Raw genomic sequence first — 54,334 nt, forward strand, 5'->3', positions numbered from 1 at the left:
CGAGCTGGAGGGCGCGCGGGCGGCGGGGGTGGTGCTGGCGGACGGCACCCGGGTGCGCGCTCCCGTGGTGGTCAGCGCGGCGGGAGCCCACCACACCTACCGCACCCTGCTGCCCGGCAGGCCCGGGGCGGGGGCGGACCGGCTGGAGGGGATGCGGCGCGGGTTCCCGTTCGTACTGCTCTTCCTCGGCCTGGACGGCACGCCGGAGGAACTGGGGCTGCCCCGGCACAACCTGATGGTCACGGACGGCGACTGCGACGCCTTCTTCGACGGCACCGGCGGCCGCACCAGCGGGCTCTTCGTCTCCTTCGCCTCCGCCAAGGACCCGACCTGGGCCGGACGGCACCCGGGCCGGTCGACCGGCGAGGTCCTCGCCTACGTCTGCCCGGACCTGTTCGAGCCCTTCCGCGACTCCCGCCGGCGCCACCGGGACCCGGCCTACCTGGCGCTGAAGGAGGAGCTCACCGCCGAACTCCTCGACCGGCTGCACCGCGAACTGCCCGGCACCCGAGGGCGGGTCGCGTACCACGAGCTCGGCACCCCGCTGACCGCCGAGCACTTCGCGGGCTGGCCCGGCGGGAGCCTCTACGGCCTCGCCAAGGACGTCGCCGCCTTCGGTGACGGCCGCGGTCCCGGCCTCGCGGACTGGCTGCGCCCGCGCACCGAGGTCCCGGGCCTGTACCTGTCGGGCCAGGACTGCCTCGCCGGCGGTTTCCTCGGCGCGGTCACCGGCGGTCTCCTCGCCGCGCACGAAGCCCTCGACCGCGGCGGCCGGGCCCGCCTGTGGGCGGGGCTGCTGAAACACGGCGTGCGACCGCCCGCGCCCCGGTGAGGGCCGCCCTCCCCCGTCCGCCGGGCTCCGCGCGGCCGCTATTCGGCGATTCCGGCGGCCCGCAGGCTCTCCAGGTCGTCGAGCACTCTCTTGAAGTACCTCGACCGGGGCGGGGCCACGCTCACCAGCGTCGGGTACGGGGACCTGCGGGCGCTGGTGAGGTGGGCACGGGCGCCGCGCGAGAAGCCCTCCGGGTCCGCCGCCTCGGCACGGTCCCGGTGGAGGAGGAACCGGGTCTTCGGGTCACGGCGGACGAGGTGACCGGGAATCCCGGAGAACCCGGTGTCGGAGAAGTCCGCGGCGGTGATGTCCAGCGCCCGGTCGACCTCGGCGTAGAAGCGCTCCGCGCCCTTCCGGAAGGCTTCCCGGACCTCCGCCGGGAGGGAGTGGTGGGCGGGCCGCGTCATCAGTTCCGGCATGCGCCCGGAGAGGGTGACGTGCCGGAAGACACAGGCGGCCGGCGTCATCCGGCCGCCGGAGGCCAGGTCGTGCACCGAGACGTCGCTGAACCGCACGCCGTGCAGGACGCCGCCGGCCCGGCAGTCGCGCAGGGAGAGGTCGTGCACCCTCAGCCCGAACTCCGGGTCCTCGTACTGGGCCAGACTCCCGCCGTTGAAGGTGCAGCGGACGAGGTCGACGCCTCCCAGCGAGCGGGGTGAGCCGTTCACCCGCTCCTGCGAGAACACCCTGCCCGTGATGACCGTGCGTGTCACGTCCCCACCCCTCATCGACTGTGCGGCGGCGCGCCTCGATGCGGTGCCACCGTACCCAGCGGGTCCGACACCGCCCCCACGCGGCCGTCCCCGGCCGTGGCGGGTCAGGACGGCGAGGCCGCGAAGTCGTGGCAGGCCGGGCACTCGCGGACCACGGGGTGGGAGCACTCCAGGACGTGGTCGAGGAAGGCCGCGGTCCGTTCGAGCCGGGCGCGCTGCCGGTCGATCGCGTCGCGCTGCTCGGCGATCAGGTGCCTGCGTCCTTGTGGGCGGCCGTTCAGAAGCCGGGCGATCGCGCCGAGGGACATGCCGGCCCGCTGGCACTTGACCGCGATCGACAGCGCGTCCAGCAGTTCCGGGCCGTAGCGCCGGGCACCGCTCGCGGTGCGCGGGGGTGTGACCACCCCCTCGGCCTCCCAGTGCCGAAGGAGGTGGGTGGAGACTCCGAGGCGTTCGGCCGCCTCGCCGATTCGCAGTGGTCGGGTGCGCATGCGTCCATGATCCTTGACTTCGTGTCGGCACGAACTCCTACCGTCCGGCGCATGCGCATCCACGAACTCAATTGCGGAACCCTCGCCGTCCCGGGAGGGGAAGCCGTCTTCGGGTCCTCCCACTTCGTCTGCCGGTGCCTCCTGATCGAGCTGGAGGACCGGCTCGTCGCCGTCGACACCGGGATCGGGCTCGGGGACATCGAGTCCCCCGGCCTCCGTCTGGGGGAGGACTGGGTCGCGCGGGTCGGCCCGGTGCTCGATCCCGGCGAGACGCTGGTCGCCCGTGTCGTCTCGCTGGGGCTGGATCCTCGGGACGTCTCGGACGTGGTCCTGACCCATCACCACCGCGACCACGTCGGCGGTCTCGCCGACCTCCCGTGGGCCCGCGTCCACGCCACGAGCGCCTGCCGGTCCGCCGTCGAGGCGGGTGACGGGGGCGTCGTGCCCGCCCAGTGGGCGCACGGCGTGAGGTGGGCCCCCGCGCCCGTCCCGGCGGCCCGGTGGCGGGGGCACGCCTCCTGGGCCCTCGACGGCCTGCCGGCGTCCGTCCGCCTGGTCGCGCTGGCCGGGCACTCGCCGGGGCACGCCGGCGTACTCGTCGAGGACGCCTTCCGGGGCCGGGAGCTCCTGCACGTCGGCGACGCGGTCCACCACCGCGCCCAGCTCACCCGCACCGCACCGCCCGCCGTCGAGGCGTTCGCCGCCTCCGCGCAGCACGACGAAACCGCCAGGCTCCGCACGCAACGGCTGCTGGCGGAGCTCGCCGACGAGGGCTCGGTGCGCCTGGTCAGCTCGCACGACCCCGTCCCGCTCGACCGGCCGTGACCGGTCGCGACCGGTACCGACGCGGGGTGCGAGGAGGGCTCAGGCGGTGGGCGTGCCGGTGGCCCGGCCGCGGCGGGGGAGCCTCCAGCCGGGGCGGGGGAAGTGGCAGGTGTAGCCGTCGGGGTAGCGCTGGAGGTAGTCCTGGTGCTCGGGCTCCGCCTCCCAGAAGTCCCCCAGGGGCTCGACCTCGGTCACGACCGGGCCCGGCCACAGGCCGCTGGCGTCGACGTCGGCGATCGTGTCGAGCGCCACGCGCTTCTGGTCCTCGTCCGTGTAGTAGAGGGCGGAGCGGTAGCTGCGTCCGATGTCGTTGCCCTGCCGGTCGCGGGTGCTGGGGTCGTGGATCTGGAAGAAGAACTCCAGCAGGTCCCGGTAGCCCGTGACCGAGGGGTCGTAGAGGACCTCGATCGCCTCGGCGTGGTCGCCGTGGTCGCGGTAGGTGGCGTGGGGCGTGTCGCCTCCCGTGTATCCCACCCGGGTGCCCACGACGCCCGGCTGCCTGCGGATGAGGTCCTGCATCCCCCAGAAGCAGCCGCCGGCCAGAACGGCCTTCTCCGTGTCGCTCATGCGCCCTCCATCGTCCGTGATCGTCCCGCCGGCCCGCGGGCGGGGTTCCGCCCCGGCGGCGGCACTGGCCATCATGCAGCAGTCCGGGGAACGGCGGGCGGGCGGGCGGCGGTGCGCGCCCCCGGCGCCTTCGAGGGCCCCGGGGCGGCCGCGCGACTCCACGCGGAAGGCTCCTCTTCTCCCCCGTGAGGGGCGAGGAGGAGCCTTCCGCGTGGTGCCGCGCCCCTGACGGGGTCAGGCGTGGCGGTGTCGGCCGCCCGCGACGAGGCGGTAGAGACCGAGGAGGATCATCGAGCCGATGATGGCCGCGATCCAGGTGGAGAGGTCGAAGAAGCCGTCGATGGAGTCGACGCCGAATATCACCTTGCCGAGCCAGCCTCCGAGCAGGCCGCCGGCGATGCCGATGAGCATCGTGATGATGATGCCGCCCGGGTCCTTGCCCGGCATGAGGGCCTTCGCGATCAGGCCGGCCAGCAGGCCGATGAGGATCCACGCGATGATGCCCATGATGTGCCTCCGATTCGTCGCCGAAGTGGTCGGTGAACTTCGTCTGCGCCGATTCGGCCGCACCAAACCTCTCTTCTCGAATAAATGTGCAGAGATGAATGTGCGGAAACTGGTGAACGGGCGGAGACCGGCGCATGCGCGGAGGCCGGGCGGTGAACCGCCCGGCCTCTCTCCGGTCCCCCTCCGCCCCCGTCCGGGGCGGCGTCAGGCCGCCGCGGGGGTGAAACGGTGGAGTTCGTCGAGGCCGGGCTGGACGACCCCGTAACTGTTCTCCGGCACCTCGTTCCACGCGCCCGGCAGGTCACCCAGGGGCTCGGACACGATCAGCCGGGTCTCCTCCGACAGGTTCCGCAGGAATCCCACATCCGGATGGAGCCGGCGCAACGCCTCCACCCGGCTGCTGTAGAACAACGAACGGGAAGCCCGCGCACTGGAGTAACGAAAAGCCCAGACCCGCTCGCCGTCGGTGAGCGCGAGCGTCATCTGGAGAGGAAACTCCACCCCGTGCGCCCGCCCCACCCGCTCCACCACCCCCGCCATGGCGGCCACGGCCGCAGGCGGATCCTCCTCCAGACCGAAGGTCAGCGCCAGGTAGAACATCACCTCGGAATCCGTCGTCCCCTCGATGTCCGAATACAGCCCCGGATCGACCAGCAGCGCGAGCTCACGGCGCAGACGCGAGAACCCCGCGATCGCACCGTTGTGCATGAACATCCAGCGCCCGTACCGGAAGGGGTGGCAGTTCGACTGCTGCACCGCCGTCCCCGTCGACGCCCGGATATGAGCGAAGAACAGCGGCGACCGGACGTGATCCGCCAATTCCCGCAGATTCCGGTTGTTCCACGCCGGACCCACGTCCCTCAGCAACGCCGGGGTCTCGCTGTGCTCCGAATACCAGCCCACACCGAACCCGTCACCGTTCGTCGTCTCCACGCCCAGCTTGGAATGCAGACTCTGATCGATCAAAGAATGAGCCGGCTGATACAGAATCGTGTCGAGCAACACCGGTGTGCCCCAATAGGCCAGCCAACGGCACATGCCCGATCACCCGCGTCCCTGCGCGGTCACGGCACTGCGCGCCCTCCGGCCCGCCCCTTCCCGGGACCGTCCCCGCGGGCCGCTCCACCGGCCCCGTCCCACTGCCTCTCCGCACGCCCGCTCAGCCATCGTGACTCCGTTTCCCCTCTTCCTCTTCCGGGAGGCCGGCCCGGCGCCGGTCCTCCTCGCTCCACGCGCGCGTGTCACGCGGTTCGACGTACGGTTCCCGGTCCGGCGGCATGCCTCCCGCCACGGCACGGCGGCGCAGCAGCTCGGCGTCGAACTCCAGTCCCAGGAGCACGGCCAGGTTGCTGATCCACAGCCACACGAGGAAGACGACGACGCCGGCCATGGTGCCGTAGACGCGGTTGTACGAGGCGAACTCGGCGACGTACACCGCGAAGCCCGCCGAGGCCGCCGCCCAGATCAGCAGGGCGAGCACGCTGCCGGGGGTGATCCAGCGCCACCCGCGGCCCTTCGCGTTCGGGCTCCCCCAGTACAGCAGGGCGATCATCACCACGGCGAGCAGGAGGAGGACGGGCCACTTGGCCACCGACCAGACCGTCAGGGCGGTGTCCCCGACGCCCAGCACCTCGCCGGCGCGGCGCGCCACGTCCCCGCTGAGCACGAGCAGCAGGGCGCTCGCGGCGGCCATGACCATCAGCGCCGCCGTCATGCCGAGCCGGAGCGGCAGCAGTTTCCACATGGGGCGGCCCTCGGGGACGTCGTGGACGCGGTTGGCGGCGCGCATGAAGGCGCCGACGTAGCCGGAGGAGGACCACAGCGCCACCAGGAGGCCGACCACGGCCATCGTGACGCCCGTGGCGGCGTTGTCCCGCAGGGCCGCCAGCGCCTGTTCCAGCACGTCGCGGGTGGGTCCCGGCGCCAGGTCGCGCAGGCTCTCCGTCACCCTGTCGGTCGTCCGCCGCCCGCTGATCCCGAGCAGCGAGACGAGGGCGAGGAGCCCGGGGAAGAGCGCCAGTACGCCGTAGTAGGTCAGGGCCGCCGCCCGGTCCATGAGCTCGTCCCGCGTGAACTCGCGCACCGCCCCCTTGAGGACCGCGCGCCAGGAGGCGCCGGAGAGGTCGGTCGGGGAGTCGGGGGCGCGTGCCTCGACGGCGGGGTCCGGCCCGGCGCCCTCGGCGCCGGGCCCGTCGGGGGGTGGGGGCCGGTGTTCCGGCGCCCGGTCTTCGGGGATGCTCCGTTCGGCCATGTCCCGGCGGCTACCCTCCCCGGGCGGTCCTACGCCACCCGGCGCCGGGGGCGTCAGACCGGCGGTTCGACGGGGCGCCGGCGTCGCCACCAGCGGGCTCGGGTGCGGGGATGGACGGCGCGGCCCAGCCGCCGGCCGGCGATCAGGTAGCCGAGGAGCGCCCCCGTCGTGTTGAGGAGGACGTCGTCGACGTCGAAGGCGCGGCCCGTGACGAGCGCGCCCTGCACGAGTTCCACGAGCAGCATGGTGGCCGCGGTGAGGAGCGCGACGCGGAAGAAGCCGCGTGCCCTGCGGGACAGCAGGGGCAGCAGGATTCCGAAGGGGACGCCCAGGAGGATGTTCCCCCCGAGCTGTCTGACGGTCTCCACGAAGCCGGGCCGGCCGAGGTATGCCTCGATCGACCGGCCCGGCGTCAGGTTGCTGTGGGTGAGGGGCGCGGACTCCGGTGAGGCCCCCAGGGTGACCCGGGCCAGGACCGCGGCGAACGCCACCATGCCCACGAGGGCCACCAGGGCGACCAGCGCCCGCACGAACCGCCCGGGCCCGCGCCGGACCGGGACCGCCGCCTCCGATCCCCTCTCCGGCCTCTCCTCCGGCCCCCGGACGTCCGGCTCCGCCCCGTCCGGCCCCTTTCCGTCCGGCCCCTTTCCGTCCGGCTCCGCGCCGCTCCGCCGTTCCCGGGGCCCGGCGGGCTCCGCCGCCTTCCCGTCCCCCGCCGCTCCGGCCCGTCTCCTTGTCGGTCTCCAACCGGTCATGTGCCTCTTCCTCCCCTTGGGCGGCCGCTCGGCGACCGCTCGACGACCGCTTGCGAACGGGCCCCGCGTACCCGCGCCGAGGAGCCGTATGCCGCGCGCCCCGCAGGGGCCGCCTCACCCGGCTCACGCACCCCGGGAACACCAACATCCTTCAAAAACAAAGGAGTTGAGTATGGGAGGAGCGAACGCGGGCATCCGGCGCCCATGGGAGAAGACACCGAGAACAGACCCTCGCCGCCCCTCCGGACACGGAAGCGCTCCGGAGGGAGGTGGCGCCTCGTCACCACCGCGCTGCTCGTGCTCGCCGTCACCCTCATGCTGATCGGCTGGTTCCTCGGGCTCCCCGGTCTGGGCGTCTTCGGAACGGACGTGAAGGACCGTTCCGGTCCCGCCGTCCTGAAGTCCGTCCAGGACCTGAGCCGGTACGAGGGAGCCGCGGGGACCTACCAGGTGGTGGTCGACCTGGAGCACGACGCGCGGTTCCTGCCGGACGCGATCCGCGGCACCCGCACCCTGTACGTGGCGAACGGCAGCGTCGGCGCCTACGTCGACCTGGGCGCCCTCGGGGACGGCGCCGTGACCGTCGACGCCGACCGGACCGAGGCCGCCCTGCGCCTGCCGCACGCCCGGCTGGCCGCCCCGGCGCTCGACCCGGAGCGCTCGTACGCCGTGTCCAAGCAGCGCGGTCTGCTCGACCGGCTGGGCGACCTCTTCTCGGACAACCCCGCGAGCGAGCAGGCCGTCCACGTCCTCGCCGCCCGGCGGATCGGCGACGCCGCCCGCGAGTCCGGCCTGACGGCACGGGCGGAGCGGAACACGACCGCGATGCTGGAGGGCCTCCTGGAAGGGCTCGGCTTCGAGCGGGTGACGGTCACCTACGGGTGAGCGGGAGGCCGCGCGGGTTGCGCAATCCGGGTGGAGTGCCGGAGGACAGGCTCATAAGGGGGCACGGACGGGGCAGGGGCCGGACATGAGCACTCACGACGACGGGCGGCACGGCTCCGGCCGTCCCCCCTCCCCGGACGAGACCACGGTGGAGGCCCTCGGTTCGCTGTCCAAGGCCCTGGAGACGGCGGAACGCGCACGGGGCCACCTGTACGGCTTCCACCAGCTGACCGGCACCTCGGACTTCGAGCTCGACCGGGCGGTCGAGCTCCTGCGGGCCGCCGGGCACGACGCGTGGGCGGACCGGGTGGAGACCGAGATCCTGGGACGCAACGTCATCCCGGACCACTGGACCTTCCAGATCGTGGAGTCCTACAACAGCACCTACTACGAGCCGTTCCGGGAACTGGAGCGCGCGGCGGTCACCGACCTGGCCGGCGGCCGCGAGCACCTCCTCGAAGCCCGCTTCAAGGAACGGCGGCGCACCCCGGGCCACCCCGACCACACCACCGGCGAGGGGGTGGAGGGGTGACCGCTCCTCCCCCGGCGTGACGGTGCCTCCGGCCGGGAGGCGGTCAGGGGCGCACCGCCACGAAGGTGTGCGCGATCCCCGTCTGCCATCCCGGCTGGGGCAGGCGGCGCACCCGGACGAACCCGGCGCCGCGCAGCCGGTCGGCGAACGCGTCCGCGGTGTCGAAGGCCAGGACGCTGTGGTGCAGGTGCTCGTACAGGCCCGCGTCCCCGTGCAGCCGCGCCCACGGCCGGACGAAGCCGTTCATGACCGCCGTCCACAGGAGCCGGTCCGCCGCCCTGCCGCTGAGGGCGTACTCGTGGACGCAGAGGCGGCCCCCCGGCCTGAGCAGCCGGCGGACCGCGCCGAGCACGGCGTCGGGATCCGCGACGTTGCGCAGGAGGTAGGCGGCGAAGACCGCGTCGTAGGGTCCCCCGGCCTCGACGGCGGCCATCTCCTCGACCGGCGCGCGGACGAAGGACACCCGCTCCGGCCAGGGCTTCTCCAGGGCGCGCGCGAGCATGCCGGCGGAGGCGTCGACACCGGTGACGGAGGCACGCGGGAACGCGCGCAGCAGGGCCGCCGTCGACGTGCCGGTGCCGCAGCCCAGGTCGAGCAGGGACGCGCCGGCGCCGCCCCGGGGAAGGCCCAGGCGGCGGGCCGAGCGGAGGAGCTGTGCGTGGTAGCCGGGATTCACCGACGTCATCCGGTCGTAGGTCCGCGCAGCGTGGTCGAAGGCGGTGGCGAGTTCGGTGTCGCGCAGCAAGTCCATGCACACCCTTTCGAAGGAGGCCCCCCACCAGCCTGCCCCGTCCGGGACGGCGTCGTCGCCGACGCACCTCCCCGCGCCGCCATCCGGGCGAACAGCGCCCCGGATCGCCGCAGGACCGGTGCATCCGGAACCGGGGGTGGAACCGAACAACAGACGAACCGCATCGCCCGAGCCCGGCAGCAAGGGAACCCCATGCGCACTCTCGATCCGCCGACCGTCGACCGGAACGTCCCGGCCGCCCTGGACCTCGTGCTCGACGACCTGCTCGCCCGCCGCCTCGACGAGGCCCGCGCGCTGGAGGGGGCCTTCGCCGCGGACATCGCCGCACGGGTGGCGGCCTTCACCCTGGCGGGGGGACGGCGCAGGCGTTCCCAGCTGTTGTGGTGGTCCCTGCGGGCGTGCGGCGGGGGCGCGGCGGAGACCGGCGCCGCCCTGCGTGCCGCGGCCGCCGTCGAACTGATCCAGACCTGCGCCCTCGTCCACGACGACGTGATGGACGGATCAGCGCTCCGCCGGGCCGCTCCCGCCCTGCACACGGCGCTCGACGACCAGTACCGGACGGCGGGCCGCCGTCTTCCCCTCCTCTCCTTCGGCGGGGCCGCGGCGATCCTCGCCGGCGACCTGGCGCTGGCGTGGGCGGACGACGCGTTCGCCGAGGTCCTGCCGAGGAGCCCCCACGCGGACGGGCTCGCGGCCGAATGGCGGGCCATGCGGACCGGGATGGTCGCCGGGCAGTACCTGGACCTCCACGCCCAGGCCACCGGTGACCGCTCCCCCGGGCGGGCCCTGCGGACCGCCGTCCTGAAGACGGCGCGGTACTCGGCGGTCCACCCCCTGGTCCTGGGGGCGCGGCTGGCGGGCGCGGGCGAACGGACCCTCGGGGCGCTGCGCCGCGCCGGGACGTCCGCCGGCGTCGCCTTCCAGCTCCGGGACGACCTGGAGGGGGTGTTCGGTGATCCGGCGAGGACGGGGAAACCCGCCGGCGAGGACCTCAGGGACGGCAAGGCGACCTGCCTCCTGGCCGTGGGCCGCGCCCTGTGCGCCCGGCAGGGGGACACCGAGGGGCTCCGCCTCCTCGACGCCGTGGTCGGCTCCCCGGACGCCACGGACGAGGACCTCCGGCGCGTCGCCGCCCTGCTCGCCCGCTGCGGCGCCCGGGCGTACGTCACGGCCCGCGTGGAGGGGCTGTCCGCGCGGGCCGCGCGGACGGTCCGCGCGGCGGGACTCGCCGCCGGGCCTGCCGAGCGCGTGGTGGGCCTGCTGCTCGACGCCGCCGGCGTCGCGGCCGCCGCGCCGCCTCCCGGCCCGGCGGAGGCCGGCGGGGAACCGGTGCGGCCGGGCGTCCCGGTGGCGGCGGGGGGTGCGAGGTGAGGACGGTTCCGGGCAGGACCGATCACGTGGTGGTGGTCGGGGCCGGGTTCGCGGGCCTGTCGGCCGCCCTGCACCTGCTGGGCGCCGGGCGGGAGGTGACCCTGGTCGAGCGGGACGCCGGTCCCGGCGGCAGGGCGGGCCGGATGGAGCTCGGCGGCTACCGGGTGGACACGGGGCCCACCGTGTTCACGATGCCCGACATCCTCGACGAGGCGTTCGCCGCCGTGGGCGAGTCCCTGCGCGACCGGGTCGAGCTGATCCCCCTCCACCCGGCGTACCGCGCGCTGTTCTGGGACGGGAGCGGCATCGACGTGCACACGGAGGCCGACGTCATGGCGGCCGAGGTGGAGCGGTTCGCGGGGGCCCGGGAGGCCCGGGGCTACCTCAGGATGCGGGAGTGGCTGGGCAGGCTCTACGCGGTGCAGAGGCGCCGCTTCATCGACGCCAACTTCGACTCCCCTGCGCAGCTCCTCCATCCGGACCTGGTCCGTCTCGCCGCTCTCGGCGGACTCGGCCGGCTCGACCGCGCCGTGGGCCGCTTCCTCGCGGACGAGAGGCTGCGGCGCGTCTTCTCCTTCCAGGCGCTGTACGCCGGTGTCCCGCCGTCGCGCGCGCTGGCCGCGTACGCGGTGATCGCCTACATGGACACGGTCGCCGGGGTGTACTTCCCCCGGGGCGGGATGCACGCGGTGCCGGCGGCGATGGCCGACGCGGCCCGGCGGGCCGGGGCCGACCTCCGCTTCGGGGAGGCGGTGAGCGGGCTCGAACGCTCGGGCGGGCGGGTCACCGCGGTGCTGACGGAGCACGGGCGGATCCCGTGCGACGCCGTCGTCCTGACCCCGGAGCTGCCCGCCGCCTACGGGATCCTGGGGCGGCGGCCCCGGCGCCCGGTCAGGACGCGGCACTCCCCCAGCGCGGTGATCCTGCACGCGGGGACCGACCGCACCTGGCCGGTCCTCGGTCACCACACCCTCTCGTTCGGCTCCGCCTGGTCCGGCACGTTCGACGAGCTCACCCGCACGGGAGCGCTGATGACCGACCCCTCCCTCCTCGTCACCCGGCCCACGGCCACCGACCCCGCGCTGGCTCCGCCGGGCCGGCACCTCCACTACGTCCTCGCGCCCTGCCCGAACACCGAGATCGGTCCCGGCGCCGCGCACTGGGGCGAGCTCGGGCCGGCCTACCGGGACGCGCTCGTCGCCGAGCTGGAGCGGCGCGGCCTGACGGGCTTCGGGGACTCGATCGACGAGGAGTGCCTGGTGACGCCCGCCGACTGGACGGCCCAGGGGCACACCGTGGGCACGCCCTTCTCGGTGTCCCACACCTTCGCCCAGACGGGCCCCTTCCGCCCGCGCAACCTCGTCCGGGGCACCGAGAACGCCGTGCTCGCCGGCTGCGGGACCACTCCCGGGGTCGGCGTTCCCCCCGTGCTGATCTCCGGCAAGCTCGCCGCCCTGCGCATCACCGGCCCGGCGGCCGGACGGCCGTCGCGGGCCGCGGCACCGGCCGCCGCCCGGCCGGAGGGCACCAGGTGACCGCCCGCGAGCTCGACGCGGCCGGGGTGACCGACGGCGCGCTCCGGTCCGCGTACGCGGAGTGCCGGCGGCTCAACGCGCGGCACGGCAGGTCCTACTTCCTGGCGACGCGCCTCCTGCCGGTCGAACGGCGCAGCGCGGTCCACGCCCTGTACGGCTTCGCCCGGCACGCCGACGACATCGTGGACGAGGACCGGGGCGCCTCGCCGGCCGAGCGGTCGGCCGCCCTGGACGCCCTGGAGGCGCAGTGGCGGGCCGCGCTGCGCGGCGCCCCGGTCACCGAGCCCGCCGTGGCGGCGGCCGCGGACACCCGTGCGCGTCTGGGCATCAGTCCGCGTCACTTCGACGACTTCCTGTACTCCATGCGCAGCGACCTGTTCGTGACGGACTACCCGACCTACGCCGACCTGCGCCGCTACATGCACGGTTCCGCCGCAGTCATCGGCCTGCAGATGGTGCCGGTGCTGGGGACGGTCGTCCCGAAGGAGGAGGCCGAGCCGTACGCGGCCGCGCTCGGGATCGCCTTCCAGCTGACCAACTTCCTCCGGGACGTGGGAGAGGACCTGGACCGCGGGCGGGTCTACCTGCCGGCCGACCTGCTGGCGGCCTCCGGAGCCGACCGGGAGCTGCTCGAATGGAGCCGGGCGACCGGGCGCGGCGACCCGCGCATCACGGCGGCGATGCGGGCCGCCGCCGCCCTCACCCGGGACGCGTACCGCGAGGCCGAGCCCGGCATCGGCCTGCTGGAGCCGGTGTCGGCTCCGTGTGTGCGCACCGCCTTCGTCCTGTACCGGGAGATCCTGAGCGTGATCGAGGAGGAGGGCTTCGCGGTGGTGCAGCGGCGGGCCGTGGTCGGCAACCGCCGCAGGGCGGCGATCGCCCTGCGCGGCCTCGGGGGCGTGCTGGCCGCGCGCGCCGGGCGCCGGAGGCCCCCGGCCGCCGCGTCCAGGGACGTGGCCCTTCCGACCGGGCCGCCGGGCCGGGCGGGAGGCACGAGGACATGAGAGGGGACGTCAGGTGAGGGAACGTCCGGGAAGGCCCGCCCGGTGGCGGGGGGTCCGCTCCCCGCTGCCGCTGACCCTGCGGCGCGGAGCGGTGCCCTGGGAGGACCAGCGGGCCACGTGGCGCCAGGCCCGGCCGGCGACGATCGCGGCCGCGCTGGAGCGGGCTTCCGCCCGGCCCTCGGGGAACTGGTACGTGGCCGGAGCCTCCGGCGACGTCCGCGCCGACCGGCCCGCGGGCCGGACCGTGGCGGGCACCGAAGTCGTGCTGTGGCGCGACGAGCGGGGCGCGGTGCGGGCCGGGCCGGGCGCCTGCCCCCACCTGGGGGCGCCGCTGAAGGACGCGCCGGTGCGGTGCGGCAGGCTGATCTGTCACTGGCACGGCCTGCCGCTGGACGGCTCCCCCTTCGCCGGCTGGGAGCCCTGGCCGGCGTACGACGACGGGGTGCTGGTCTGGGTGCGGCTGGACCGGGCGGGCGGCGAGGAGCCCACGGAGCGTCCCCCGGTCCCCCCGAGGCCGCCCGCCGGGGACGCGGTGGCGGCCGTCTACACCGGGGCCGGCGCCTGCGAACCGCAGGACGTCGTCGCCAACCGCCTGGACCCGTGGCACGGGGCCTGGCTGCACCCGTACTCCTTCGTGGACCTGGAGGTCCTGGCGGCTCCCGGGGGTGAGGTGCCGGACGAGGAGGACGCACTGGTGGTGCGGGTGTCGTTCAAGGTCGCCGGGCGGGCGGTGGTGCCGGTCACGGCGGTCTTCACCGCGCCGGGACCGCGGACGGTCACCATGCGGATCACGGAGGGCGAGGGGACGGGCTCGGTGGTGGAGACCCACGCCACCCCGCTGACCGGCGCCGGGGCGGCCCGCCCCCGCACGGCGGTGGTGGAGGCCGTGGTGGCCACCTCGGACCGTCCCGGGTTCGCGGTCGCCCGGGCCGTGGCCCCGCTGCTGCGGCCCGCGATGCGGTCCACGGCCGGCCGTCTGTGGCGGGACGACCTCGCGTACGCGGAACGGCGCTGGCTGCTGCGCAGCACGGGCCGGTTCCCGGGGTGACCCCGCGTGGGCCGCGCGGCCCGGGGCAGTCGGAGGGAAGGAGGTGGTGCGCGGTGCGGCCGGTGCCGATCGAGCGGGTGCGCGCGAAGGCGGGCGAAGCGCTGCTGCGGCGGGTGGCAGGACCCACCGTGCACCGGAAGCGCGCCCGGATCCACGGCACTCCCGGTCCGCGCTGGTTCGCCCCGGACCGGCCGGTGCGGGCCGTGCACGGGGACGCCTCGATGTACGTCGGCGGCCTCGCGGCGCTCCTCCTGCAGTCGCTCCATCCCGTGGCCATGGCCGCCGTCTGGGCGCACTCCGGCTTCCGGGGCGATCCCTGGGGCCGGCTCCAGCGGACCAGCACCTTCCTCGCCGAGACGACGTTCGGGACGGCGGCCGACGCCGAGCGGGCGGTGCGGCGGGTGCGGGCCGTGCACGCGGGGGTGGCGGGGACGACGTCGGACGGGGTGGCCTACCGGGCCTCGGACCCGGCCCTGCTCTCCTGGGTGCACCTGGCCGAGACCTCCTGCTTCCTGCGGGCGCACCAGCGGTACGGGGCGGCCCCGCTCGGACGCGACGGCCGGGACGGTTACGTCGCGGACATGGCGTCGGTCGCCCGGCGGCTGGGGATCCCGGACCCGCCCGTGACCGAGGCGGGCCTCGCGGAGGCGCTGCTGCTGCGGCGGGGCGAGCTGGCGGCCACCGCCGAGTCGGCGGCCACGGCCCGGTACCTGCTGGCCGATCCGCCCCTGCCGTGGCCGGCCCGCCTCCCGTACGCGCTCCTCGCGGCGGCGGCCGTCGACCTCCTGCCGGCGTGGGCGCGGGAGTTCGTCGTCCTGCCGGTGCGCGTCCGGCTCCTGCTGCCGGTGGCCCGGCCGGGCGGCCGGCTCGTCACGGCGGCGATCCGCTGGGTGACGCCTCCGCTGCCCGCCCGCCTCGCGCGGCAGGCGGAGGACGGCGGGCCGTCCGGCGGGTGACGCCCGGCCGGCGGTTCAGCGGCCGGACCCGTCGCCCCGCGCTCCCCCGCCCGCGCGGGCGAGGAGGCGGAGGGCGGCCGAGCGGCCGGCGGCGGGGACGGTCCACAGGGTCTGTCCGCGCAGTCCCCAGCGCCGGAGGTGGGCGTTGGCCGCGAGGAATCCCGTGGTCGCGGCCCGTTCCATCAGGGCGACGGGGTACTCCGTGCGGACCAGGTCGCCCGCCACGGTGACGGTGGGGTCCGGGGTGTGGACGGCGGGCCGGCCCCGGTGTCCACCGACCTCGAACAGCGGGCAGTCCGCTCGCAGCAGGTGCCGCTCGTCGACGATCCGCGCCGCACGGGTCTCGGGCCACACGCGGTGCAACTGGGTGACGAGTTCGCGGGAGAGCCGGGCCGGGTCGGCGGAGGGGGCGACGGCGTAGGCGTGGAGTTCCACCACCGACCCGCCCGTCCGGGCGGCCCAGCGGGCGGCCTCGCCCTCCCAGCGGTCGAGGACACTGGCGTTGTCGAGGGGGCCGTAGCCGCTGGTGCCCAGGAAGCCCGGCCGGTCCGCGCGCACGGGACGGTCGAGCCAGAGGCGGGAGACCAGGAAGGGCGGTGCGGTGCGGAGCGAGCCGATCCCGGAGCGCCACTCCTCGTCGCACAGCATGGGCGAGCCGGCGACCACGGCGCGCAGGCCCTCGGTGTCGGCGGCGAGGACGACGGCGTCGGCGTGCCAGGGGCCGTCCGCCGAGTCCACGAGGTGTCCTCCGTCGGGGGCCGGGGTGATCTCCCTGACGGCCGTCCCCGTCAGGATGCGGACGCCGTGCCCCCGGAGGTAGGCGGCCAGAGGATCCCAGAGTGCCTGCGGGAAGGGCTCGTCCGGCACGTCGAAGAGGAGTCCTTCGGACGAGCCGAGGAAGTAGATGTGGAACATCAGGACGAGTTCGGCGGCCGAGAGCTCGTCGGGGTCCGCGAAGAAGCTGCGGGAGAACACCTCGAACGCGAGGTGCTGGGCCGCCGGCGGGAACCGGATGGCGTCGAGGAGGTCCCGGGCGCTGATCCGGTCGTACCGCCGGTAGACGTCGGGGGTGCGCACGTCGAGGAGGGGCAGCGCCGCCGGGGCGTTCATGCGGGTCAGGTCCCGCCAGCCGAAGCTGGGGCTGCGGGCCACGAAGCCGAGGGCGCTCCAGGGGGGCGTGCGGGGGACCCGGGCGAAGCTGTCGTACAGCCCCGAGCTGTGCCGCAGCGGGTAGTCCGGCAGGCCGGTGAGCCGGTCCAGGCCGGGGTCGACGCGACGGAGCAGCCCCCGCAGGTTGTAGTACTGGCGGAAGAAGGCGTGGAACCCCCGGCTCATGGTCACGTCCGAGCCGTCGGCCAGCCGGTCCGGCCAGCCCGCCAGCCGCCCGCCGAGGGTGGGCCCGCGCTCGTAGAGGGTGACCTCGACGCCCCGTTCGGCGAGGATCGTGGCCGCCGCGATCCCCGCGATCCCGCCGCCGACCACGGCGCAGCGCGGGCGCCGGCCCGGCAGGGGGCGGGAGAGTCCGCCCGGGGCGGGGACGACGACGGCCTTGCGGTCCCGGCCGCGTGCGGCGGTGCGGGGCGGGGTGGGGCGCATGGGCGGGCTCGCTCTCGTGGGAAGGGGTGGGGGGTCAGGCGCGGCGGGTGAGGAAGGGCAGCTCCGCCGTGGTGCGGAGCATGGGGAGCACGGGGGTGTGCAGGCCGATCCGGAACTCCTCGGCCGGGCTCGTGCCGCCGTCGAGGAAGCGCAGGAGGCGTTCGGCCGGGACCCTCTCGAAGAGCCGCGCGAGGACGTCGGGGCCGGAGACGCGGCCGGTGTCGATGCCCCGGAGGAGGACGGCGTCCATGGCGAGGGCCCGTCGGGGGTAGGCGGGCGGGGGCAGCGGCTCGCGTCCCCGGTGCACGAGGGCCGCGACGGCGCGCGTCTGCCGCTGGATGGCGGCGAAGGCGTATCCGGTGGAAGGCCTCACGGCTCCGGCGGCGCCGCCGACGCGGAAGGTGCTCCGGCCCGCTCTCGGCGCGTGCCGGGCGTCCGACATCGGGATGCGTCCGCGTTCCACCGCGCGCACCTCGAAGTCGCCGAGTCCCAGGACGGAGCCGGTGTAGTGGCGCAGGGCGTCCTCGTACGCCCGGTCGGCCAGGGGGGCCGCGCCGAATTCGGTGTACTCCACGAGGGCTTCGTGCGGCGAGAGGGGCAGGACGTAGCCGAAGGAGAGGCCGTGCCGCGGCTGCGGGGTGCGGAAGTCCATGAGGTCGACGGCGTCCGGCGCGAAGGCCGGCCGCCGGGTCCGGACGAACCACCCCTGGAAGTGCTGGAGGAGACGGACGCGGGCCGGCGGGCCGGGCGCGGGGGGCCGGGAGTCGAAGGCCCAGCGGGCGTGGACGCGGTGCTCGGTGCCGTCCGCCGCGCGGCAGGTCACGGTGACGCCGTCGGGGCGGTCGGCGACGGCGCCCGCGACGGCCTGGAGGCGCCGCAGGCCGGTGAGCCCCGGTTCCACGCCGGCGGTGAAGGACTCGGAGGTCAGCATCTTGTACCGCAGCCGGCCCAGGTCCCGCCGGAGCGGGCGGCCGTCGGGCGTGTGCAGCCGCACCCGGTGCCACGAGGTGGTCAGCCAGGGGTCGTAGTCGCCGGGGCCCTGTTCCCAGTAGCACCAGGTCCGCGGTGGGGGGCGGAGCGGCCCGGGGGGCGGGTCGACGAGGACGACCGTGGGGGCGGTGACGCCGGGCGGCGGGCGCAGCAGTCGCCACGCGAGGGAGAGACCGGCCGCGCCGGCCCCGATGACGACCACGTCGCACCGCATGGAACGGGTACCTCCCGGCGGGGAAAAGGTGTCGGCGCTCCCGCTGGCGGGAGCCGTTCGCAAGGAGGTACCCCCTTGAGGGCCCAACGTACTCCCGGGGTTACTGCGACGGGGCGGATCCGCCGTCGGCGCGGCGGCTCGCCGCGGCGCGGCGGGCTGGTGTGGACGCATCGTCGGGCGCTCCCTCTCCGCTGTCGGACGACAGGGGTTCTCCGTGGGGCGGCTCGCCGGATGCGGCGGTCCCGGTCCGGTTCCCTCCTCTCCCGGCGGGCACGCAAAAGGGCGTCCGCGGCGGGCTCTCGCCCGGCGGACGCCCTGGAGGCGCGCCGTTCGGCGCGGGGGCGGGTCCCGGGGCCGTCAGCCGCGCGGCGCCGCGTGGCGCGCGCGGGTGACGGCCGGCCGGGTCAGCCGGTCTCCAGCAGGCCGGCCCGCAAGCGCTTCATGGTGCGCGCCAGCAGCCGGGAGACGTGCATCTGGGAGCAGCCCAGGCGTTCGCCGATCTCGGCCTGGGTGAGTTCCTCGACGAACCTCAGATGGATGATCTGCCGGTCGCGGTCGTCGAGGTCGGCGATGAGCGGGGCCAGGGAGTGGAAGTCCTCCACCAGTTCCATGGCGGGGTCCTCGCTGCCGATGAAGTCGGTCAGGGAGGCGTCGCCGTCCTCGTCGTCGCCGCTGAGCGCGGCGTCGAGCGACGAGGAGTTGTAGCCGTTGGAGGCCAGCCGCGCCTCGGTGACCTCCTCCTCGGTGAGGCTCATCAGCTCGGCGAGCTCCTTGACCGTCGGCGTCCGGCCGAGGCGCGTGCTCAGCTCCTCGGTCGCCTTGGCCAGTTCCACCCGGGCCTCCTGGAGCCGGCGGGGCACGTGCACGGCCCACGAGGTGTCCCGGAAGAACCTCTTGATCTCGCCGACGATGTAGGGCACGGCGAACGTGGTGAACTCGACCTCCCGCGAGAGCTCGAAGCGGTCGATCGCCTTGATCAGGCCGATCATGCCGACCTGGACGATGTCCTCCATCTCGTCGGCGCGGTGACGGAACCGGCCGGCGGCGTAGCGGACCAGGCTCATGTTCATCTCGATGAGGGTGTTGCGCGCGTACTGGTACTCGTGCGTCCCCTCCTCCAGCACCGTGAGCTCACGGAAGAAGACCTTCGACAGGGCTCGCGCGTCCTTCGGCGCGACCGCCAACGTGTCCGGGATGATCGGCAGCGACCCCGCTCCGGCCTTGACTCCCGTGGCTGACATCGTGGTGATCGTCACACCTCTCCCCTTTCACGTGTATCCCTTGCCGGGATGCGTGGCCCTGTGGCTGCTCGCTTACCCCGGGCTTCCACTTCCACTCCGATGAATTTCCGGAAGGTTCCCGCCGGGTGCCCGACCGGCGTCCCCGGGGGGCCCGTCGAGGTTCCCGGGCGCCGCACACCGGATTCTTCCGGAACTAAACGGGCATATGGACCCTTCGATGTGGTCGTCCTAAGGAGAGTCATGACGCGGGATCCCTCGATGAAGGCGGTCGGATGGGCGCGTTCGCTGCCCCTCGGCAGCAGTGTGAAGACGGCGCGGGACTGGACGCGCGGACACCTGACGGCGCTCGGGTGGGACCGCGTCTCACCGGACACGGCGGACTCCGTGGTGCTGGCCGTCTCCGAGCTGGTCACCAACGCCCACGTGCACGCCCACAGCGACGCGCAGCTCATCCTCACCTGGGACGAGGAGTGCCTGCACGTCACCGTGCACGACGCCTCGCGCCGGGTCCCCGAGCAACGCCGCCCCGACGACGGCGCCACCGGCGGACGCGGCCTGCTCCTGGTCGACGCCCTCGCCGACGAGGTGCGGACCCATCCCTGCCCGCGGGGCAAGGACGTCACCGCCTGCTTCCGTCCGGCCCCGCCCGGCAGGCCGGGCTGAGGGCGGCGCGGCCGGGGCGCTCCCCGGAACGGACCCGTACGGGGACGCGCTCCTCGCGCGTCCCCGTACGGGTGGTTCGCGGTCCGCACCTCAGCGCCTGAGGGAGTCGAGCAGCGGCCGCCAGTCGATGTGGCGCTCCTCCGTGCCCTGCGGCACCAGGAGGAAGGTGTCGCGCACGAAGCGGGCGAGCTCCTCCTGGTCGCACCGGATCACGGCACGGTGTCCTGCGGCCCCGAGCCGCAGGAGGAGCTTGCCGTCGGGGGCGGGCTCCAGGTGGACCTCTCCCTCGCCGGTGGGTCCCAGCGATCCGGCGAGGACCATCTCGCGGTCGAGGCGCCACACCACGGACTCCTCGCCCAGCAGGTGGAAGGCGATGCTCAGGGCGTGGGGGTCGCGGGAGTGGTAGCCGACGGAGGTGTCGATCCGGACGGCGGTGTCCGGGCCGAGCAGTTCCATGGCCATGGGCCGGGTGAGGAGGTGCGGCGAGGGGAGCGGCGTGGCGGGGCGCTGGGGCATGGGATCCTCCGGCTGGGGAACGGGCGACGGGCGGATGCGGTGTCCGCTTGACCCGTCCCGCTCCCGTTACACCTCCCGTACGCCAGACGGATGCGCCGATCGTGTCATGGTTTCGTGAAGGCCCCGGGGAACCGTGACCGATCGTCAGGAACTGCGGCTCCCCCGGCCGTCCGCCCGGCCGGCCGGGACCTCACCGGTGGGTTCCGCCGTCCCGGGGCGGCCCGTCAGGTGCTCGTACGTGCCGGTGAGCAGGAGCAGCCGGTCGAGGAAGGCCGGCCTGCGGTCGAGGTGCAGCCGTCCGCCCGCCGCCGAGGCGAGCCGGTGGAGGGCCAGCAGCGCGGACAGGCCCATCGAGTCGCACAGGGTCAGGCGGGCGCAGTCGAGGCGGATGTCCGAGGGCGCGGGTGCCCGGTCGAGGCGGGTGCGGACCGCGTCCAGCAGGTCGTCGGTGCTGTCCCAGGCGAGGTCGCCGGCGAGCTCCACGCGCAGGGTGCCGTCCGCCGTGGTGCCGGCCTCGGCCGCGAAGGAGTGGTCGGCCCCGCTCATGAGCGGGGTCCGGGGGCCGGCGGACGCGGTACGCGGACGAGGGCGCGGCGGCCCTCGGCGAGGTGGGCCCGGGCGCGGGGGAAGTCGCGCTGGGCGTGGGCGAGGAGGTCGAGCGCGGCGACCAGGGCGTCTCCCGGTACGCCGCGGGCCCGGAGGACCCCCGCGGTCCAGGTGACGAAGCCGGTGAACAGCTCGGCGTCGTCGGCGTAGAGGGACGCGGCGAGGAAGTCGACGATGTGGGCGATGTCCTCGGCGGTCCGTTCCCGCTGCCGTTCGTCGTAGGAGGCCATGGCCGGGAGCGTGTCCTCTAGGCCCCGCAGGACCTGGCCGACGAGCCTGGGCCGGGCCCGGGTGACCAGGGTGTACTCCTGGTCGGACAGGTGGGGGAGGCCGCCGGTGGAGTCCGTCCGGGGTTCCCCGGGGCGCCAGGGGCCGACGGCGAGGAGGTCGGCGGCGGCACGGGCGTCGGGCGCCCACCCGTCGGCGCCGAGCAGGCGGGCGTACCTGCCGTCGGGGCCGAAGGCCGCTCCGCCGACGAGGACGGGGAGGCCGACGGCCTGGACGGCGGTGACGGCGGCGTGCGCCGTCGGGAGCCGGACCGGCAGCGAGGACGAGAGGGCGACGACGTCCGTGCCGGTCTGGTGCAGGTGCGCGACGAGGTGGGGAGTGGGGACGTGCGCCCCGAGATAGTCGACGAGGAAACCCCGGCCGCGCAGGACCTCGGCGAGGAGGCGGGCGGGCAGGGCGTGCCATTCGCCGTCCACGCAGGCGACGGTGACGCGCCGGGGAGGCCCTCCGGGCTCCCGGTGGTCGCCGGTCCCGGCGGGAGGGGCCGGGGAGCGGAGGGCGAGGGCCGCGACGACGCGGTCCTGGATGGCCGTCGCGGCGTGTTCCTGGGCGACCCCGACGCGGCCGGCGGCCCATTCCCCGCCGAGCCTGGCCTGGACGGAGCCGATCACGTCGAGCAGGAGGGCCTCCGCCGGGACCCCCTCGTCGCGGGCGTCCAGGACCGCGGCGGTGGCCGCGGCCTCGTCCCTCGCCCGGAGCGCCTCCCACAGTCGTCGGCGGGTCGCGGCGAGGTCGGTGGACGGGGTGGTGCGGGTGCTCATGCGGCGTTCCTGTCCGGAGTGCGGTCGCTCCCCGCGGACGGGCGGGCGGTGTGGGGTGCGGTGATGGCGACGACCGCCATGTCGTCGTGCGGACCGTGGCCCACCCAGTCGCCGGCGATCATCTGCACGCGTTCGACGACGGCCTCGGCCGGGAGCCCGGCGCACTCGGTGAGGGAGGACCGGAGCCGGTCCTCGCCGAACATGGACGAGCCGAGCGGCCCGCCCCGGGCCTCCGTGATGCCGTCGGTGTAGAGCAGGCAGGTCTCCCCCGGCGCCAGGTGCACGGTCGCGGAGCGGCAGGGGACGTCGGGGAGCGCGCCCACCAGCGTTCCGCCGGTGTCCGCCTCCTCCACCTGTCCCGTGGTGCGCAGGATCAGCGGGCGCGGGTGACCGGCGCTCGTCAGCCTCAGCCGCACCCGGTCGTCCGCGCGTCGCACCGATGCCAGGACGAGGGTGGCGAAGCGGGTGTGCCGGGAGCTGAGGAGGGCGCCGTTGAGCAGGCTCAGGACGTTCTGGTGGTCGTCGGCGAGGGGCAGCAGGGCCTGTACGGTGCTGCGGATCCTGCCCGTGAGCACGGCGGCCTCCAGCCCCTTGCCGCACACGTCGCCGAGGACGGCGAGCGTCTCCTGGCCGTCGGCGCCGGGGTGGACGTCGTAGAAGTCGCCGCCGATCCGCTCCGTGTCCTGGGAGGTCCGGTAGCCGCCGGCGAAGTCGACGCCCCGCACGTGGTGGAGCTGCGGCGGGAGGAGTTCGGCGATCAGCGCGCGGGTGACGCGCGCCTGTTCCGCGTACAGGCGGGCGGCCGACAGCGCGGCCCCCGCGCGGGCGGCGAACAGCCGGGCGAAGAGCTCCTCCGACGCGTCGAAGGCCCGCTGCCCGCCGCGCCGCAGCAGGACCAGGGCGCCGACGGGCACGCCGTGGCCGGGCAGCGGGGTGATGGCGACGGATCCGGGGGGATCCCCGAAGCCCTCGGGGACGGCCCATCCCGGGAGTTCGGCGGGGTCGATCCAGCGGGCGGGCACCGGGGGGAAGCCCTGGAGGGCCTCTGCCAGGCCGGGGACGGACGCCGGGTCCATCGCGACCTGGCTCCGGTCGGACCTCTCCCCCACCGCGGTGACCACGGGGTACCGGTTCCGCACGGGCGGGGAGATCACGAGCGCCGCGTCGCCGAGGTGGGCCGCGGCGAGCAGGGCCGCCTTCTCCAGGCAGCGCTCCGGGTTCAGCGAGGACAGCAGTTGGGTGGACGCCTCCGCCAGGAGCGCGGTCCGCTCCCGCTCGGTCCGCAGGGCGTCCTCCGCGGCGGTCAGGTCGGAGTCGTCGACCAGCCACCAGACCACGTCGCCGTGGCCGGACTCGGTGGGGTGGGCCCGCAGGAGGCGGCCGTCGTGGTTCCCCCGCAGCGGGGCGCCCCCGGGGCGGGCGGAGGTCGCGGCGGGCGGCGTGCCCGGCGGGACGGCCAGTCGCCGGTGTGCGTCGGCCAGCCATCCCGGGACGGTCCCGTCCAGCCACTTGCCGACCCCCATCCGGGGGAAGAGGTCGGCCGCGGCGTCGTTGAACTCCACGATGCCGCCTTCGCGGTCCGCCACCACCGCCGGGTGGGGGGAGCGGAGCCAGGAGGTGCCCGTGGCTCCCCCGGCGGCCCGGTAACGGCCCGGTCGGTCTTCGGAAACAGTCATATGCGTGGCCCTTGCGCCGTGGCCCGCCACCTCTCCACTCGGGTCGGCTCGTCCGTCCACCCTCTCCCCAGGGCGTGCCGCACATCAAGTGAAGGACCCTCTTCCGGAAGACACCGGGCCTTTCCCGGCCACATCGCCACCGTTCCGGCACGGGGGCTTCACCGGAGGCACACTTCTCCGGGCTCCCGGTCCCGGCCGGCTCCGGGTCGACGGGACGGCCGGCGCCGTCTCTCTCCGTCCGGCCTCGTCCAGCCGGACGACGCTGTCGTGGTCGAGTTCACCGCGCAGTACCAGCACCGTGCCCCGCCCCTCTTCCCTGACGTCGATCGAGAACACCCTCGACTTCCTCCGTGTGCGGCTCCTGCGCGGATGTTTCCGGGCCGGGATCGGCTCCGGCTCTTCCCTCTTCCGCGTTCCCCCGCCCTTCGGATCCATGGCGGGGGAAGGCGTTTCGGCACCGGGTTCGGGGTCATCCGGTTCCTCGGACACGGTCCTCGACCCGGAAGGATTCCGTCGTGCCGGTCGTACTGGCCCTGGTGTTCGGTGTCGGAGTGGCGATGGCGTGGTGGAGCGTCACGCCCGTTCCCGGAAGTCCGCGGAGGAGGTCCGGGTGACGGCGGGGGTCACACCTCGCGCCACTTCGCCTGGCCGAAGGAGAAGAGCCCGAAGAACACGAGGCCGGCCGCCACCGCGAGCAGCAGCCAGGGCCCCGCGGGGGTCTGGGCGAACGAGCGGATGGTGTCGTCCATCCCCTTGGCCTCGCTCGGGTCGAACGCGAGCGCCGCCCGTACGCCGGAGAGGCCGAGCGCGGCGAAGACGAGGCCGCGTCCGACGCCGCCCGCCACTCCCGTCACGTCCATGAAGCGGCGCGGGTAGGTCCCCAGCCGTTCCCACGCGAGGTCGTCCCGGTACTTCCGCAGCACCGCCCTGCCCGCGATCCACACTCCGGCCCCCAGGATCCCCACGGCCACGGCGCCGACCCACCAGCGGCCGCCGGGCAGGTCGAGGAGGCGGCCGGTGACGTCCCGGCTCTGGCGGTCGGTCGCGCCCTCCCCGCTCTCCCGCCGGCCCGCCGCGAAGGACAGGACGAGGAAGGCGGAGCCCGCGTAGAAGACGCAGCGCCCGGCGGACAGGGCCCGCTTGTGCGCCTTGTCCCCCTCCGGGCCCGTCCCGCCGAAGGCCGCCTCCGACAGCCGCCAGACGGCCATCCCGGCGAGGCCGAGGCCGAGGGCCCAGAGCAGGACGGTGCCGAAGGGGGTGGCGGCGACGTGGGCGACGGCTCCGCCCCGGTCGGCCTGCTCGCCCGTCCCCGTCAGGCCGATGTGTACGGCCAGTGCGCCGACCAGCAGGTACAGCGCTCCCCGCGCCGCGAGACCGGCCCGCGCGGCCGCCCGTACGCCCTGGCTCGCGGCCGCTTCCGCTGGTACGGCCGCGTGCGGTCTCGGTGTCGTCATGCCTGCTCGCTCCTCCCGGTCGGTCTTTCGAGTGCCCCGTCCGCGCCGGGCCAATCCCTGCCGGGTTTCACGCCCGGCCGAGTGGTCAGGCGAACAGGAGGACGCATTCCGACTCAGGTGCCAGGAGGCTCACATGGACGGCTGGCGTACGGCCGCGGCCTGCCAGGAGGTCGACCCCGATCTGTTCTTCCCGGTGGGGGCGGGCGCCCCCGCCCTCGCCCAGGCCGAGGAGGCCAAGAAGGTCTGCCGGCGGTGCCCGGTGCGGGAGGAGTGCCTGCGTTCGGCCATGGCGCAGCCGCACCCCCCGGCGGGCGTGTGGGGCGGCCTCACCGAGGCCGAGCGGGGCGCGCTGCGGCGGCGGTCGCGCCGCGGGGCGCACGGGCGGCGGTGAGGGCCGGCGGCCCCGTGCCGCCCGCCGTGATCCCGGACCGGGCGATCGGGTGCGGGCGCCGGTCCGCCGGGCCCGTGCCCGTCGGCCTACTCGGGCAGGAGGGAGAGGCGCGCGCGGACCCGCTTCCCCTCCGGGGCGGGCTCCACGGTCAGGCTCTCGCAGACGGCGACGACGATCTCGACGCCGTGCTGTCCGATGCGGCGCGGGTCGTGCCCGCGGGGCACGGGGGCGGCGGGCTCGCGGTCGAAGACGGAGATCTCCAGGGTGTCCCGGCGCAGTTCCAGCAGCAGCCGGCAGGGGCCGACGGTGTGCCGGACCGCGTTGGTCACCAGTTCGCTGACCACCAGCTGCGCCAGTTCGACGCGCTCGTCCGCCACCGGTTCGAGCCGCACGGACGGAGCGGCCGCGAGGAAGTCCGCCGTGAAGGCGCGGGCGGAGGCGATGGCGCCGCTGTGGGGGGCGTCGCCGTAGACGACGCTCGCGGACAGCAGGGGCTCCGGTGCTGCGCGCTCCGCGGTGATCGCGTCCGTCATGGCGCTGGTACTCCCCTCGTCCGGATGGGTGGGCGCGGTTGGGCACCTCGTACACCGCCTTTCCCCTGTTCTCGGTTCCCACACCGCCCGCAACCGGGATCACACCGTCCGGCGGCATCTCAGGGGGTCGCCGGCGGGGGCGCGGCGGGGCCCCCGGGGCGTCCCGCGCCCGGTGCTCCGGCCTCGGGGCCCCGCCAGTCGAGACAGAGGACGAGGACCGCGTCCGGTGTGTCGCAGGGGGCGTCGCGCAGCGCCCGCACGACGGCCCGGGGGGTGTCCGCGCCGCTCAGGCGGCCCGCCTCGGCCAGGGCGCGGGCGACGGAGCCGTCCGCCGTCCCCCGGTCCCCGGCGGCCGGGGGCTCGTCCGTGCCGCAGGCGACGAAGACCAGCCGGTCGCCGCGCAGGAGCCGGAGCCGCTGGGTGGCGTAGACGGTGTCCTCGAACATGCCCAGGGGCAGCTGGCGGTCCAGCTCGATGCGTTCGGTCAGGGCGCCGCGGATCCGCCAGAGGGTCGGCGACCCCGCGTCGACGGCCTCGATCCCGCCGGTGGTCAGGTCGAGGCGGATCAGCAGGGCGGCGAGCGGGCTCTTCCCCCGGTACTGCCCGTAGAGCGCCTGGTCGGTGAGGCTGGCCTGGGCCACCAGGTCGAGTCCGGCCCGCCGGGCGTTGCGGATCGCCGTCAGGGCGAGGGTGCTCACCAGGGCGGCGGGGGTGCCGGGGCCGGTGCCGTCGGCGACGACGAGGAGGAGTTCGTCCTCGGTCACGCTCCAGTCCAGCAGGTGCCCTCCGGAGGTGTAGGCGGGCTCCCAGTAGGCGTGGAGGTCGAAGGCCGGTCCCGCGCAGGCCCGGCCGGGCAGGGTGTCCCACTGCATCTCCCCGGCGACGGTGAGGGCGTGCGTCCTGCGGGTGCGGCGGTACAGGTCGGTGTGGCGGTCGGCGACGCGCAGGGCGTGCCCGAGCGTCTCGGCGACCCGGACGAGGCTGTCGGCGGTCTCCGGGGTGGCCCGCTCCGTGGGCAGGACGACCACGAGGACGCCGAAGCGGTCGCCGCGGACCGTGACGGGAAGGTAAACGGTCGCCGTGGGCCCGACATCACGGAAAAGATATGGTTGTTGGGTGCGGAAGACGTGGCCCGCGGGCCCGGCCTCCACGGGCACGTGCGACGTCCCGGCGGGTGTCTGTACGGGTTCCACGGGGCGCAGCGACGTGAATCCGTAGTCGACGAGCAGCAGGTCGGCACAGACCGCGGCGTACAGGTGCGCGAGACTGGCACGGAGGGAGTCCAGGAGGAGGTGCGGTGCGGCCCCGCGCAGTGCGCTTTCCACTGTCACGTATCGGTCCACCGGATCGGTACCGCCTTCTGGAGAGATGTGGAGATGACCGGTCCGTCGCAAGGCCGATGTCCTCGGCCCCGGACGTCCGAGGAGTGTCGGCAGGCATGAAGAGCAACCCCGCCCCGCCCCCGCGGGCATCGCAGCAGACGGCCGAGGCCGCCCGGGAGCTCATCGAGCTGTTGGAGGTGCTGTGGGAGCGCGGCCGGGACATGGTGTCGGCGACACCGGTCTCGGCGAGTCAGCTGCGCGTGCTGTACAGCCTGGACCGCGAGGAGGGCATCAGCCTGCGCACGCTGGGCGACCTGCTCGGCTCCGCGCCGCCCTCGGTGAGCCGCATGTGCGACCGGCTGGAGGCGCTGGGGTTCGTCCAGCGCCTGCCCAGCTCCGTGAGCAGGCGGCAGCTGGAGCTGCGCCTGACCGTCCACGGCAAGGCGTACCTGCGGGAGCTCCGGGTCCAGCGCGAGGAGGCCCTGCTCGCGGTCATCGCGGACATGTCGCCGACGAGCCGCAACGCCCTGTTGCGGGGGCTCGCCGGGTTCCACGAAGCTCTGGAGGGAAGCGGACCGGCCGCCTCGTCACGCCCCCGCACGCCGCTGAAGGACGTCAGTTCGGCCTGACCTCCGCACGGCGCCGGCTCCGGCCGGCCGCACACCCCGTGTCCTCATCGCCACCCCTGGTCGTCCTCGACGCGTTCCACCGGACCCCCGCCGGATGTTGCCCCAAGGATACAGTTGTCACAAGGCAACTGTTGACGCGGCGCCGTACCAGTCGAGGCAGACCACGAGGGCGTCGTCGTCCAGCGGGCCGGCCCCGTGGTGGGCGCCGAGCTCCCGGAGCACCGCCTGCGGCACGTGGGAGGCCGGCAGCAGGCGCGTTCCGCGGAGCGCCCGGGCCAGCGCCCTGTCCCCGTAACTCTCCCCGGCGGGCGAGACGGTGGCGTACACGCCGTCGCTGCCGAACAGCAGGCGGTCCCCCGGCCGGACGGTGAACCGCTCGGGTGTGTAGACGGTGTCCTCGAACATGCCCAGGGGCAACTGCGCCTCGAAGCCCACGGATTCCACCGTGTGGCCCCGCAGCCGCCACAGGCGGGGCGAACCGGCGTCCACCGCCTCCACCTCGCCCGTCGCCAGGTCGAAGCAGAGCAGGAGCACCGACACGAAGGCGCCGCCCCGGTACTGCGCGTACACGGCCTGATCGGCCAGCGCGGCCTGGTCCGCGAGGGCGAGACCGGCCCGGCGGGCGTTGCGGAGCGCGTTGATCGCGAGGTTCGTCAGCAGGGCGGCCTCGATGCCCTCCCCCATGCCGTTGGTGACGGTCAGGGTCAGCCGGCCGTCCGAGACCGACCAGTCGTAGTTGTCCCCGAAGATGGCGTAGGCGGGCTCCAGATGGGCGGCGAGGGCGAACTCGGGGCGGGCGCACGAACGGCCGGGCAGGAGCTGCCACTGCATCTCCGCCGCGAGGGTGAGCCGGGTCGCGCGCCGGGCCAGGACGTACAGGTCCGTGTCGCGCTCGGCCACCAGGATCTCGTGGCCGAGCGCCTCGCAGACCTGGGCGAGACCGGGGAACAGGGGCCGCAGATCGGTCCGTGGAGGCAGTACGGCCGTCAGGACGCCCAGCCGTTCCCCACGGACGGTGACGGGCAGGTGGAGCAGGAGCGCCCCGTCCTCCCGGAGGACGTACGGCTCCTGGGCGCCGAAGGCCCGCCCCTGGGGGCTGTCGTGGATCGGGACCGACGGGTCCGCCCCCGCGGTGCGCTCGACGAGCTGGAGCGACCTCAAGCCGTAGTCGGCCAGGCGGAGTTCCGCTCCCAGGGCGCCGCAGTGCTTCCGCAGGGCCTCCTCGACGACCTCCACCAGCTGGTGCGGAGCCGCCCGGCGGAGCGCCTGCTCGATGTCGGCGATCTCCTGCACGCTCTCCTTCTTCCCTCTTCCTTCCTCACCCGGGCCCGGGACCGGGACCGGGCCCCCCTTGCGCTATCTCCCGCCGCCGGCCGCGACCAGCGCCTCCGCCACGCCGTCGTGCGGCGGGAGCGTCACCGTCACGCCGGTGATCTCCAGGATGCGCCGCACCGCCGGGGTCGGCGCGGCGAGGTGCAGGTCGCCACCGGTCTCCCGCGCTCTGTGGAGCACTCTGATCAGGACGTTCAGGCCCGACGAGTCCATGAAGCCGAGGGCGGACAGGTCGAGGACCAGATGGCACCGCCCCAGGCCGAGCTGTTCCGTCAGGCGGTCCTCCAGCCGGGCGGCCGTCTCCATGTCCAGTTCACCCCCCACGGACAGCACCGCCGTGCGGGGATCACGGATCTCTACGCCGACATCCAGGTTCGGTTCCTGCTCGGGCATGTTCCCTGCTTTCCGGGTGGGAGGACGGTGGGCGAACGGTCGGGAGACCGGAGGGTCAGGACACCTGGACGCCGACCACACACGTGTCGTCGTCGGTGTCGGACTTGCTGCGCGCCAGCAGCTGGTCCAGCCGTCGTTCGAGGCTGTCGGAGGGCAGCCGGGCGACGGTGAGCAGCTGGGCGACGGAGTCGTGGACGGCGGTGTCCCGCCGCTCGACGAGCCCGTCGGTGTACATCAGCACGGTGTCGCCGGGTTCGAGCCGGATCTCGGCCTCCTCGTACTCGGCTTCGGCGAGCGCCCCGAGCAGCAGTCCGCGCAGGAGCGACAGGTCGGTCGCCTCGTCCCCCCGGACGAGCACCGGCGGGAGGTGTCCCGCGCGGGCCCAGCGCAGTGTGCGGCTCTCGGGGTCGTAGACGCCGCAGACGGCGGTGGCCGTGACGTGGGCGGTGAGGTGGTGGGCGACGCTGTTGAGCCAGGACAGCAGCTGTCCCGGCCCCGCGCCCGTGACGGCGAGGCCCCGCAGGGCGTTGCGCAGGACCACCATGCCCGTGGCCGCCTCCACGCCGTGGCCCGCGACGTCCCCGACGCACAGGAGCACCTTCTTGGACGGCAGCACGACGGTGTCGTACCAGTCGCCGCCGACCAGCGACTCGGACTCGGCCGGGCGGTAGCGCACGGCGACGTCGAGGCCCGGCGCGTCGAGCGGCGGCTTGGCCGGCGGCATGATGGCGTGCTGGAGCTGGAGGGTGAGCCGGTTGCGCTCCTCGGCCGCCTCCTCCGTGGCGGCCAGCCGGTCGCGGGTGGCCGTGAGGGCGACCTCGGTCCAGTGCTGCGCCGAGATGTCCTGGTAGGCACCCCGGACGGCCCGGAGGCCGCCGTCGGGGCCCAGGGCGGGTTCGGCGGTCACCCTGAGGTGGCGGGTGACGCCGTCGTGGCGCAGCATGCGGAAGGCCGCGGAGCCCACCCGCCGCCGGTTCAGCACCGTCTGGAGGAAGCGCCGGATGGCGTCGGCGTCGTCGGGGTGGGCGTGGACCGCGAGGTCGCGCAGGGCGACGGGCGGCTCCGCCGGACTGCGGCCGAAGAACTCGAAGAGCTGGCCGTGCCAGGTGATGTCCCCGGTGACGACGTCCTCCTCGAAGGCGCCGACCCGGCCGAGGCGCTGGGCGTGCTGCAGCAGTCCGGCGAGGCGCGCCGACTCGTCCTCCACGCGCCAGATGAGGAGGACGGCCGCTCCGTGACGGCTGATGCTGATGTCGGCGGGCGAGGTGAGCGGGACCTGGTCCACCAGGGCGGTGAGCCGGACGCGGCGGGCGCGGAACGGCTCGCCCGTGGCGTAGACCCGCTCGATCCGGTCGAAGAGTTCGCCCTCGCCGGCCATGGCGGGGTACGCCTCCAGGAGCAGCGCCCCGTCGACGGAGCCGCGGGGCCGTCCGGCCGGGTCCTGGAAGTGGGCGTTGGCGTGCCGGACGCGGAAGTCGGCGAGCCTCCCCTCCTCGTCCAGGTGGGGGGTCAGGACGAGGGCGGGGTCGTAGAGCCCTTCGGAGAGTTCGGCCAGTTCCGGCACCCGGTCCCCGGCGGGGACGGGGAGGAGCGCCGGGGCCGGCTGCTCGGGCAGCGCCTCCAGGGTGTGGGCGCAGAGCTCCGCGAGGGCCTCGATCTGGCGCTCCACGGCCTGCGGCTGGGGGTCGAGCGGGCGGGCCCAGCAGATCTCCAGGACGCCGTGGATGCGGCCGCCGGTCCCGGCGGGGACGACGACCCGGCCGCCCTCGGGATGGCGGGCGCGTCCGATCGAGGGGATGCCGGAGACCGCCAGGCAGGGGTACCAGACGGTGCGGCGGCCGGTCAGCGCCTGGCGGGCCGCGGTGGTCACCCCCGGCGGGACGTGGCGCCAGCGGGCGGCCTCGTCGAGGCCGAACCCGGCGTGGCCGCGCAGGCTCAGCGAGGCGTCCGGGCCGGTGGTCCAGATGGCCACGGCGACGGCGCCCAGGGGTTCGAGGGCGTGCGTGAGCAGCGACTCGGCGACGGCCTGGGTGTCGTCCGCGTCGAGCACCGCGCTCTCCGCGGTGCGCAGCCGCACGGCGGAGAGCGCGGGGGTGCCGGTCTCGCCGGCGGCCGCCCTCACGAACTCGTCCGCGGCCTCGGCGACCCGGTCGCGGGCCGCCTGGTTGATGATGTCCGCGGCCAGCTCCAGCCGGGACAGCCCGGCCTGGTCGGCGAGTTCCGCGAGCTGCCGGGCCGCCTGGGCGGGGCCGCAGCCCAGCCGCTCGACGATGACGCCCTTGGCGAGTTCGATCAGGGCGCGTCCCTCGGCCGCCGCGTGCGCGGCGCGCAGCTCGCCGCGCAGCCGCTCCACGGTGGCGGCCAGCCGGCCGTCGACGGAGCGGTCCCGCACCGACGGCCGTTCACCGGCGGGGGCGGGCACCGCGCCGTCGGCCGTCTCGGGCGCCGGGGCGCCGTCGCCGTGGAGGCCGGTGGACGGGTCTCCGCCCCGGAAGCGGGGGCCACTCATGTCGGCGACTCCTCGGTCAGGGCGGCCTCGGGGCCGCCGCACGGGCGGGGACGGGACGCGCCGGGCGGGCGCGGGGCGGAGGGCCGCCCGGCGGGGGCGGTCACGGGGCTATCCATCGTTCAGCCAGCGGCCGACGCAGGCGATGAGCTCGTCGGCGTCGACGGGCTTGGTCACGTAGTCGCTGGCCCCCGACGCGAGGCTCTTCTCGCGGTCGCCCGGCATGGCCTTGGCGGTGACCGCGATGACGGGCAGGTCCGCGTACTGCGGCAGCTCCCTGATCCGCGCCGTCGCCGTGTAGCCGTCCATCTCCGGCATCATCACGTCCATCAGGACGAGGGCGACGGCCGGGTTGGCCAGGAGCGTCTCGATCCCCTTCCGGCCGTTCTCGGCGTGCAGCACCGTCATGCCGTGCAGCTCCAGGATGCCGCTGAGGGCGTAGAGGTTGCGGGCGTCGTCGTCCACGACCAGGACGGTCCGGCCGTGCAGCGTGGTGTCGATGGTCCGGGGCGCCGGGGCCCGGTGGTCCCCGCGGACCAGGGGCACGACGTCGCCGGGCTGCTCCGCGGACAGGTGCAGGGCGATCCGCTCGCGCAGCTCGTCGAGGCTGGAGAGGAGCTCCAGCGGTCGGCGGCGGGCGAGTTCCTGCAGGGTGCCCTCCTCGTCGGCGGGGAGGCGGCGGTTGTTGTGGGCGAGGACGGGGACGGTGCGCAGCGCCTCGTCACCGTCCATCGCGGCCAGGAAGCGCAGGGCGTCGCCGTCCGCCATGTCGACGTCGAGCACCACGCAGTGGAACGGCTGGGTGGCGAGCGCGGCGGCGGCCTCCTGCGGTCCGACGACCGCGATCAGTTCGATGTCCGTCCGCTCGCCGTGCCCGCCGTCGGCGGCGAGCTGGGTGACCGCGTTCTCCGCGACGACGGCGAGGAGTCCCCGTGGGCGCTCCTCGATCACCAGGAGGCGCCGCGTGTGCCGGGCCGTCGGGGCTGCTGCCGGGAGGAGCGCGGCGTCCCGGACCGGTGCCGGGCCGGCGAGGGCGGCGGGGGTTCCGGCCGGAGCGGTCTCGGGGGCGGGCTGCTCCGTGAAGTCGTCGCGGGTGACGGGCAGGTGGAGGGTGAAGGTGCTGCCCTCTCCGGCCGCGCTCGTGACCGTGAGGGCGCCGCCGAGGAGGTACGCGATCTCGCGGCTGATGGAGAGGCCGAGGCCGGTGCCGCCGTACTTCCGGTTGGTCGTGCCGTCCGCCTGCTGGAAGGCGCCGAAGATGGACTCCAGGTTCTCGGCGGCGATGCCGATGCCGGTGTCCGTGACGCGGAAGGCGACGACGGGGCCTCCCCGGCGGACCGAGGCGGGGAGCTCGTCGTCCGCCGCCGGTTCGATGCGGAGCTCGACGGCGCCCTGTTCGGTGAACTTGACGGCGTTCGACAGCAGGTTCCGCAGCACCTGCCGGAGCCGGGAGTCGTCGGTGACCAGGTCGACGGGGACGCCGGCGGCCGTGGAGACCGTGAAGGCGAGGCCCTTCTGCGAGGTGAGGGGACGGAAGGTGGCCTCGACGTAGTCGAGGAGCCTGCGCAGGGGCACGCGCTCCGGGTTGAGGTCCATCTTCCCGGCCTCCACCTTGGACAGGTCGAGGATGTCGTTGATCAGCTGCAGCAGGTCGGATCCGGCCGAGTGGATGATCCCGGCGTACTCGACCTGCTTGGCCGTGAGGTTGCGGGTCGGGTTCTGGGCGAGCAACTGGGCCAGGATCAGCAGGCTGTTGAGGGGGGTGCGCAGTTCGTGGCTCATGTTGGCCAGGAACTCCGACTTGTACTTCGAGGCCAGGGCGAGCTGCTGGGCTCGGTCCTCCAGTTCCTGCCGGGCCTGCTCGATCTGGAGGTTCTTGGCCTCGATGTCGCGGTTCTGGGTGACGAGGAGGGCCGCCTTCTCCTCCAGCTCGGCGTTGGAGCGCTGGAGCTCCTCCTGCTGGACCTGGAGCTCCTCGGTGCGCGAGCGGAGTTCGCCGGCCAGCCGCTGGGACTCGTCGAGCAGTTCGTCGGTGCGGGCGTTGGCGACGATGGTGCTGAGGTTGACCCCCACCGTCTCCATGAGCTGTTCCAGGAAGTCCCGGTGCACGGAGGTGAAGGGGCTGAAGGCCATGAGCTCGATGACGCCGAGCACCTGGTCCTCGACGACGACGGGCAGCACCACGAGGCTGCCCCGGGCCGTGCTGCCGAGCCCCGAGGAGATCGTGACGTAGTCGGCGGGGACGTTCTCGGCGGCGATGGTGCGGCGGCTGCGGGCGGCCTGTCCGACGAGGGACTCGCCCAGCCGGAAGCGGGTCGCGGTCCCGTCGCCGGCGGGTCGTCCGTAGGAGCCGACGAGGCCGAGCTCGACGCCGTCCGCTCCTTCCTCGGCCAGGTAGAAGGCGCCGTACTGGGCGGCGACGAGCGGGGTCAGCTCGTCCATGACGAGTTCGGCGACGACGGTCAGGTCGCGGTGGCCCTGCATCAGCGCGGAGATCCGGGCCAGGCTGGACTTCAGCCAGTCCTGTTCCTGGTTGGCCCTGGTCGTCTCGCGCAGCGAGCCGACCATCGCGTTGATGTTGTCCTTGAGCTCGGCCACCTCGCCCGACGCCTCGACGGTGATCGAGCGGGTCAGGTCGCCCTCGGCCACCGCGCTGGTGACCTCGGCGATGGCGCGAACCTGGCGGGTGAGGTTGCCGGCCAGTTCGTTGACGTTCTCGGTCAGCCGCTTCCAGGTCCCGGAGACCCCCTCGACCTCGGCCTGGCCGCCGAGCCGGCCCTCGCTTCCGACCTCGCGGGCCACGCGGGTCACCTCGGCCGCGAAGGAGGACAGCTGGTCGACCATCGTGTTGATGGTGGTCTTCAGCTCCAGGATCTCGCCCCGGGCGTCGACGTCGATCTTCTTGGAGAGGTCGCCGTTGGCGACGGCGGTGGTGACCTGGGCGATGTTCCGGACCTGGCCGGTCAGGTTGTTCGCCATGGAGTTGACGTTGTCGGTGAGGTCCTTCCAGGTGCCGGCCACGTTCGGCACCCGGGCCTGGCCGCCGAGGCGGCCCTCGGTGCCGACCTCGCGGGCCACGCGGGTCACCTCGTCGGCGAAGGCCGACAGGGTGTCCACCATGGTGTTGATGGTGTCGGCGAGGGCGGCGACCTCGCCCTTGGCCTCCACGGTGATCCGCCGGGAGAGGTCGCCGCGGGCCACCGCGGTGGCGACCTGGGCGATCGACCGCACCTGTCCGGTGAGGTTGGACGCCATCACGTTGACGTTGTCGGTCAGGTCCTTCCACGTGCCCGAGGCTCCCCGGACGGTGGCCTGGCCGCCGAGGTTGCCCTCGGTGCCGACCTCGCGGGCCACGCGCGTGACCTCGTCGGCGAAGGCCGAGAGCTGGTCGACCATCGTGTTGATGGTGGTCTTCAGCTCCAGGATCTCGCCCCGGGCGTCGACGTCGACCTTCTTCGACAGGTCGCCGCCCGCGACGGCGGTGGCGACATGGGCGATGGCCCGCACCTGGGCGGTGAGGTTCCCCGCCATGGAGTTGACGGAGTCCGTCAGATCGCGCCAGGTGCCGGAGACTCCCTTCACGTCGGCCTGTCCGCCGAGGATCCCCTCCGTGCCCACGTCCCGGGCCATGCGCGTGACCTCGTCGGCGAAGGCCGAGAGCTGGTCGACCATCGTGTTGATGGTGTTCTTCAGCTCCAGGATCTCACCGCGCGCGTCGACGTCGATCTTCTGGGAGAGGTCGCCCTTGGCGACGGCGGTGGCCACCTGGGCGATGTCGCGCACCTGGGTGGTGAGGTTGCCGGCCATCGCGTTCACCGAGTCGGTGAGGTCGGCCCAGGTCCCGGAGACGCCGGGGACCACGGCCTGGCCGCCCAGGGTGCCCTCCGTACCGACCTCCCGGGACACCCGGGTCACCTCGGAGGTGAACAGGGAGAGCTGGTCGACCATCCCGTTGAACACCGTGGAGATCTCGCCCATCAGGCCGTCCGCCTCGTCGGGCAGGCGGGTGCCGAAGTCACCGTCCCGCACCGCCGTGAGCCCGGCCAGGAGCTGGCGGAGCTCGGGCTCGCCCACCGCGGCCGGACCACCCCGCCCCCGGTTCGAGGAGTCCTTGGTAGTCGTCTCAGGCATGCCCCATCCTCGTTCCACCAGGCTTCCGTTCACGGACCGTGCGGCACCGGACACGGGCCGGACGTCCGTCCCTCCTCGGGACGGCCCCGGCCTGCGATCGTTGCCGTACGGCAATCATGACGACAGTACCCCTCCGTGATCGCCAGGAGGAGGGCGGTCCCGGGTCATCCGGCCGGAACACGCCGTCGGGCAGGTTTCCGGCCGCCTCCGGCGGGCCGGAGGGAACCCGCCGGGCATGCGCTGCCGGAACGGGGGCATACGCGCGTCGAACCGGGCGGTCACCGCCCCGACGACGAAGGGAGCCGTACGTGTTGATGGCCCATCCCGTGGTCCTGCGCGAGCTCGTCGAGCAGTACGAGGCCCTCCAGGCGCTGCAGGCGGAGAAGGGCGGCGCCGAGGCGCGGCGCCGCATGGACGACCTCGCGTACACGCTGTGCGTGTCCACCGGCACCCGCGACGTGGACGCGGCGCTGATCGCGGCGCGCCGCCGGCTCCCGGAGACGCGCGCCGAGGAGGGCCCCGCGCTGACCGCCTGAGCGGCTGAGCGCCCGAACGCACGCCCGAGCCCGGCACGCTCCGAACGGAGGTGCCGGGCTCGTTCACGCCGTGGGGGAGCCGCGCTGCGGGCGGACGGCGGAAGGCCGCCTACCAGCGGTACCAGCGGCCCGTGCCGCCCTTGGGCCGGGCCACGAAGCCCACCAGCCACAGGACGAGCACGATCACGGCGATCCACCAGAGCGCCTTGACCGCGAAGCCGGCGCCGAAGAGGAGCAGGGCGAGCAGGAGCACGAGGAGCAGGGGGACCATGTGTATCGACCTCCGGAAGGACGGATGGGAAAGCATCGGAAAACGGGGGGGACAGCCGGACGGGGCGGAGCGCCCGCGGGAGGGGCGCCCCGCGCGCTCAGAGCCGGCGTTCGAGGAACAGGGCCACCGGCCCGAGACCGCTCCGGGCCGCACGCCGCCCGGAGCGCCGCCCCAGCGCGTACACGAGGCCCAGCGCGGCCCCCGCGCCCACCGCCGCTCCCCCCGACACCGCCTTGTGCGCGTACACGGCCGTCCGCAGCCTGTTCCCGGTACCGCGGGCCGCCAGCGCGGCCGTACGGGCGTGCTCGGCGAACGGGGCGGGAAGCACGTGCGGCTCCCCCACGCCGCCCGGGCCGTACGTCTCCTCCGGGTCGGAGTGGTCCGGCACCGCGTACGGGCCGGGGTGGTCCGGCACCGCGTACGGGCCGGTCCGGTGGGACGGGTTCTGTTCGCTCTTCTCCGAAGCACTCATGGGGGGTCGTCTCGCCGTCCACGCCCGGACTAAACCTGCCGCGCCGCCCGGCCCGGGTGCCCCGGTGTCCGCATCGGTCCCGGCTTCACGGGCAGGCGACTGGAGGACAGCCCGTCCTGACCGGTTCGGCCTCCGGCGGACCGGTCGGCGTCCTTCGTGAAGGGAGACCCCATGACCCGTACCGTCGCACAGGTGATCGTCGACGGTCTCGCGGACCTCGGCGTCGACAACGTCTTCGGCGTGGTCGGCGACGCGCTCAACCCGCTCACCGACGCCATCCGGACCACCGAGGGGATCGACTGGACCGGCTTCCGCCACGAGGAGGCGGCGGCCTTCGCCGCCGGGGCGCGGGCCCAGCTCTCGGGCGGCCTCGCCGTCTGCATGGGCACGGTGGGGCCGGGCTCGGTGCACCTGCTGAACGGACTGTACGACGCGGCCAAGAGCGGGGCGCCGGTCCTGGCGATCTGCGGCCAGGTCCCGCTGTCGGAGCTCGGCGGGGACTACTTCCAGGAGGTGGACAACGACCTCCTCTTCCGGGACGTGGCCGTGTACCGCGCCACCGTGACCTCCCCCGCCCAGATGCCGCGGCTGCTGGAGTCGGCGGTGCGGGCGGCCGTGACCCGGCGGGGCGTGGCCGTGCTGACCGTGCCCGGGGACCTCGGAGACCAGGAGGTCGAGGAGGACCGGCCGCCGCGGTTCGCACTGCCCCGCCCCGCCGTCACCCGCCCCGACGACCCGGCGCTCGCCGAGGCGGCCGAGGCGATCGGCCGGGGCTCCCGGGTGACCCTCCTCGTGGGACGCGGCGCCCGGGAGGCCCGCGAGGAGGTGCTGCGCACCGCCGAGCTCCTCTCGGCGCCGATGGTGCTGACCCTGAAGGGCAAGGAGGGCTTCGAGGAGGAGAACCCGTACGAGGTCGGCCAGACGGGACTGATCGGGAACCCGGCCGCCGCCCACGCCATGGACACCTGCGACACGCTGATCATGCTGGGCACCGACTTCCCCTACCGGGACTGGTACCCGGAGGACTGCCGTGTCGTGCAGATCGACACGCGGGAGGAGCACCTCGGCCGCCGGGTGCCGGTGGACGTGGGGCTCGCCGGGGACGTGGGCGCGACGCTGCGGGCACTGCTGCCGCTGCTGGCCCCCGTCCCGTCGCGGTCCCACCTCGACGAGGCCCGCGAACGCTTCGCGCGCTGGCAGGAGGGCCAGGCCGGCCTCGCGGACCCCGCCCACGACAGGCACCTGCTGGGGCGGGTGCGGGCGATGTTCGACAACCGGGCGGAGGAGATCCGCCCCGAGGCCCTCGCGGCCGCGGTCGACCGGCACGCGGCCGACGACGCGATCTTCACCTCCGACACCGGCATGGCCACGGTGTGGCTCTCGCGGTTCGTCCGGATGCGCGGCACCCGCCGGCTGCTCGGCTCGTACAACCTCGGCTCCATGGCCAACGCCATGCCCCAGGCCATCGGGGCCCAGTCGTGGGCGCCGGACCGCCAGGTGGTGGCCTTCTGCGGCGACGGTGGGCTCGGCATGCTGCTGGGCGACCTGATGACCATCCGCTCCGCGCGGCTGCCGGTGAAGCTCGTCGTCTTCGACAACCGCCGTCTCGGCATGGTCAAGCTGGAACAGGAACAGGCCGGGCTCCCCGAGTTCGGGACGGTCCTCGACAACCCCGACTTCGCCGCGGTGGCCGAAGCGCTCGGACTGACCGGGATCCGCGTCACCGCCCCGGGCGAGCTGGACGAGGCCGTGCGCGAGGCGCTCGCCCTCCCCGGGCCGGTGCTCCTGGACGTGGTGACCAATCCGGCGGAGGTCGCCGTGCCGGGCAGTCCCACGGTGTCGCAGGGCTGGGGCTTCGCCATCGCCAAGATCAAGGAGAACCTCCCGTAGGGCGCCGGCTGAGCAGGACCGTCGCGACCCTTGCGGGTTTGTTCCCGCCGATACCGGTCATGCGTCTCATGTCAGATGCGCCATATGGGCCGTACGCGCCTTATGCGCCCCATGGAGAAGGAGTGGTTTCCGTGTCCGGTGAGCAGAAGATGAAGGCCAAGGCCGAGCAGGCCAAGGGCAAGGCCAAGGAAGCGGTCGGCCGGATGACCGATGACGAGCGTCTTGAGGCGGAGGGCCGGGCCGAGCAGGCCAAGGGCGACGCGCGGGGCGCCAAGGAGAAGGCGAAGGACGTCTTCAAGCACTGACCCGGCCCGGCCCGGTCCCACCTGGCCGTCCTGGCCCGGTCCGGCCCGAGCCGCCGGACGACGGACCTCGTCCGGCACGACGGAGGGGCGGCCCACCGGTCGGTGGGCCGCCCCTCCGTCGTGCCGGGGGGATCAGCCCCCGTTGCTGTAGTGCGTGCGGACCCACAGGGGCAGGGCGAACCAGCAGACCAGGTACCAGACGAGGACGCCGGATACCAGCCAGGGCACGTACGGGTCGTGCGTCGCCACCCTCAGGATGAGGAAGAGGGCGGACGTCAGCGTGGCGAGGAGCAGCACGATGCCGGTGAAGGTGAGCCGGGAGGCCCAGACGACGGCCTGGGGCTTGACCCGCTTCCCCGACACGATCCGGTGGAAGGAGACGGGGCCGATCAGCGCGCCCGTCGCCAGCGAGCCCAGGATGACCGTGACGAGGTAGATCGTCTTGTCGGTCTGCTCCAGCTCGTGGAAGAGCGGGGTGAAGACCACCGTGAGAAGGAATCCGAGGAGGATCTGGACGCCGGTCTGGGCGACCCTGATCTCCTGGAGGAGCTCCTGCCAGCGCCGGTCCGCGCGCTCCTCCTCCGTCTCGCCCCGCCCGTCCGCGCCGGCGCCGGCCCCTCCGGCGCTTCCGCCGCGCCGCACGTCCCGCTCCGCGTCCCCCTCCGCGCTCCGCCCGTCCTCCTCGTACCGTTCGCCCTTCGGCGTGCCACCGTTCCGTTCGTCCATGAAGATCCTCCTCTGAGACCCGGGGCGGGGGGCGAACCCCGTACCGCCCCGGTCCGGCGGTGCTTCGCCCATCATCGGACGCGGACGCCGCGAAGGCACCGCGCCACGGGGCTCGGCGTGTGTGGGTGCGCGCGCCCCGGGCACGGAAGGCGGAGGACCCCGGGCTGGAACCGGGGTCCTCCGTCCCGCGCGCCGGGGCGCCGCGTCAGGCACCGCCCGGACCGGCCGGCCCGGCCACCGCGGCGGGTCCGTCGGCCCACCGCTCCGGCCCGTCTCGCCCGCGCGGCGCGCCGGGGGGCGCGGTGGGAGCGCGCGTACGGCTCCCGCCGCTCCGGCCCGGGGCGCTGGGGTCCTCGGACGGGACCGCGGACTCCGGCCGCCGCGAGGGCGGCGCCGCCGGAGGGCGGAGCGGACGGGAACTCCGGTGGGTTTCGCCGTGGCCACCCTCCCGGGGTGTGGTACCGGCCGACCGCTCGTCACTTCTCTTCCGGTGCCTTTCGGTTCGCCTTGCCGCTCCTTCGGCCGTCAAACCCGGCGGATCCGAATGGCGGGCCGTGCGGGGCGGATCGGGAACCGGGGCGCTGGGGGCCGGGACGGGAAGCGGACCGTCGCCCTGCCTCCGGGGTGCCGGCCGGTCTCCCCTTCCGGCGCCCGGAGACGGAGTCACGTCCCTCTCCCCCGGCCGCCGGCCCCGCGGGCAGACGACCGCCCCGCGCCGGGGGGCCCGGGCGGGGCGGTCGCGGGGCCGTCGGCCCGCGGAAGGGGCGGCCGTTCGGCCGGCCGCGATATCCCGTGGCGCCGGCCTCGGCCGGGGTGGGAGGCTTCCCTCACACCGAAGGGGTGTAGCTCAGACGGTCAGAGCGCCGGTCTCCAAAACCGGATGCCGCAGGTTCGACTCCTGTCACCCCTGCCACACCAGGTCTCCACGGCGTCTCGTGGGCGCCTCTGGGGCGCCTCTGGGGCGCCTCTGGGGCGCCTCTGGGGCGCCTCTGGGGCGCCTCTGGGGCGCCTCTGGGGCGCCTCCAGAACGTCTCGTGGGCGTCTTCGGGGGCGCCTCCGGGCGTCTGCCGGGGGCTCACGGCGCGGATCGTCCGCGTCGGCCGGGTTCCGGTCCCCCGGGCGCGTTCACCGGCCGCTCAGACCGATCCGCGCCAGGCGCCGGTCTCCTGGCCGCCTCGCTCCTCGATGAACGACTTGAACCGCTTGAGGTCCCCGGTCACCTTGCGCTTGACGAACCCGAGCTTGTCGCCGACCTGTTCGGTCAGTCCCTCGGGGGCGAAGTCCATCTGGAGCATGACCTTCGTGCGGCGCTCGTCGAGACGGTGGAACGTGACCACGCCCGCCTGGCGCGCCTCGCCCTCGACGGTCGTCCAGGCGACGCGTTCGTCCGGGATCTGCTCGGTGACGACGGCGTCGAACTCGCGCCGCACACCGCCGATCTCCGTGACCCAGTGGGTGAGCGTGTCCGTCCGCTGGTCGATCCGCTCCACTCCCTCCATGAAGCGCGGGAACGTCTCGAACTGGGTCCACTGGTCGTACGCGGCACGGACCGGGACCTCGACCTCGACGGACTCCTCTACCTTCGACATGCCGACACCTTTCTTCGGATGGGATGGGGTGGGGTGGGGCGGGGGTGTTGCTCCGCTGGATCGCCGACGGCTCGTCAGAAATGGCTCATGCCGCCCGGGAAGGGGCCGCCCGTCCGGTAGTGCTGGGCGATCTCCTCGCGGTACTGCTGGTCGGCGAGGTGCTTGTCGGAGACGAACTCGGGGGCGTTCTTGACCTGTTCCTTGGACAGGGCGAGGTAGAGCGTGTGCCCCTCCAGGTCGACGCGGTCCACCGTGCTCGCCGGGATCAACACCTCCTTGCCGAAGATCCAGACGCCCGTGTCCACGACCAGGTAGGAGTCGTCCACCTCGTCGGAGTGCTTGTCCACCTTGCCGATGTGCCCGTCGGACGCCTCGACCTTCCATCCGGTGAGATCGGTGCCCGCGAGGTGGCCGGACTCCGTGCTGTAGGACCACAGATGATCGGTCATCGTGTCACTCCTCCGTCGCTGTGTTCACTGTCGCTGTGTTCGCTGCGTTCGCTGTCGCTGGGTTCGCTGTCTCCGGGTTCACGCATGGCCCGGCAGCGGTCGTGCGCGCCGCCTCGGAGCGGGTCGTGCCGGCGGTCGCCGGCGGCCACGGACGCCGGGGACGCCGCGCACGGGCGCCGTCCGCCGACGGCACTCGCGCAGGCGAGCGTTCCCTGGCCGTGTCCGCTCCTCCCATACGGGTCGGACAGCGTCCGCGTACCCGGGGGTCCGGGGATCATTCCGCCGTCTTGAGGAAGACCGGAACCCGGGAAGCCGGATCCCCGGAAGCCGGATCCCGGGGAGAACCGGATCCCGGGGAAGGCCGGATCCCGGCGCCCTCCGGCCCGCCCCGGCACGTTCTCCCGCCGTCCTCGCCCTCCCCCAGGGGATGTTCATGGCGCGACGGGGCACGCGACAGGCGCGAGCCCGCGCACGCCCGAACGGGCGGCGCCCCCGTCGACCGGCCCGCCGGCAGCGGCCGGCCCCACCTCCAGGGAGCATCGATGCAGGTCCGTACGAGGCCCGTCCACCCGGATCCCGCGCCGGCGGCCCACGCCGTCGCCGGCCGCTACCGACTCGACCGCCTTCTGGGCCGCGGCGGCGCGGCCGACGTGTACGAGGCCCTGGACCTGAGGCTGCGGCGTCCGGTGGCGGTGAAGGTGTTCCGCCCGACGGACGCGGGCAGGGCCCACGCGCAGTGCGGTGAGGAGGCCCGGCTCCTGGCGCGGATGCACCATCCCGGCCTGGTGACGCTCTACGACACCGGTGACGACGAGGGCCGTCCCTTCCTGGTGCTCCGGCTCGTGCGCGGGACGACCCTGCGGCGGCGGATAGCCCGGGCTGTCCTCACGCCCGCCGAGACCTGCCGGACGGGCGCGGCCCTGGCCTCGGCCCTCGCCCATGTGCACGCCCACGGGGTCGTCCACCGCGACGTCAAGCCGTCGAACATCCTGCTGGACAGGGGGGAGACCCCGCTCCTCTCGGACTTCGGCATCTCGCGCCGCTTCGGAGGGTCCTCGGCCGACGCGTCCGCGGGCGACGGGACGTTCGTCGGGACCGCCTCCTACATGGCGCCCGAGCAGGCCCTGGGCCGGAACACGGGGCCCGCCGCCGACGTGTACAGCCTCGGTCTGGTGCTCCTCGAAGCGCTGAAGGGCGAGGCCGAGTACGGCGGAGCTCCGCTGGAGGCCGCGCTGGCGCACCTGGACCGCCCCCCGGTGCTTCCGCCGGGCCTCGCGACCGGGCTCGCCGGGCTGCTGACGGCCATGACCGCCCGCTCCCCCGACGTCCGGCCCGACGCGGCGGCCTGCGCCCGGGTCCTCGCCGACCCGCGGACCGCCGGCCGCGCCTCCGCGTCCGCCCCCGTCACCGCCCCGCGCGGGCGCGCCCGGGAGCGACGCCTTCTCGGCCGCCGCTGACGACGGCGTGACGGCGCCCCGCGCGGAGTACGGCGCGGGGCGTCGTCGCGTACGGCTCCCTCCCGGTTCCGGGTGCGAACGGGTCGGCCCTCTCCTCCGGGAACCGCCGGGGCGTGCCGAGGGCCCGGCGGTGCGGGCCGGGAAGCCGTACGCACCACCGGGCCGGATGCCGGGGCCGGATGCCAGGGCCGGGGGCCGGGAGGGGCACCCGGGCGGGGGTCAGGTGGACAGGAGGCGGTGGAACAGGGCGCGGTACTGGCACAGGGCGCGGCGCAGGCTCTCGGTGTCCGCCTCCAGCCCCTGGCTCCACTGGCTCTCCAGGCTGTTCCGGTGCCGGGCGAAGGTGTCGGCCAGGTTCCTCATCACGTCGCCGACGAGCACGTCCGCCGCGTGGACCGCCTGGCGGGGGTCGTCGACGAAGCGGCCCTGGACCTCGTGCCAGCGCCTGAGGAACTCCGCCTCCTCCTCGGTGCCGAGCAGGTCCGGGATGCCCTCCGTGTCCGCGCCGGTGCCGTGCGCGTCCTGGTCCGGGCGCCCGGAAGCGGGCGCGGCGTGACGGGCGTGGCCGGTGGGTGCGGGGCCCGGGGGCGCGGAGGGCACGGGCGGGGTCCGGGGTGCGGACGGTTGTCCGGGCGTGGCCTGCCGGGGGTCGGCGGGCCGGGCGTGCTGCGGCCCGCCGTCGTGCCGGGCCGGGGGCGGGGTGGGGGCGACCGTGGGGCTGTCCGGGGTTTCCGGACGGGCGGCGGGGTCCGGCGGCGCGGGCCGGCGGGGGTCCGCCTCACCGGGACCCGCGGGTCCCTTCGGGGTCGGCGCGACCGTCGGGCTGTCCTCCGGGGGGCGCGCCGCGGTGCCCCCGGTCGTCCCGGACGCGGGGCGCGCGTGGCCGGAACGGTTCTGCCCCCTCAGTAGTGTGTCGGGGCGGGCGGTCTCGTACCCGGGGCTCCGGTCCGTCGGGTCCGGGTGGTACGGCTGGTCCGGGCGGCTCGGTGCCTGAGTCGTACGCTCGGACGTGTCGTGGTGTCGCATCTCTCCTGCCTCCGCGTCAGGACCGGCGGGCGCCGGTCGGCTCGCCGTCGGCGAGCAGGTCGTCGAAGAGGGTGCGGTAGCGCGTCATCGCGCCCCTCAGCTGTTCGGTGGTGGCGGACCTGGAGGTGCTCATGGCGTGGACCTCCAGGGCCTCCCTGTACTGCTCCAGAGCGCGGCCGTGTCGTACGGACAGGTCGCGCAGCCGCTGCTCGTACCCCTCGTCGGGGTAACCGCGGTCGCGCATCAGCTCCGCCACCAGCTCGTCGGCGTCGTGGACCGCGGCCTCGGGCCGGTCCACGAACTCCTCCTGGACGCGCGCCCACCGCAGGGCGTACTGCTCGCGCGCCTCACCGGACAGGGGCCTGACCCCCAGGTCGGCGAAGCGGCGTTCGCGGGCGTCCAGTTCCTGTTCCGCGGCCCGTCTGCTGCCGGTCGCCTCGACGGCCCGTTCGTACTCGGCCCCGAAGCGCTCGCGCAGTCGCGCCCGCCGCCGGCGGCGCACCGCCAGGCCGGCGGCGAGCCCGGCGACGACGACCGCGACGACGACCAGGACGATTCCGGTCGACATCGGCTCTCACCCTTTCGCGTTCTCTCGCAGAGTCGCGCTGTTCCGTCCCGCCCTCCTGGGGCCAGGATCCATGGAGGTCCGCGTGCCCCACGGCCCCGGACGCAAACCGGATGTTCAGGGACGGACAGGGAGGAGCGGAACCCCTTCCCCGGCGGAGCGGGACGCGGGTCAGGACACGAGGCGGGGCGCGGCCTCCCCCGCGAGCCGCCCCGTCCCGGCGCATGAGGGGAGGGTGACCGGGTCCGGCCGGTGACCGACGGCGAAGGGCAGGCGGCGCCGGTGGACAACGACCCCCTGGGCTCGGTCCCGGCCGACGTGCCGGCCTCCTCCCACCGCCTCGCGCCCCGCTCGACACCCCGCCTCGTGCAGGACACCGGACGGCGTCTGGGGCTGACCGGCTACGGCATCCCGACCCCGCCGGCGCACACGGCCCACCCGCAGCCCGGCGACCGGCTGCTGTTCTTCACCGACGGCGTCACCGACGCGCGCTCCGCCACCGGCGAGCTGTTCGGCGAGGAGCACCTGCCCGACATCGTCGTCCGCGCCTTGACCGACGGTCTTCCCGCGCCCGAAGCGCTGCGCCGCCTGATCCAGCAGATCCTCGTGCACCAGGACCAGCGTCTCGGCGACGACGCCACCGTCCTCCTCGCCGAATGGCATCCGGGGCGCCGGTGAGCCCCCGGGACGGCGTCGGGGGCATTCGCGTGCGCGGGGGCCGTCTCCGCCCGGCCGGGGGTCGTCTCCGCGTGCGCGGAGGTCATCTCCGCGTGCGCGGGGAGCAGCGGCACGCGGCTCGCCCGGGTTCGCGCGGAGGACGGAACAGCCTTCAGGGCTTGACCGATGCCGCCGACCTGGCGGCCCGCTCGATCTTCGCGCAGTGGGCCGCACGGGCCTCCTCGTCGATCCGCCCCTCCTGTTCGGCGCGCAATCCGGTCCGGCCGTCGAGGCCCTCGCGCAGGATGTCGGCGTGCCCGGCGTGCCGGACGGTCTCGCCGAGGACGTGGACGAGGACGGCGAACAGGTTCGTACGGAGGAAGGGCTCCGGCCACCACGGCACGTGGCCGGGGGCGTCGAGGGGAAGCTCCTCGATCGTCGCGTCCGAGTGTTCCCAGGTGCGCCGGTAGAACCCGACGATCTGATCGCGGGTCTCGTCCTCGGTCGCCCACTGGTCGCCGCCGTCGGAGTCCTGCCAGCGGGGCAGCGGTTCCGGGGAAGGGCGGTCGAAGACCTCGCCGAAGTACCTGGCCTCGACGGTGGCCACGTGCTTGACCAGGCCGAGGAGGTTGGTCCCGGTCGCCGTCAGAGGCCGGCGGGCGTCGTATTCGGACAGGCCGTCGAGTTTCCAGAGGAGCGCCTCGCGGTCCCGCCGCAGCCTGCCGTGCAGGGTGTCCTTCGCGAATTCATCGATCATGCGGCACGAGCCTGCCACGGGCCGCTCCTGGCCTCAAGATCCCTTGCGCGGTCCGCGACGAGCGGCGGAGCGGGGCCCGGCCGTGGCCGCCGCCCCGGCCCGACCCGTTCCGGTCCGCTCCGGCCCGCTGCGGGAAGTCCGCAGGAACCGCCACATGAGACACTCTCCAGCGATCATCAGAGTGACCGGGGGGCCACAACATGACAGGCACCACAAAAACCCTCGGCGGGTCGGCCGCGGTCGACGGCGGGGCACGGAGCGTCACGCGCCCGTTCTACGTGTACGCCGTGCTCGCCAACACGCTTTTCCAGCGCGGTGTATTCGTCCTCTTCCTCCAGCAGCGCGGTTTCTCCGCCGGGCAAGTGGCCCTGCTCCAGACACTGCTCTATCTGGTCAGCGGACTCGCGGAGTTGCCGACGGGAGTCATCGCCGACCGGATCGGCAGGCGTGCCAGCATCGTGATCGGCCAGCTCCTGATCGCCGGATGTCTGATCGGCCAGATGACGTTCTCCAACTACTGGGTGTTCCTCACGCTGTTCATCGGGCAGGGCGTGGGCATGGCGTGCGTGTCCGGTTCGGACACCGCCCTGCTGTACGACCTGCTCGTGCGCCGTGGCGCGACGGCCGACTACGTCAAGGTCAACTCCCGGTTCACCATGCTCGGGACGGTCACCTCGGGAGCCGCCATCGTCCTCGGCGGCCAACTGCAGCGGATCTCCTGGGGATTCGTCTACGCCGGTTCGGCGGCGTGCCTCGTCCTGGCCGTGGTGGTGCTGCTGTCGCGGGTGCCCGAGATCCGCGGCGCGGACGCGGTGGACGAGCGGGCCGGAGCCGGGGAGGAGCACGGCGACGCCACAGCGTGGCGGGCGATGCTCCGGGTCGCCACGCCGGCGCTCGTGACGCTCGTCGTGGTGTCCGGACTGATGCACGCGACTCTGACGCCGTACATCATTTTCACCCAGAAGACCCTCTCCGATCAGGGAGCGGGCACCGCGTTGGTCAGCGTGGTCATATCGGCGGGATTCTTCGTCGGCGGGCTCACTCCCTTGCTGTCGGACCGCGCGGACCGGCGTATCGGATACCGGGTCATCGTCCCGGTGTCCCTCCTGACGCTCGCCGCGGCGCTCGGTCTGAGCGGCTTCGGCCTCGTCTGGGTCACCATCGCCGCGTTCCTGGTCCTAGTCGGAATTCCCGAGATCACCGCCGTGATCGTGGACAACGTGTTCAACGAGGCGGTGCCGTCGCGCCACCGGGCGAGCCTGCTGTCGATGATCAGGTTCGTGGAGTCGGCGCTCATCGGCGTCGGCTACCTCGTCCTCGGCGCGCTCATGGACGGGTGGGGCTCCAGCGTGGGCATGGCCGCCTACGCCGCGGTCCCCCTGCTGGCATGTCTCCTGTGGCTCCCGGTGCTCTTCCGAGGGGCCCGGACGGCGGGCGCGGCCTAGGCAGTGTCTGATGGCTCTTGCTCGGTGGTGGGTCAGCCGCCGTTCCGGGCAGGAGTTCGGCATGGTGCGTCGGCATGAACTGGCGGATGCTCAGTGGGAGCGGATGGCTCCGCTGCTGCCGGAGGCAGGCGGCCCGGGCGGGCGGTGGGCTGATCACCGCACAGTGATCAACGGGGTGCTCTATCGGACACGGACGGGGATTCCCCGGCGTGACCTGCCCGAACGCTATGGAACGTGGCAGACCGTGTATGAACGACACCGCCACTGGTCGACCGACGGTACCCGGTCAAGAATCCTGCGTGCCTTGCAAGCCAGTGCCGACGCCGGTGCGAAGGACGCCGACGGTGCGTGGGCGGTCAACGTTGACTCGACCGCCTGCCGGGCCCACCAGCATGCGGCCGGAGCCAGACACTGGCCTCCGAAGGACCACCCCGAAAAGGGAAAGGGGGTGGCGCACGTGGGGACGAAGACGGGCGTGACGCCTGGGGCGTTCCCGGGGCGGGCTGGCCAGCAAGGTCCATCTGCCGGCCGGCGACCGTTGTCGGCCTCTGGTCTGGCTGTCTCGCCCGGGCAGGGCGGGGACAGCCCGATGTTCATCCCGCTCATGCAGGCCCTGAATGTGGCCCGCATCGGGCCTGGCAGGCCCCGGACGCGTCCGGACCGGGCCTGCGGCGACAAGGCGTACTCCAGCCGCGCCAACCGTGCCTACCGCGCCTACCTGCGTAAACGACACATCAGGGCAGTGATTCCAGAGAAAAGGGACCAGGCCGCCAACCGGACTTCGCCTCCGCGCAGCGACTATCTGGATCGGCAGCCTCCTACAACCCCGTTGATTACGGTAGGTCCTGTCCCCAGAATGGATACGCCATGACCGACGCCTCACCCTCACGTTTCCTTCGCATCATCCTGCGCGCCGACTCCTTCACCATGTCTTCGGCCGGGACAATCACGATGATCACGGCCCTGCTCGCGCTGGTCTTCACAGACACCGTCGCGGGCGCCGTCGCGGCCATTGTCCTCTTCGCCACCTGGGTCGCAGTCGGCTTGACCAGCCGCAGGTACCAGCGGCTCGATGGGAGAAACCGGACCGCTCAGGACCGATGATGTTCACCGATCTGCCGCCTCGTTGATCGCGACTGAAGACAGGCCCTAGAAGCCGGGCATGCGGGCCATGTGCGGCGGTGCCCGGGCGCGCCGTGTACGGAGGGGGGGTTGGTGTGCCGCGCCGTACGGACCGCGCTCGGCGGTCGGAGGGAGAGGGGGCGTCAGGTGGTGGGTACCGCGTTCACTCAGGTGCGGCGCAGGGCCGGGCGGAGCCTCCCCTCGTCGCGGGGGTGCCGGCCGCGACGACCGGCTCACTCCCGTGACGTCCACCGCCACGACGTCGCGGCCGCGCACGACCGGGACGGTGAACGACGGCTTCCGGCTGGACCAGCAGGAACGGAGCGCGCGGACGGGGGGTGAGCGTCGCCTCAAGGCCCGGCACACGACCGATCCGTTTCAACACCACTGTCCCGTGCCACCGGTCCTTGACCGCCCCGCTCAGGGCCTCTCCCAGCGGGTCAGCCTCCTGTTGGATGATCGCCTCATTCTGATCGCGACCAACGAGCGCGGCCACGTGGTGAAGCGCGCCACCGAGCCCGCCATCGGGATGATGCTGGCCAGGCTGCGACGGGGCGATGCCCACATGGTCGTGGAGCGGGTGGAGGAGGGGCGGCCAGGCAGCTGGTACATCCAGGTCCTGCTGCGCGAGAACAACACCTACCAGCTCGAATACCGGGACGGTGTCCCCGAGCAGCACTTCCAGACCCTGACCGTTTCCCAGGAGAAGGTCCTCGCGGCGCTGCTCGGCTGGGCTGCCGCGAAGCCGGGCTGGGAGGACGGCGTCGGGTGGGACAACATCGGTGAGCAGTTCGGCTCCAGGGACCACCCGGCTTCGGAGTCCGCCGACGCCACGGAGCGGACGACGGCCCCCCGAACACTCTGACCGGGGGTCCAGGATCGAGGGCACAGGGCGGCCCCAAGGCACCGTTCCGGGAACTCCGCCTCCCGACCGCGGCCGGGCGGGCGTCCCGGCCGAGAACCGGTCCGGGGAATCGGGGGGGCACGCCGGCGGGGCCGGTGGGCGCGACCTCAGCGGCCGGTCTCCCCAGGGGGCTCAGGGCCTCGCGGAAGTCATCGAGGGCGGGCCCGAACTCGCAGGCGGCAGTGCGGGAGGTCGATCGGTCGATCGGTCGATCAGGGTCCTGGCCGGCGCTCGCGGTCCGCCCACCAGGTCGTGCCGTGACAGCCGGCGGGCCAGGTCCACTCCGTCGTCGACCGGGGAGCGCGCTCGCTCCGGAGACAGATGCGTGCGGTGCTGTCAGTGGACGGCGGAGCGGACCGTGAAGCCCCGGTGCGGCCGGAGCAGTTCGGCCAGGTGCCGGTCCGGATCCTCTGCGGCGCGCGGAGCAAGCGCGTCCACCTGTTCACGGAGGGCATGACCGCTGTCGAAGTAGCGCCGCTCGGCGTCGGGCGACCACTCCGGGGGCGGCGTCCCTGAAGGGGGCGCGGCCCCTCGGACGCGGGCCGATCGCTCTCGGCACCGGGGACGGACAGCAACACCGCCCGGAACGACGCCCGGTAGCCGATCCAGGATGTCCGCGCACCGGTATCGGCCGGCTCCGTCAGCAGGGCGAGTGCCTCTTGCCGGACGAGTGCGGCCCGTCCTCCTCCGCCGTGGGCGTCGAGCATCCGCGCGTACCCGATGAGCGAGTGGGGACGACAGGCCATCGGGCCACGGTCGTCCGATGGCGGGCATCTCGGCGCGCCGGCCCAGGTCGTGCGGCTCTGTCTGGCACGTGTCGAGAGCCTCGTACAGACAGAGCATCCGCGCGGGCGGGTTCGGCCGGGTCCATCAGCACGTTCCCCGCCCGCACGATGTCGTCCTGATCGACTTTCCCCGAGTGGTTCATGACGGAGATCCCGGGCGCTCCGGAGGGGCCGGACAAGGTTGATCGCCCGTGTCGTCAGTCCTGCGAGAAAACGCTCTGACCTGCCGTGATGGATGTGACATCACTCCCGGTCCCGGGACGGACCTCACTGCGGGCCCCCGACTCCGAGCTCACGGGAGACGTCTCCGTACGTCTCGGTACGCGTCGGTCTCTCCTCAGGTGCCGCGCGCCGTCGTCACTGCCGGTCGAGGGCCGCAGCGACCTGGTCCATGACGCGCTGCCAGTGCGACCGCTGCCGTTCGCGCTCTTCGGCGCTCGCCAGGTGCTCCTGGTGGAAGCGGAGCATCGTCCGGGCTCCGTCGGCCGCGGGGGCGAGGGCGACCTGGACCGTGGTGGTGCCGTGGGTGACGCGGATGCGGTCCGCGGGGCGGTAGCCGCGTACCTCGCCCGTCACTCCTCCGGCGGTCCGGTAGGAGGTGCCGCGTTCCGGGGTGAGGAGCGCGCCGGGGCCGAGCCAGAGGGCGAGGCCTTCGGGGCCGCTGATGAAGTCCCAGACGAGGGGCACGGGGTGGGGCAGCGTGCGGGACACGCCGATCTGCCAGCCGGCGTCCTTGGTGAGTCCTGTGGGCATGCGGGTCATCCTTCCTCGGTGTGGCGGGCGCGCAGCGCCCTGACCTTGTGGCGGTTGCCGCAGTGCTCCATGGAGCACCAGCGGCGGCTGCCGGGGCGGGAGGTGTCGACGTAGACGAGGTGACAGTCCTCGGCGGCGCAGGTGCGGATGCGGTGGGCGAAGGGGCCGGTCAGCAGCTCGACGGCGTCCCGGGCCACGGTGGCCGCCAGGTGCGTTCCGGTGGGGGTGCCGGCCCACTGCCGCTTCCCGGCCGGCGTGATGGCGGGGGCCATGGCGGGGCGGGCGGCTGCTTCGTTGATGACCTCCAGGTCGCGGGGCGGGTGGGGCTCGCCGCGCGTGTGGGCGATGACCACCCGGAACAGCGCGTCGCGCAGCCCGCGCACGTCGGCCACTTCCGCTTCGGAGATGTCCAGTGCGGGCGTCGGGGTCAGCCGCGACCGGTCCGCCCAGGCCGCCAGGTCGGCGGGCTCGTGCAGGGCCTCGTACCGGCGGTAGGGACCGGGGCCGCCGGTGGTCAGCAGTTCCAGACACAGCGCGCCGGGGTCGAACCGGTAGGCGACGCCGGTCCGGGAGTGCAGCGTCAGCCCCTTGGTTGCGGAGGAATCCATGTAACTACTATAACTGGTTACATGACGTTGGGTTGGAAGCTGGTCATCGACAGCACGAACGCACCCGCCCTCGCGGACTTCTGGGCCGCGGCCTTGGAGTACGAGGTGGAGGATCCCGGCGCCCTCATCGGGCAGCTGCTGGCCGCCGGTCAGATCGGCGAGGAGGCGGTCACCGAGCATCGCGGCCGCAAGACCTTCCGCGGCTACGCCGCGATCCGCCACCCCGAGGACCCCTTCGACGAGACCAGCGGCGTCGGCCGCGGTCGACGGCTGCTCTTCCAGGAAGTGCCCGAGAGCAAGGGCGGCAAGAACCGTCTGCACCTCGACATCCACAGCGAACCCGGCGGCCTCGACAAGCTGTTGGCCAGGCTGGAGGACCTGGGTGCGACTCGCCTCCGAGAGGTGGACAACGGGCCGGCCGGACACTGGTGGATCATGCAGGACCCGGAGGGCAACGAGTTCTGCGTGGCGTGACCGTTCGTTCCAGAACGGGTCGAGCCGTGGAACTCGTACGTTTCCGTGCCCGGCCCGCGGCAGACGCGTGGCCGCCGCGCGGCTGACCCGTGGCCGGCCGCAGAAGCGCTGCGAAGGAAGCCGGCACGGCGCGTCGGGCGGGAGCCACGGTGGCGGCGATGGGGCCGGGGCTTCTCGCGGTCCTCCCCCGCGCAGGCCGACAGCACGGCGGCCGGGCCACGGCGTTTCGGTTCTCCGCGGGCGGTGGAGCGGTGTGGGTATGTCTCGTGACCCCGGAGAACCGCACCGGGCCTCGGGCGCCGCCGACCGGAGGATTTCGTTCGGGGTTCGCGTGGCCTGCGCCGGCCCGCGCCCGTCCGTCACCGTCACCGTCAGGGTCAAGGGCGGCCGGGACAAGGGTCGTTCACCGGACCGAAGTACACCGCCACCGCCGCCCCCGACCGGAACCAGGTCCATGAGTCCGAAGCCGCCGGGAAGTCCGACGCGGACGCGATCCTCGCCGGGGCCGACGGGCACGCGGCCCGGCACATCGGCACATCGGCGCGTGGGCACGTCCTTCGGACTTCGGAGCGGGTGTGAAGCCGTTTGAACCGGTGCGGCCCGGCGGAAGGTGCGCTCTACGAACCAGCGCGCCTTGCCCTGGCGCGTTCCCCGACGGGGGCGCGGCGGCCGGGGCCCAGCCCTGGACCTCGCGGAACCGCCCCATCACCGATCCCGCACCCGCATCCGCCGCCAGGACGACTACGGCCGCCGCGGCGCAGAAGGAGTCGGGGGTCTGCCAATCGCCGTTGAAATCAGCCAGGAAGGCCGGGCCGGATCGAACAACTCGTGGCGGTGGAGGATTTACGCCGGTGGAAGCCCGCAGTCGGCCTCGGTGACGGCGTTCCACAGGGGCGGGGAACGGGGCCACCGCCGTGCCGCACGAACCGCGCCGAGCGCCACGCGGCCGGCGAGTCCCGCGCGAACCGGCCAGACCCCGACGAGACCCGACGAGACCCGTCCAGATCCTGCCCGGCCACAGGCCGGGTTCGGGCACGTCGAGGCGGGTGCCGGCGTCGGCCCGGTAGGGCTGCGCGGTGTGCTGCCCCGATCAGGGCCGCCAGGAGGGCGTACCGGACGACTCCGGAGTGGGCCGCCGCCGCGGTACGGCGCTCGGGCCGCCGGGGTCGGGCAGGTCATCGGGGGCCGGGCCCGCCCCAATCCGGCCGGCTGGCCGGGCCGCGAGTCGAACCGCTCGACTGGCAGAACACCACGGCGAGCCGGGCGACCGGCTGGGTG

54 protein-coding genes and 1 tRNA gene (1 of these 55 running past the window's edge) are annotated in these 54,334 nt (G+C 74.2%); 23 read left to right on the top strand and 32 right to left on the bottom strand.

Features of this window, described 5'->3' with window-relative positions:
* Positions 1-832, top strand: partial view of a phytoene desaturase family protein gene (locus ACF1ED_RS07960; protein ID WP_391757718.1) — the 3' portion only. Its footprint begins 803 nt before the window's first position; only the last 832 of its 1,635 coding nucleotides appear in the window; the start codon falls outside the window, past its left edge; it ends in the stop codon at positions 830-832.
* 38 nt (positions 833-870) lie between these two features.
* Here ACF1ED_RS07960 and ACF1ED_RS07965 read toward each other — a convergent pair whose 3' ends face one another.
* Together ACF1ED_RS07965 and ACF1ED_RS07970 are read right to left on the bottom strand one after the other, a co-directional pair.
* Positions 871-1,545 (bottom strand): hypothetical protein, encoded by a 675-nt coding sequence (locus ACF1ED_RS07965; protein WP_391757720.1) that lies wholly within the window; start codon positions 1,543-1,545, stop codon positions 871-873.
* A 104-nt stretch (positions 1,546-1,649) separates the two neighbouring features.
* Positions 1,650-2,036, bottom strand: a complete 387-nt coding sequence (locus ACF1ED_RS07970; protein WP_391757722.1) for a MerR family transcriptional regulator — start codon at positions 2,034-2,036, stop codon at positions 1,650-1,652.
* Positions 2,037-2,087: 51 nt separating this feature from the next.
* Between ACF1ED_RS07970 and ACF1ED_RS07975 the strand changes: the two genes are divergently transcribed.
* The gene (locus tag ACF1ED_RS07975) at positions 2,088-2,861 is read left to right on the top strand and encodes an MBL fold metallo-hydrolase (RefSeq protein WP_391757724.1); all 774 of its coding nucleotides are present in this window, start codon (positions 2,088-2,090) and stop codon (positions 2,859-2,861) included.
* A gap of 39 nt (positions 2,862-2,900) precedes the next feature.
* Here ACF1ED_RS07975 and msrA read toward each other — a convergent pair whose 3' ends face one another.
* The 5 genes from msrA to ACF1ED_RS08000 all read right to left on the bottom strand — a co-directional run bounded on the left by msrA (position 2,901) and on the right by ACF1ED_RS08000 (position 6,716).
* Complete coding sequence (gene msrA, locus ACF1ED_RS07980) at positions 2,901-3,428, bottom strand: peptide-methionine (S)-S-oxide reductase MsrA (RefSeq protein ID WP_391757726.1); 528 nt, start codon at positions 3,426-3,428, stop codon at positions 2,901-2,903.
* A gap of 234 nt (positions 3,429-3,662) precedes the next feature.
* On the bottom strand, positions 3,663-3,935 hold the full coding sequence (locus ACF1ED_RS07985; RefSeq protein WP_391757728.1) for a GlsB/YeaQ/YmgE family stress response membrane protein: 273 nt from the start codon (positions 3,933-3,935) through the stop codon (positions 3,663-3,665).
* Positions 3,936-4,139: 204 nt separating this feature from the next.
* Positions 4,140-4,973 carry a class II glutamine amidotransferase gene (locus tag ACF1ED_RS07990; RefSeq protein ID WP_391757730.1) on the bottom strand — a complete coding sequence of 278 codons (834 nt, stop codon included), beginning with the start codon at positions 4,971-4,973 and terminating at the stop codon, positions 4,140-4,142.
* 121 nt (positions 4,974-5,094) lie between these two features.
* Positions 5,095-6,186 carry a YihY/virulence factor BrkB family protein gene (locus ACF1ED_RS07995; RefSeq protein ID WP_391757732.1) on the bottom strand — a complete coding sequence of 364 codons (1,092 nt, stop codon included), beginning with the start codon at positions 6,184-6,186 and terminating at the stop codon, positions 5,095-5,097.
* A gap of 53 nt (positions 6,187-6,239) precedes the next feature.
* Positions 6,240-6,716: a VanZ family protein gene (locus ACF1ED_RS08000; RefSeq protein WP_391757734.1), complete on the bottom strand. Its 477-nt coding sequence runs from the start codon at positions 6,714-6,716 to the stop codon at positions 6,240-6,242.
* A 429-nt stretch (positions 6,717-7,145) separates the two neighbouring features.
* Between ACF1ED_RS08000 and ACF1ED_RS08005 the strand changes: the two genes are divergently transcribed.
* Entirely contained in the window at positions 7,146-7,826 is a 681-nt protein-coding gene (locus ACF1ED_RS08005) for a DUF4230 domain-containing protein (RefSeq protein ID WP_391757735.1), read from the top strand.
* 85 nt (positions 7,827-7,911) lie between these two features.
* Entirely contained in the window at positions 7,912-8,358 is a 447-nt protein-coding gene (locus ACF1ED_RS08010) for a hypothetical protein (RefSeq protein ID WP_391757737.1), read from the top strand.
* A 43-nt stretch (positions 8,359-8,401) separates the two neighbouring features.
* Here the strand turns inward: ACF1ED_RS08010 and ACF1ED_RS08015 are convergent, their stop codons facing one another.
* Positions 8,402-9,109: a methyltransferase gene (locus ACF1ED_RS08015; protein ID WP_391757739.1), complete on the bottom strand. Its 708-nt coding sequence runs from the start codon at positions 9,107-9,109 to the stop codon at positions 8,402-8,404.
* A gap of 192 nt (positions 9,110-9,301) precedes the next feature.
* Here ACF1ED_RS08015 and ACF1ED_RS08020 point away from each other — a divergent pair, with 192 nt between their 5' ends.
* The 5 genes from ACF1ED_RS08020 to ACF1ED_RS08040 are packed head-to-tail and all read left to right on the top strand — an operon-like array spanning position 9,302 to position 15,023.
* Positions 9,302-10,480, top strand: coding sequence for a polyprenyl synthetase family protein (locus ACF1ED_RS08020; protein ID WP_391757740.1), 1,179 nt, complete (start codon positions 9,302-9,304; stop codon positions 10,478-10,480).
* Positions 10,477-12,015, top strand: a complete 1,539-nt coding sequence (gene crtI, locus ACF1ED_RS08025) for a phytoene desaturase family protein (protein ID WP_391757742.1) — start codon at positions 10,477-10,479, stop codon at positions 12,013-12,015. The genes ACF1ED_RS08020 and crtI overlap by 4 nt, the downstream gene beginning before the upstream one ends.
* Positions 12,012-13,019 (top strand): phytoene/squalene synthase family protein, encoded by a 1,008-nt coding sequence (locus tag ACF1ED_RS08030; RefSeq protein WP_391757744.1) that lies wholly within the window; start codon positions 12,012-12,014, stop codon positions 13,017-13,019. The genes crtI and ACF1ED_RS08030 overlap by 4 nt, the downstream gene beginning before the upstream one ends.
* Positions 13,020-13,032: 13 nt before the next feature.
* A complete protein-coding gene (locus tag ACF1ED_RS08035) occupies positions 13,033-14,067 on the top strand; it encodes a DUF5914 domain-containing protein (RefSeq protein ID WP_391757746.1) in 1,035 nt (344 codons plus the stop codon).
* 53 nt (positions 14,068-14,120) lie between these two features.
* Positions 14,121-15,023, top strand: coding sequence for an oxygenase MpaB family protein (locus tag ACF1ED_RS08040; RefSeq protein ID WP_391757748.1), 903 nt, complete (start codon positions 14,121-14,123; stop codon positions 15,021-15,023).
* A gap of 15 nt (positions 15,024-15,038) precedes the next feature.
* Here the strand turns inward: ACF1ED_RS08040 and ACF1ED_RS08045 are convergent, their stop codons facing one another.
* The 3 genes from ACF1ED_RS08045 to ACF1ED_RS08055 all read right to left on the bottom strand — a co-directional run bounded on the left by ACF1ED_RS08045 (position 15,039) and on the right by ACF1ED_RS08055 (position 19,079).
* Positions 15,039-16,619: an FAD-dependent oxidoreductase gene (locus ACF1ED_RS08045; RefSeq protein ID WP_391757750.1), complete on the bottom strand. Its 1,581-nt coding sequence runs from the start codon at positions 16,617-16,619 to the stop codon at positions 15,039-15,041.
* A 34-nt stretch (positions 16,620-16,653) separates the two neighbouring features.
* Positions 16,654-17,823: a lycopene cyclase family protein gene (locus ACF1ED_RS08050; protein WP_391757752.1), complete on the bottom strand. Its 1,170-nt coding sequence runs from the start codon at positions 17,821-17,823 to the stop codon at positions 16,654-16,656.
* Positions 17,824-18,227: 404 nt separating this feature from the next.
* Positions 18,228-19,079 carry an RNA polymerase sigma factor SigF gene (locus ACF1ED_RS08055; protein ID WP_391757754.1) on the bottom strand — a complete coding sequence of 284 codons (852 nt, stop codon included), beginning with the start codon at positions 19,077-19,079 and terminating at the stop codon, positions 18,228-18,230.
* A 225-nt stretch (positions 19,080-19,304) separates the two neighbouring features.
* Between ACF1ED_RS08055 and ACF1ED_RS08060 the strand changes: the two genes are divergently transcribed.
* Entirely contained in the window at positions 19,305-19,727 is a 423-nt protein-coding gene (locus ACF1ED_RS08060; RefSeq protein WP_391757756.1) for an ATP-binding protein, read from the top strand.
* A 90-nt stretch (positions 19,728-19,817) separates the two neighbouring features.
* On the opposite strand, the gene ACF1ED_RS08065 is transcribed toward ACF1ED_RS08060, so the two are convergent.
* From ACF1ED_RS08065 to ACF1ED_RS08085, 5 genes are all read right to left on the bottom strand, one after another.
* Positions 19,818-20,243, bottom strand: coding sequence for an SsgA family sporulation/cell division regulator (locus ACF1ED_RS08065; protein WP_391757758.1), 426 nt, complete (start codon positions 20,241-20,243; stop codon positions 19,818-19,820).
* 144 nt (positions 20,244-20,387) lie between these two features.
* Positions 20,388-20,789, bottom strand: coding sequence for an STAS domain-containing protein (locus ACF1ED_RS08070; RefSeq protein ID WP_391757759.1), 402 nt, complete (start codon positions 20,787-20,789; stop codon positions 20,388-20,390).
* Positions 20,786-21,898 carry a B12-binding domain-containing protein gene (locus ACF1ED_RS08075; RefSeq protein WP_391757761.1) on the bottom strand — a complete coding sequence of 371 codons (1,113 nt, stop codon included), beginning with the start codon at positions 21,896-21,898 and terminating at the stop codon, positions 20,786-20,788. The genes ACF1ED_RS08070 and ACF1ED_RS08075 overlap by 4 nt, the downstream gene beginning before the upstream one ends.
* Positions 21,895-23,574 (bottom strand): PP2C family protein-serine/threonine phosphatase, encoded by a 1,680-nt coding sequence (locus ACF1ED_RS08080; protein WP_391757763.1) that lies wholly within the window; start codon positions 23,572-23,574, stop codon positions 21,895-21,897. Before ACF1ED_RS08080 ends, ACF1ED_RS08075 begins: the two co-directional genes overlap by 4 nt.
* 623 nt (positions 23,575-24,197) lie before the next feature.
* Positions 24,198-25,028: a DUF1206 domain-containing protein gene (locus tag ACF1ED_RS08085; RefSeq protein ID WP_391757765.1), complete on the bottom strand. Its 831-nt coding sequence runs from the start codon at positions 25,026-25,028 to the stop codon at positions 24,198-24,200.
* Between the two features lie 133 nt (positions 25,029-25,161).
* Between ACF1ED_RS08085 and ACF1ED_RS08090 the strand changes: the two genes are divergently transcribed.
* Positions 25,162-25,419, top strand: coding sequence for a WhiB family transcriptional regulator (locus tag ACF1ED_RS08090; RefSeq protein WP_391757767.1), 258 nt, complete (start codon positions 25,162-25,164; stop codon positions 25,417-25,419).
* 86 nt (positions 25,420-25,505) lie between these two features.
* Here the strand turns inward: ACF1ED_RS08090 and ACF1ED_RS08095 are convergent, their stop codons facing one another.
* Together ACF1ED_RS08095 and ACF1ED_RS08100 are read right to left on the bottom strand one after the other, a co-directional pair.
* Positions 25,506-25,952, bottom strand: a complete 447-nt coding sequence (locus tag ACF1ED_RS08095) for an ATP-binding protein (protein ID WP_391757769.1) — start codon at positions 25,950-25,952, stop codon at positions 25,506-25,508.
* Positions 25,953-26,071: 119 nt separating this feature from the next.
* A complete protein-coding gene (locus ACF1ED_RS08100; protein WP_391757771.1) occupies positions 26,072-27,283 on the bottom strand; it encodes a PP2C family protein-serine/threonine phosphatase in 1,212 nt (403 codons plus the stop codon).
* A gap of 107 nt (positions 27,284-27,390) precedes the next feature.
* Between ACF1ED_RS08100 and ACF1ED_RS08105 the strand changes: the two genes are divergently transcribed.
* Positions 27,391-27,903 carry a MarR family winged helix-turn-helix transcriptional regulator gene (locus ACF1ED_RS08105; protein ID WP_391757773.1) on the top strand — a complete coding sequence of 171 codons (513 nt, stop codon included), beginning with the start codon at positions 27,391-27,393 and terminating at the stop codon, positions 27,901-27,903.
* 117 nt (positions 27,904-28,020) lie between these two features.
* Here the strand turns inward: ACF1ED_RS08105 and ACF1ED_RS08110 are convergent, their stop codons facing one another.
* The 4 genes from ACF1ED_RS08110 to ACF1ED_RS08125 form a co-directional block, all read right to left on the bottom strand.
* The gene (locus ACF1ED_RS08110; RefSeq protein WP_391757775.1) at positions 28,021-29,196 is read right to left on the bottom strand and encodes a PP2C family protein-serine/threonine phosphatase; all 1,176 of its coding nucleotides are present in this window, start codon (positions 29,194-29,196) and stop codon (positions 28,021-28,023) included.
* A gap of 63 nt (positions 29,197-29,259) precedes the next feature.
* Positions 29,260-29,628, bottom strand: coding sequence for an STAS domain-containing protein (locus tag ACF1ED_RS08115; RefSeq protein ID WP_391757777.1), 369 nt, complete (start codon positions 29,626-29,628; stop codon positions 29,260-29,262).
* A 55-nt stretch (positions 29,629-29,683) separates the two neighbouring features.
* Positions 29,684-32,137 carry a SpoIIE family protein phosphatase gene (locus ACF1ED_RS08120; RefSeq protein WP_391757779.1) on the bottom strand — a complete coding sequence of 818 codons (2,454 nt, stop codon included), beginning with the start codon at positions 32,135-32,137 and terminating at the stop codon, positions 29,684-29,686.
* Between the two features lie 108 nt (positions 32,138-32,245).
* Positions 32,246-36,265 (bottom strand): HAMP domain-containing protein, encoded by a 4,020-nt coding sequence (locus tag ACF1ED_RS08125; protein WP_391757781.1) that lies wholly within the window; start codon positions 36,263-36,265, stop codon positions 32,246-32,248.
* Positions 36,266-36,573: 308 nt separating this feature from the next.
* Here ACF1ED_RS08125 and ACF1ED_RS08130 point away from each other — a divergent pair, with 308 nt between their 5' ends.
* Complete coding sequence (locus ACF1ED_RS08130) at positions 36,574-36,801, top strand: DUF5133 domain-containing protein (protein WP_391757783.1); 228 nt, start codon at positions 36,574-36,576, stop codon at positions 36,799-36,801.
* Positions 36,802-36,910: 109 nt separating this feature from the next.
* On the opposite strand, the gene ACF1ED_RS08135 is transcribed toward ACF1ED_RS08130, so the two are convergent.
* On the bottom strand, positions 36,911-37,072 hold the full coding sequence (locus tag ACF1ED_RS08135; protein WP_043220334.1) for a DUF5670 family protein: 162 nt from the start codon (positions 37,070-37,072) through the stop codon (positions 36,911-36,913).
* A gap of 97 nt (positions 37,073-37,169) precedes the next feature.
* Positions 37,170-37,544 carry a hypothetical protein gene (locus ACF1ED_RS08140; RefSeq protein ID WP_391757785.1) on the bottom strand — a complete coding sequence of 125 codons (375 nt, stop codon included), beginning with the start codon at positions 37,542-37,544 and terminating at the stop codon, positions 37,170-37,172.
* Between the two features lie 171 nt (positions 37,545-37,715).
* Here ACF1ED_RS08140 and ACF1ED_RS08145 point away from each other — a divergent pair, with 171 nt between their 5' ends.
* Together ACF1ED_RS08145 and ACF1ED_RS08150 are read left to right on the top strand one after the other, a co-directional pair.
* Entirely contained in the window at positions 37,716-39,434 is a 1,719-nt protein-coding gene (locus ACF1ED_RS08145) for a thiamine pyrophosphate-dependent enzyme (protein WP_391757787.1), read from the top strand.
* Positions 39,435-39,565: 131 nt separating this feature from the next.
* Positions 39,566-39,739 carry a CsbD family protein gene (locus tag ACF1ED_RS08150; RefSeq protein WP_359527399.1) on the top strand — a complete coding sequence of 58 codons (174 nt, stop codon included), beginning with the start codon at positions 39,566-39,568 and terminating at the stop codon, positions 39,737-39,739.
* 132 nt (positions 39,740-39,871) lie between these two features.
* Here the strand turns inward: ACF1ED_RS08150 and ACF1ED_RS08155 are convergent, their stop codons facing one another.
* Entirely contained in the window at positions 39,872-40,465 is a 594-nt protein-coding gene (locus ACF1ED_RS08155) for a DUF6328 family protein (RefSeq protein WP_391757789.1), read from the bottom strand.
* Between the two features lie 836 nt (positions 40,466-41,301).
* Here ACF1ED_RS08155 and ACF1ED_RS08160 point away from each other — a divergent pair.
* A tRNA-Trp gene (locus ACF1ED_RS08160) sits at positions 41,302-41,378 on the top strand.
* A gap of 223 nt (positions 41,379-41,601) precedes the next feature.
* Here ACF1ED_RS08160 and ACF1ED_RS08165 read toward each other — a convergent pair.
* Together ACF1ED_RS08165 and ACF1ED_RS08170 are read right to left on the bottom strand one after the other, a co-directional pair.
* Positions 41,602-42,054 carry an SRPBCC family protein gene (locus ACF1ED_RS08165; protein ID WP_391757791.1) on the bottom strand — a complete coding sequence of 151 codons (453 nt, stop codon included), beginning with the start codon at positions 42,052-42,054 and terminating at the stop codon, positions 41,602-41,604.
* A gap of 74 nt (positions 42,055-42,128) precedes the next feature.
* Positions 42,129-42,503, bottom strand: a complete 375-nt coding sequence (locus ACF1ED_RS08170) for a PRC-barrel domain-containing protein (RefSeq protein WP_391757793.1) — start codon at positions 42,501-42,503, stop codon at positions 42,129-42,131.
* Between the two features lie 542 nt (positions 42,504-43,045).
* Here ACF1ED_RS08170 and ACF1ED_RS08175 point away from each other — a divergent pair.
* Positions 43,046-43,960 (top strand): serine/threonine-protein kinase, encoded by a 915-nt coding sequence (locus ACF1ED_RS08175; RefSeq protein ID WP_391757795.1) that lies wholly within the window; start codon positions 43,046-43,048, stop codon positions 43,958-43,960.
* 219 nt (positions 43,961-44,179) lie between these two features.
* On the opposite strand, the gene ACF1ED_RS08180 is transcribed toward ACF1ED_RS08175, so the two are convergent.
* Together ACF1ED_RS08180 and ACF1ED_RS08185 are read right to left on the bottom strand one after the other, a co-directional pair.
* On the bottom strand, positions 44,180-44,560 hold the full coding sequence (locus ACF1ED_RS08180) for a hypothetical protein (RefSeq protein WP_391757797.1): 381 nt from the start codon (positions 44,558-44,560) through the stop codon (positions 44,180-44,182).
* Between the two features lie 442 nt (positions 44,561-45,002).
* On the bottom strand, positions 45,003-45,554 hold the full coding sequence (locus tag ACF1ED_RS08185; protein ID WP_391757799.1) for a hypothetical protein: 552 nt from the start codon (positions 45,552-45,554) through the stop codon (positions 45,003-45,005).
* A 249-nt stretch (positions 45,555-45,803) separates the two neighbouring features.
* On the opposite strand from ACF1ED_RS08185, the gene ACF1ED_RS08190 reads away from it, so the two are divergent.
* The gene (locus ACF1ED_RS08190; protein WP_391757801.1) at positions 45,804-46,229 is read left to right on the top strand and encodes a SpoIIE family protein phosphatase; all 426 of its coding nucleotides are present in this window, start codon (positions 45,804-45,806) and stop codon (positions 46,227-46,229) included.
* Between the two features lie 151 nt (positions 46,230-46,380).
* On the opposite strand, the gene ACF1ED_RS08195 is transcribed toward ACF1ED_RS08190, so the two are convergent.
* Positions 46,381-46,965, bottom strand: a complete 585-nt coding sequence (locus ACF1ED_RS08195) for a DinB family protein (RefSeq protein ID WP_391757803.1) — start codon at positions 46,963-46,965, stop codon at positions 46,381-46,383.
* A 200-nt stretch (positions 46,966-47,165) separates the two neighbouring features.
* Here ACF1ED_RS08195 and ACF1ED_RS08200 point away from each other — a divergent pair, with 200 nt between their 5' ends.
* The 4 genes from ACF1ED_RS08200 to ACF1ED_RS08215 all read left to right on the top strand — a co-directional run bounded on the left by ACF1ED_RS08200 (position 47,166) and on the right by ACF1ED_RS08215 (position 50,397).
* Entirely contained in the window at positions 47,166-48,410 is a 1,245-nt protein-coding gene (locus tag ACF1ED_RS08200; RefSeq protein ID WP_391757805.1) for an MFS transporter, read from the top strand.
* A gap of 61 nt (positions 48,411-48,471) precedes the next feature.
* Complete coding sequence (locus tag ACF1ED_RS08205) at positions 48,472-49,281, top strand: IS5 family transposase (protein WP_391757807.1); 810 nt, start codon at positions 48,472-48,474, stop codon at positions 49,279-49,281.
* A complete protein-coding gene (locus ACF1ED_RS08210; protein WP_391757809.1) occupies positions 49,278-49,514 on the top strand; it encodes a hypothetical protein in 237 nt (78 codons plus the stop codon). Before ACF1ED_RS08205 ends, ACF1ED_RS08210 begins: the two co-directional genes overlap by 4 nt.
* Positions 49,515-49,926: 412 nt before the next feature.
* A complete protein-coding gene (locus ACF1ED_RS08215) occupies positions 49,927-50,397 on the top strand; it encodes a hypothetical protein (RefSeq protein ID WP_391757811.1) in 471 nt (156 codons plus the stop codon).
* Between the two features lie 1,181 nt (positions 50,398-51,578).
* On the opposite strand, the gene ACF1ED_RS08220 is transcribed toward ACF1ED_RS08215, so the two are convergent.
* Entirely contained in the window at positions 51,579-51,974 is a 396-nt protein-coding gene (locus ACF1ED_RS08220) for an SRPBCC domain-containing protein (RefSeq protein ID WP_391757813.1), read from the bottom strand.
* Between the two features lie 5 nt (positions 51,975-51,979).
* Positions 51,980-52,582, bottom strand: coding sequence for a CGNR zinc finger domain-containing protein (locus ACF1ED_RS08225; protein ID WP_391757815.1), 603 nt, complete (start codon positions 52,580-52,582; stop codon positions 51,980-51,982).
* A gap of 21 nt (positions 52,583-52,603) precedes the next feature.
* Here ACF1ED_RS08225 and ACF1ED_RS08230 point away from each other — a divergent pair, with 21 nt between their 5' ends.
* A complete protein-coding gene (locus tag ACF1ED_RS08230; RefSeq protein ID WP_391757817.1) occupies positions 52,604-53,056 on the top strand; it encodes a VOC family protein in 453 nt (150 codons plus the stop codon).
* The last annotated feature ends 1,278 nt before the right edge of the window (positions 53,057-54,334 follow it).

Origin of the sequence: Streptomyces sp. NPDC014656 (assembly GCF_043084305.1) — a bacterium.
In the GTDB taxonomy this organism is placed as follows: Bacteria; Actinomycetota; Actinomycetes; order Streptomycetales; family Streptomycetaceae; genus Streptomyces.

Coding starts and splice junctions, on each gene's coding strand:
- ACF1ED_RS08205 (WP_391757807.1), top strand. CDS start 48,472: ATGGTGCGTCGGCATGAACTGGCGGATGCTCAGTGGGAGCGGATGGCT.
- ACF1ED_RS07990 (WP_391757730.1), bottom strand. CDS start 4,973: ATGTGCCGTTGGCTGGCCTATTGGGGCACACCGGTGTTGCTCGACACG.
- ACF1ED_RS08125 (WP_391757781.1), bottom strand. CDS start 36,265: ATGCCTGAGACGACTACCAAGGACTCCTCGAACCGGGGGCGGGGTGGT.
- ACF1ED_RS08020 (WP_391757740.1), top strand. CDS start 9,302: ATGCGCACTCTCGATCCGCCGACCGTCGACCGGAACGTCCCGGCCGCC.
- ACF1ED_RS08115 (WP_391757777.1), bottom strand. CDS start 29,628: ATGCCCGAGCAGGAACCGAACCTGGATGTCGGCGTAGAGATCCGTGAT.
- ACF1ED_RS08200 (WP_391757805.1), top strand. CDS start 47,166: ATGACAGGCACCACAAAAACCCTCGGCGGGTCGGCCGCGGTCGACGGC.
- ACF1ED_RS08010 (WP_391757737.1), top strand. CDS start 7,912: ATGAGCACTCACGACGACGGGCGGCACGGCTCCGGCCGTCCCCCCTCC.
- ACF1ED_RS08185 (WP_391757799.1), bottom strand. CDS start 45,554: ATGTCGACCGGAATCGTCCTGGTCGTCGTCGCGGTCGTCGTCGCCGGG.
- ACF1ED_RS07970 (WP_391757722.1), bottom strand. CDS start 2,036: ATGCGCACCCGACCACTGCGAATCGGCGAGGCGGCCGAACGCCTCGGA.
- ACF1ED_RS08230 (WP_391757817.1), top strand. CDS start 52,604: ATGACGTTGGGTTGGAAGCTGGTCATCGACAGCACGAACGCACCCGCC.
- ACF1ED_RS08140 (WP_391757785.1), bottom strand. CDS start 37,544: ATGAGTGCTTCGGAGAAGAGCGAACAGAACCCGTCCCACCGGACCGGC.
- ACF1ED_RS08045 (WP_391757750.1), bottom strand. CDS start 16,619: ATGCGCCCCACCCCGCCCCGCACCGCCGCACGCGGCCGGGACCGCAAG.
- ACF1ED_RS08050 (WP_391757752.1), bottom strand. CDS start 17,823: ATGCGGTGCGACGTGGTCGTCATCGGGGCCGGCGCGGCCGGTCTCTCC.
- ACF1ED_RS08135 (WP_043220334.1), bottom strand. CDS start 37,072: ATGGTCCCCCTGCTCCTCGTGCTCCTGCTCGCCCTGCTCCTCTTCGGC.
- ACF1ED_RS08220 (WP_391757813.1), bottom strand. CDS start 51,974: ATGCCCACAGGACTCACCAAGGACGCCGGCTGGCAGATCGGCGTGTCC.
- ACF1ED_RS08080 (WP_391757763.1), bottom strand. CDS start 23,574: ATGACTGTTTCCGAAGACCGACCGGGCCGTTACCGGGCCGCCGGGGGA.
- ACF1ED_RS08165 (WP_391757791.1), bottom strand. CDS start 42,054: ATGTCGAAGGTAGAGGAGTCCGTCGAGGTCGAGGTCCCGGTCCGTGCC.
- ACF1ED_RS08145 (WP_391757787.1), top strand. CDS start 37,716: ATGACCCGTACCGTCGCACAGGTGATCGTCGACGGTCTCGCGGACCTC.
- ACF1ED_RS08175 (WP_391757795.1), top strand. CDS start 43,046: ATGCAGGTCCGTACGAGGCCCGTCCACCCGGATCCCGCGCCGGCGGCC.
- ACF1ED_RS07995 (WP_391757732.1), bottom strand. CDS start 6,186: ATGGCCGAACGGAGCATCCCCGAAGACCGGGCGCCGGAACACCGGCCC.
- ACF1ED_RS08070 (WP_391757759.1), bottom strand. CDS start 20,789: ATGAGCGGGGCCGACCACTCCTTCGCGGCCGAGGCCGGCACCACGGCG.
- ACF1ED_RS08170 (WP_391757793.1), bottom strand. CDS start 42,503: ATGACCGATCATCTGTGGTCCTACAGCACGGAGTCCGGCCACCTCGCG.
- ACF1ED_RS08015 (WP_391757739.1), bottom strand. CDS start 9,109: ATGGACTTGCTGCGCGACACCGAACTCGCCACCGCCTTCGACCACGCT.
- msrA (WP_391757726.1), bottom strand. CDS start 3,428: ATGAGCGACACGGAGAAGGCCGTTCTGGCCGGCGGCTGCTTCTGGGGG.
- ACF1ED_RS08225 (WP_391757815.1), bottom strand. CDS start 52,582: ATGGATTCCTCCGCAACCAAGGGGCTGACGCTGCACTCCCGGACCGGC.
- ACF1ED_RS08095 (WP_391757769.1), bottom strand. CDS start 25,952: ATGACGGACGCGATCACCGCGGAGCGCGCAGCACCGGAGCCCCTGCTG.
- ACF1ED_RS08195 (WP_391757803.1), bottom strand. CDS start 46,965: ATGATCGATGAATTCGCGAAGGACACCCTGCACGGCAGGCTGCGGCGG.
- ACF1ED_RS08060 (WP_391757756.1), top strand. CDS start 19,305: ATGACGCGGGATCCCTCGATGAAGGCGGTCGGATGGGCGCGTTCGCTG.
- ACF1ED_RS08105 (WP_391757773.1), top strand. CDS start 27,391: ATGAAGAGCAACCCCGCCCCGCCCCCGCGGGCATCGCAGCAGACGGCC.
- ACF1ED_RS08085 (WP_391757765.1), bottom strand. CDS start 25,028: ATGACGACACCGAGACCGCACGCGGCCGTACCAGCGGAAGCGGCCGCG.
- ACF1ED_RS08090 (WP_391757767.1), top strand. CDS start 25,162: ATGGACGGCTGGCGTACGGCCGCGGCCTGCCAGGAGGTCGACCCCGAT.
- ACF1ED_RS08210 (WP_391757809.1), top strand. CDS start 49,278: ATGACCGACGCCTCACCCTCACGTTTCCTTCGCATCATCCTGCGCGCC.
- ACF1ED_RS07975 (WP_391757724.1), top strand. CDS start 2,088: ATGCGCATCCACGAACTCAATTGCGGAACCCTCGCCGTCCCGGGAGGG.
- ACF1ED_RS08075 (WP_391757761.1), bottom strand. CDS start 21,898: ATGAGCACCCGCACCACCCCGTCCACCGACCTCGCCGCGACCCGCCGA.
- ACF1ED_RS08155 (WP_391757789.1), bottom strand. CDS start 40,465: ATGGACGAACGGAACGGTGGCACGCCGAAGGGCGAACGGTACGAGGAG.
- ACF1ED_RS08005 (WP_391757735.1), top strand. CDS start 7,146: ATGGGAGAAGACACCGAGAACAGACCCTCGCCGCCCCTCCGGACACGG.
- ACF1ED_RS08065 (WP_391757758.1), bottom strand. CDS start 20,243: ATGCCCCAGCGCCCCGCCACGCCGCTCCCCTCGCCGCACCTCCTCACC.
- ACF1ED_RS08120 (WP_391757779.1), bottom strand. CDS start 32,137: ATGAGTGGCCCCCGCTTCCGGGGCGGAGACCCGTCCACCGGCCTCCAC.
- ACF1ED_RS07985 (WP_391757728.1), bottom strand. CDS start 3,935: ATGGGCATCATCGCGTGGATCCTCATCGGCCTGCTGGCCGGCCTGATC.